The 57,671-nt window shown below is 45.4% G+C and carries 18 protein-coding genes (1 of these 18 running past the window's edge); 16 read left to right on the top strand and 2 right to left on the bottom strand.

The features are described from left to right. The 6 genes from GPL15_RS08135 to GPL15_RS08110 all read left to right on the top strand — a co-directional run. Nucleotides 1-34,988, top strand: partial view of a hypothetical protein gene (locus tag GPL15_RS08135; protein ID WP_215697814.1) — the 3' portion only. The gene continues 1,294 nt to the left of window position 1, outside the view; 34,988 of the gene's 36,282 nt are visible here — the last part of the coding sequence; its start codon lies beyond the left edge, outside the window; its stop codon occupies nucleotides 34,986-34,988. A gap of 98 nt (nucleotides 34,989-35,086) precedes the next feature. Beyond that, a complete protein-coding gene (locus GPL15_RS08130) occupies nucleotides 35,087-36,769 on the top strand; it encodes an ABC transporter substrate-binding protein (RefSeq protein WP_215697812.1) in 1,683 nt (560 codons plus the stop codon). Then, nucleotides 36,766-37,530: a class B sortase gene (srtB, locus tag GPL15_RS08125; protein WP_275950467.1), complete on the top strand. Its 765-nt coding sequence runs from the start codon at nucleotides 36,766-36,768 to the stop codon at nucleotides 37,528-37,530. The genes GPL15_RS08130 and srtB overlap by 4 nt, the downstream gene beginning before the upstream one ends. Before the next feature lie 21 nt (nucleotides 37,531-37,551). Further along, a complete protein-coding gene (locus GPL15_RS08120; protein ID WP_215697808.1) occupies nucleotides 37,552-38,574 on the top strand; it encodes an FKBP-type peptidyl-prolyl cis-trans isomerase in 1,023 nt (340 codons plus the stop codon). Nucleotides 38,575-38,860: 286 nt separating this feature from the next. Continuing rightward, entirely contained in the window at nucleotides 38,861-39,490 is a 630-nt protein-coding gene (locus tag GPL15_RS08115) for a hypothetical protein (protein ID WP_215697807.1), read from the top strand. Nucleotides 39,491-39,494: 4 nt separating this feature from the next. Next, on the top strand, nucleotides 39,495-39,989 hold the full coding sequence (locus GPL15_RS08110; protein ID WP_215697805.1) for a dihydrofolate reductase: 495 nt from the start codon (nucleotides 39,495-39,497) through the stop codon (nucleotides 39,987-39,989). A 113-nt stretch (nucleotides 39,990-40,102) separates the two neighbouring features. Here GPL15_RS08110 and GPL15_RS08105 read toward each other — a convergent pair whose 3' ends face one another. Next, nucleotides 40,103-41,014, bottom strand: a complete 912-nt coding sequence (locus GPL15_RS08105; RefSeq protein WP_215697803.1) for a hypothetical protein — start codon at nucleotides 41,012-41,014, stop codon at nucleotides 40,103-40,105. Nucleotides 41,015-41,387: 373 nt separating this feature from the next. On the opposite strand from GPL15_RS08105, the gene GPL15_RS08100 reads away from it, so the two are divergent. From GPL15_RS08100 to GPL15_RS08070, 7 genes are all read left to right on the top strand, one after another. Continuing rightward, the gene (locus GPL15_RS08100) at nucleotides 41,388-42,269 is read left to right on the top strand and encodes a sulfide/dihydroorotate dehydrogenase-like FAD/NAD-binding protein (RefSeq protein ID WP_215697801.1); all 882 of its coding nucleotides are present in this window, start codon (nucleotides 41,388-41,390) and stop codon (nucleotides 42,267-42,269) included. 15 nt (nucleotides 42,270-42,284) lie between these two features. Then, the gene (gltA, locus tag GPL15_RS08095) at nucleotides 42,285-43,670 is read left to right on the top strand and encodes an NADPH-dependent glutamate synthase (RefSeq protein ID WP_215697799.1); all 1,386 of its coding nucleotides are present in this window, start codon (nucleotides 42,285-42,287) and stop codon (nucleotides 43,668-43,670) included. A gap of 174 nt (nucleotides 43,671-43,844) precedes the next feature. Then, nucleotides 43,845-45,200, top strand: coding sequence for an MATE family efflux transporter (locus GPL15_RS08090; protein ID WP_215697797.1), 1,356 nt, complete (start codon nucleotides 43,845-43,847; stop codon nucleotides 45,198-45,200). 152 nt (nucleotides 45,201-45,352) lie between these two features. Further along, entirely contained in the window at nucleotides 45,353-46,741 is a 1,389-nt protein-coding gene (locus GPL15_RS08085) for an MATE family efflux transporter (protein WP_215697796.1), read from the top strand. Beyond that, on the top strand, nucleotides 46,738-47,388 hold the full coding sequence (locus GPL15_RS08080) for an HAD family phosphatase (protein ID WP_215697794.1): 651 nt from the start codon (nucleotides 46,738-46,740) through the stop codon (nucleotides 47,386-47,388). Before GPL15_RS08085 ends, GPL15_RS08080 begins: the two co-directional genes overlap by 4 nt. A 93-nt stretch (nucleotides 47,389-47,481) precedes the next feature. Next, the gene (locus GPL15_RS08075; RefSeq protein ID WP_103229197.1) at nucleotides 47,482-48,174 is read left to right on the top strand and encodes a hypothetical protein; all 693 of its coding nucleotides are present in this window, start codon (nucleotides 47,482-47,484) and stop codon (nucleotides 48,172-48,174) included. Nucleotides 48,175-48,227: 53 nt separating this feature from the next. Then, nucleotides 48,228-49,238 (top strand): GGGtGRT protein, encoded by a 1,011-nt coding sequence (locus GPL15_RS08070; RefSeq protein WP_215697792.1) that lies wholly within the window; start codon nucleotides 48,228-48,230, stop codon nucleotides 49,236-49,238. 121 nt (nucleotides 49,239-49,359) lie between these two features. On the opposite strand, the gene GPL15_RS08065 is transcribed toward GPL15_RS08070, so the two are convergent. Further along, on the bottom strand, nucleotides 49,360-49,746 hold the full coding sequence (locus GPL15_RS08065) for a desulfoferrodoxin family protein (RefSeq protein WP_215697790.1): 387 nt from the start codon (nucleotides 49,744-49,746) through the stop codon (nucleotides 49,360-49,362). A 343-nt stretch (nucleotides 49,747-50,089) separates the two neighbouring features. Here GPL15_RS08065 and GPL15_RS08060 point away from each other — a divergent pair, with 343 nt between their 5' ends. From GPL15_RS08060 to GPL15_RS08050, 3 genes are all read left to right on the top strand, one after another. Next, complete coding sequence (locus GPL15_RS08060) at nucleotides 50,090-51,355, top strand: BTAD domain-containing putative transcriptional regulator (RefSeq protein ID WP_215697788.1); 1,266 nt, start codon at nucleotides 50,090-50,092, stop codon at nucleotides 51,353-51,355. 207 nt (nucleotides 51,356-51,562) lie between these two features. Then, the gene (locus tag GPL15_RS27340; protein WP_252198198.1) at nucleotides 51,563-52,045 is read left to right on the top strand and encodes a hypothetical protein; all 483 of its coding nucleotides are present in this window, start codon (nucleotides 51,563-51,565) and stop codon (nucleotides 52,043-52,045) included. A 24-nt stretch (nucleotides 52,046-52,069) separates the two neighbouring features. Further along, a partial coding sequence (locus tag GPL15_RS08050) for an InlB B-repeat-containing protein (protein WP_215697786.1) occupies nucleotides 52,070-57,671 on the top strand: 5,602 nt, incomplete at its 3' end.

Below are 57,671 nucleotides of genomic sequence, written 5' to 3'. Positions count from 1 at the left end.
ACAAGATCGATCCCAATGACCTGCCGCCAGACACGGCAGTATTTAAAAAGTTCGATATGGCATTATGGCTGCCTTCCGGCGGCAATGCCAAAACGGATCAGAACCAGCTGATCAAGTGGCTGTGCGATCCGGACGATCCAGACACCTTGCGGAATCCCATGCTCAATGAGACATACTTGGATGGACGCGACAATCTATCGGCAGACCAGACATTTACCGGTGTCTGGGGCGACAATCATTTGAAAAGGTTAAGACCGGATCTGATGGATAAACATGAGCTGGCAGAAGATTATGTTTCCGAATATGATAATCTGGGAGGCGCTTTGATCCTGGATGTTTCCGGAATTTATAATTTAAACGATCCTGACCTGGAGGCTGCTTTCGAAGCCGAGGAAAATCCTTATGCTATTTTGGATGATCCGAGGTTCAGTGCAGGCGGCGAACCTTTAGTAAAGATTGTTCCATATTATATGAATGGTGATACCACCATCCGCATTCATGGAGAAGAGACGTTATATCCTCCGCATATGCAGTATCAGATCGATCATCCGGACGAATTTTTGGTTGAAACTCCTGAGACGGAAACTCTGAATGATGAAGGTGGTTATGATACCGGCGTTATGCTGATTAATGATCTCCCTCCTGAAGAACAGCCGGAGGAAGCTGCGGCTGCGGAAGTGGAGAAGGCAGAGGAAGAAGACAGACCGGTTGAAGGACCTGCTGCCAGGCTGATGGCAGAAGAAGAGGCAGAGGTACAGGAAGCGGACAGCAGCAATGCGTCAGAGTATCCGTCGAAAAAACATTACCGTTTATATGTTCCATATGATAACCAGTTCCCTGCTAAGATGGCAGGCGAGAACTATCAGGCCGATGTTACTGCGGAGACCACGGTAAGCTATGGCAACAATATTTTATGGAATAAGGAAAAGGATACCAGAACTTATTTCCAGGTACAGAATGCAGAAGGGCATGATGGAGAAAAACATCTTGAGACTAAGATGTCGGCTGTGGGACGTCCTCTGGGCTATCAGATAAAGGAAATTAAAACGCCAGATAATGAAAATCATACATCAGTTCCGATTTACAGCCCATATATTCAGGATACCATGCCGGAATATTATGACCTGACACATATCCAGTTTATTATGCCGGGAGATGTGCTGGATGAAAAGGGAATTAATTACTGGCTGGCCACAAAAGATTATCTCCGGGGTGTGGGTATAGACTACCGGGTAGCGTATGTGGAAGGTGATGAAACCTACTACGATGTTCCGAAATACCAAATCCGCGTCATAGATGAAAGTGGGGGAGAATCCTGGTTCAACTTCGCAGAAACAGAGATGGAACGTGAAGTTGCAGTCTATGAAGACGGAAGCAAGGAAACCATCTGGACTCTGAAAGTAGAGAAACAGATGAAAGATTATCTGGAGCAAAACCCGGGTATGACGTTTGGAAGAGATCTGCGCATCAATTTCAAGAGCGTTTTCCTGCCTGGCGATGAGTGCCCAGGCCGTGTGAAAATTACTGGTATTCCGAGAATCAGCGGTAAATTTACCAATTCGGCTGATATCAGATATCCGCGTATGGATTACCAGGAGTTTGGCGATTTGAACACGGATGTGGAAGTTAAAGAATATATCAGCGATAAGAAAGGTTATTTCTATACAAAGAAAGAGTATGAGGTCAATGATAAAACTGCTGAAAGCAATTCTGAAAAGTCAGATGTTTACTTTAAAGCATGGGCTCATACTGAGATTAAAGGTATTGTAAAAGAGGATGATGAAAAGCTGAAAACTCCTATGGATTTGGAGTATGGCAGCTACGTTTACCGTCTGCAGAACCGTACAAGAGGCCGGGCTTACAATACAAAAGTTGAGATTGAAGTGCCTTACAAGACGATCCGGGAAGAAGAAGAGCAGGAAGACGGCACCAAGAAGATGGTGGATAAACCTGGTTTTGTAGCTTCCAAATTCCGTATTCCTAAGGAGATCATGCTCTCCGGAGATATTAAAGATATCATATTTGAGTACGGAGAGACGGAGGAGGGCGATCCAGTTCAAGTCAGCCTTAAAAAAGAGGAGTTAAAGGAATTATTCGGGGTGGATGAAGATGGAAACCTGATAGAGGATGAAATCAATTTAGAGGCCACCTATGAAGAGGAAGACGGGACGGTTGTCGAAGGCTTTTGGGACGGCATTTTACGTAAAATTACGGTTAATTATAATGAAGTCTATGGTGTAGACGAAATTATAGGAGAAGATGCGGTTTCTGACTGGGATGAATTCAATCCTCTGGAAAACGAAGAGGATCAGGATATTCTGGATGAGCGGACGAAAAAAGTAGTTTATCAGCTCTATGGAACCTGTCACAGCCTGCGTGAATGTGAAACAGAAGTAAAATATGATATCACAGGCTACATAAAAGACGACAAGAAAGTGGAGCCAAAACCATATAAAGGATCTGATAAGGCGATCCTCATATTCGAGATGGCTAACCCGACGCTGGAAATCAGCCTTTCCTATGATTATAAAGAACGGACATATGTAAGTAAAAAGGATCCGGATCCGGCAGTGCGTATACAGGAACTGCAGATTCCGTATGACCAGATGTACCGCAATCATGCAAAACTGGGAAATGATTCCTCGGCTGTTATGCCGCTTGGCAAGGTTGAGTTTGAGATCCCGATAACGGATAACAAACAGGAAACAGAGCAGGAAAATCATCGTGGTTTTGTATCAAGGAAATTTATTATTGATGCGGTTGACCGGTTCTATTTAGACCAGGATACCAAGCAGTACGTTAAAGTAACTGATTTTTCAGACCAGGGTGTGTTTGAACATTCTCCGAAAGGAATTATCAGCAAAATCAGTTTTATTGATGCGGATGATGAGGAACACGCAGTCGTTTACCAGACCCATATGAAAGAATATGAGGTGACTGTAGACGGACGCAAGGAAAAAGTGGAGATTCTGGATTGGTCCAATGACCACCAACTGACCCAGTTCTATGATGAAGAATCAGAACAGTACATCATTCCGGAAAAAGCCTGGGCGAAGCCTGAACCTGAATATGGAACACCAATTGAACATCTGGGTAAGATCGTGGTTGAATTTATTAATGTGGACTCCGATCTGAAAGAGGGCACGGATCTTGAAACCGGCGAATTAAGTGACAACAGGATCAATGCAGAATTGTCCGGAAGTTCTAACGTTTATGAACAGGATCTGGATTTATATGGCGTGTTCTCCGCACGTACAGATGATAGTAAAAAAGCTAAGGTTAAAAAAGTGGATTATGATGCGGTCAAGACCTATCTGAATCCGGAACCTGCTATTGATACTTATCTGGAAGTAATGAAGGGGTATGACAAATATTATCCGAATGGAAGCAGTTTGGGCAAGGTATACACGTTAAATGGCTACAGATACCAGGATGGTGATCCGGGAGCAGAAGACGTCTCCTTTACAACCACCATTTTCACGAAGAACGCATCCAGGATGAAACCGTCTGTGCTGACTTTGGATATCATGAACCGATTAAATCCGGATGTCCACAACAGGCCGGAGGGATTCATAACAAGATCAATCGTGATTCCAAAGGAAATCTACAAATATGCTGATATTGAGAAGATCGATATTTATGATGCTGATCCGGTAACGCCGACTTTAATAAAAACTCCGTATACTATCGGTCACTTCCAGAAAACGGCTGAAGAAGACGGTACTTCTACATTTGACCGTTTTGGTGATCCTGTTACGGTCAATAAGGGAACTTTGATGTACGATTCAGAGGGAGAACCGATTTATGAATGGAGCGGTTTAACACCAAATGAAAGTGAGCTGTACGGAGAAGCTTATCCTGAAAACGGCACTTACCTGGAAGATGAGGACATTGTGATCAATGAAGGCATGTGGTTTGACCACGGAATCGCCGTACCTCACCAGGTTGTTATCACCTTCCGCTCGGTTGAAGGGGATACTGAGGAATCAAATATTTTCGTAAGATTGATCGGTGGGGCCAATGTAGGCGGAGACTTTAAGGTGGACAGCGAATTCAGAACAAAAGAAGCGCGCCCGAATACTGAAGATTCCTACTATGGAGAGTGTGAAGACAACCATGTTCTCAGCATTAAGAATGCCAACCTTCTTTATGTAAAACACCAGGCTGCTTATACGGCTAAACAGAAGGATGATAAGGGCGAAGATAAGATTTTGGGTAAGGACGCCATATCTTATTCCGTAAAATCGAATGAGGTGCCCACCATCTTTGCTCCATATAATAACTTCATTAAGAGGTATGAATACTTTGTAGGTCCTTCTTATGATAAGAATGCGGCCGATGTATTTGACCGAAGTCCGCATAATGTGCTGGATGTGCTTCTGGATATTACCCTTCCTGTAGAAAAGAAGAAGGTATTGGATCCGGAGAAGAAAACGGATGGAAATCCAAGAGGCACCGAGGTTGATGAATACCGGGGCTTTATATTCGAAGAACTGAGAATTGATAAAAAAGAGCTGGATAAGACCACGGGTGTATATGAACTGCAGTTTGGTTCGGGAGACAGCGTGTGGACCAATTATAATCAGCCGATTATCAATGATACCCAGATTTTCCGAACGATTCCGGAAAAGAAAGATACCAATGAATATGATATCCGGAAATATATAACAGAAGACGGAGACCTGGTAATTACAAAAGACGATCTGAATGAACTGCTGGTGAAGGACGGCAAGGATCCGATAGAGGCCGTTAAGTTCATCCGCATCAACTTCAACAGCATTAAGCTGAACAACAACATTGCAGACGGCGCCGTAAAAGTTATAGTTAATGGACGAATTAATGAGTATACGCAGGACACTGTTTCTTCAGGTGCTACAGGTGAAACACCTAATTATAACCTGTCCAACAACACCGGAATTTTTGCAAAGGGATATTTCTTCCGGCGTAAAGGTTATAACTATATGCTGAAAACGGATATACCTGAGGTTCTGTGGGAGAAAACCTATTTCAGAGACAGAATTGTGATCCAGCGGCCGCGTATGCAGGTAGATGCTTATTCCAAGTTCCAGGATAGACAAAAATACATCACTCAGGATACCATACAGACCCCGGACAGCTTTAACGGCGATTACATGAGACGCTGGGTATATGAAAATAGTTCTGGAAATTCAGAGTATTATTATGGGGACTATAGGGGGTACAATGCAGCGGATAACTATTTGTGGGCTCCGATGGGCAATACCCTGGATTTGGAAAAATACGACAGATACCAGCACCGGTTTGAGTTTGAATTCGGTAATTTCCAACAGACGGAAGAAAAGCATTATTACACTTCCAGAAATATTGCCGCATATGATAATGTTTCCGACATGCCTCATCCGGTATTTACGGTAGACATTGATGTGGATAAGGACAAAAAAGGATTCCTTACCAGCATTGTGCACATTGACAATTTATTAGCCTATGGAGAGAAACCGGTACTCACCCTGTATGATGTGAACGGGGAAGAAAAGGTTTACGATACCGAACAATTGGAAGCTATGATTGTGGAGAAGGACGGTGTCAAAGGTGCCGATATTGAAATAGACAAAGATTTCATATTGAAGAAAGCTGAAGTTGTCTATGATAATTATGAAGGAAATAATGTCACCTATAACCTGAAGCGGAATAAGATGATCTTCTACGGTATGCTGACCACATATGATGGGGAAGGCAAGAACGGAGCGGATTCTGAGGCTGAAGGAATTGTAGCTTATGGAACAATGAAAACGGAAGATTACGATCCGAAATCCATCGTTGTACAGAATGCTTACGCAAAGCGTCAGGCACGCTTCACCCAGGCGCCTTCCAAACCTGAATTATCACTCTATGTGAAGGGCAACACGCTGGAGAAGGATAAACAATCCATACATGACAAACGCTGGGTTCTGGATTCACGTGGAAACCGTGTGTATAACCAGTATGGTATCGGTGTGGCCAACAGTTCAATTGACGCCGAGGGTACCTATTTCCAGGCGGTAATTGGAAACAACAGTCCATCTCATATCTATAACGGAAATCTTGTGGTGGATCTTCCAATAAGCCGGGATATGGACGGTAATGTCAAGGGATATGAGCTGACTAAGATTGAATCCGATGTTTCCTGGATCACCATGACTACCCATAAGTATATGGACGAGAACGGTCAGCTGATTGAGGAACAGGGGCTTGATGCAGTAACCTTGTATCAGTTTGACAGCGAAGATTACTATACCATCAAGGATGAAGAACTGAAGAAGTACATAACAGACGGAAAATTATCCATTCCTTCTGAAGTATGGATTGAACAGGGAATTACAAAGCCATCCAAAGTTGTATTTAAAGTGGATTTCTACCGCGCGAATACCAAATACCAGTGGGTGAACAAATACGGCATGAGAGGACTTGACACCACTGGATCAGCGCCGGACAACATCAGTAATGTATACTTCTACGGACGTCCTACCGGATATGTCTTCACAGAACATCCTGGTGAGGCAGAAGATGATAAAACGTCTTACAGTTTGGATACCAGAGAACTGAAGGCTAAGATTAAGTGGCAGGATACTCATGAAATCAAGAATTCTGAGGATGGTAATCCGAAACCGGTTATAGCGTCTGATGCGAGGGAGGCAGCGCTCAAAATTGAGCCTCCGGCTCCGGCAGAAGATGTTCTGGCAATCGGAAGCTACCGGTCTCATGAGGCCGGACGCCATGGTGCTGATTATGCATTGGAAGGCGGTTCTCAAACCGGTATCGGAGCGATTTCGAGAGTTCCATATGAATCCAATACATACCGCATGAGCCTGATGAATGTTAACCGGAAAGACTCTATCAGGGTTGGTGATATGGGCAGTGCTTATCCAACCTATGAGACCCCATATAAGAATGTCTATATGAGTGAACCTGTTCTGGATGTCACCTTAGACTTGAGCAGGGATAAGGATGAAGAAATCGGCGGATATGTGCTTCAGGAAATTCGGGCGGACTCTGTGTTTATGGAGAATATCAGGGATCGTTGGAATAAGAATGAATATTCTCTGGAAAGCGTTACCCTGTATGACTTTACCTACGATCCGAAAGTAGATAAGGAGCCGGGACCGGATAAAGTTTATGTGATTGAAGAAGATGAGCTGCAATCCTATATTAAAAACGGAACCTTATCTATTCCGGCTAAGGCCTGGAATGATCAGTTCTCTGCCTCTGGCGGTAAGGTGAAGAATCCGGTCAGAGTTGTGATCAAAGCAGGATCTTATAAGTGTACCACCGCCATTAATGTCCTGGATAACACCAAAGGAAGTATCCGGTTTGTAGGTTATCCTGATAATTACCTGTATGAGGAGGTTGGAGAAAACAACTTTACAGCGGTCCGTTACCTGAAGGCCCATGGTACATGGAAGGATGCGTATGAAGAGCGGTCGGCCAAACTGGCTTCTGCTAAATTGTCACCGGCATCGGTAGAATCTGATTATACCACCGGTTCCATCAGCGCTTACCTCCATCTTCATGCCAGCGATCCTTATACGAACGCAGTTGCATGGAGCGGAAGCAATCATTCCACTGACAAGGATCAGTACGGTAATGTGACCCGCTGGGTTGCTACTACAGTTGGAGCCAAGAATACCAAGTTCTGCATCGATGTGGGAAATGAAAGCAGGTCAAAGATTCAGGACGGAGGAAGAATACAGATTAATCTGCCGATAACCTATTCTTCAGACGAGAAGAAGGTAAGCGGGTACACTGCCAACTCCATCTCTTTAAATGCCGCATTCTTAAACAATATCGGTTTCGAAGAGACGGAAACGGGAAAGAAATATAAGATTCGTTCCATCAGGATTGAAGACATCTCTTATGATAAGAATAATCCGGATTACGCGGACGCATTTGTAGAACTTAATGATTACGATGTGATCAGCAGCCTGTTTAAAAACGGACAGTTTGTTTGGAACAGGATTGATGATAAGAAGGATTCCGATAATGGATACTTCCTATACGATACACACCATAAGGTTAAAGATGTTAAGACCATTATCATTGAAGTAGATGAATATCAGAGAAATACGGCTAATGATAATATCACTGCAATTTACAGTAACGGTTTTGATGGTGAGAGCTGTCAGACCCAATACATAAGTAATTCAACCTTGTATAAGCCGTACTACGTTCTGGACTGGAACGGCACGATCTGGTCCCAGAAAGAACCTCTCCCAGGCGTTAACGGTGTTGCTCCAAACAACTTAGGTATGATCACCGTGGGAGGTACTCCGACCGGTTATGTATATACTAAGACCACGGAACCTGACGGTACTAATAAGTATACGCCGAGCAATCAGTTGAAAGTTACTACAAGCTTCCAGGATCTTTGGGAAAGTGATGTGAAAGGTTCCCCGCATAAGGGAAGCAAAGAGGCGGATTACGGATGGGCAAGGATGGATGTGGTTTCATCCGCACCTACCATTGCGGCTGTGGCTTATCACGATGATACTCACTATGCCAATGATAAGGTTCACAGCAAAGATAAGACCATTGAAAGCGCCATCGGTGCTAAGAAGTCCAGATATCAGCTCACTTTAGGCAATGACAGTGCGGCTACCATCTTTGAAGGACGTCTTACTGCAATTATGCCTACTTCCATTACGCTCAAGGGAGGACCGGAAACAAATGGAGGCTTTATCCTCAGCAAGATTACTTCCGATAAAGAATTCCTGAAAAACATCGGCCAGAGGGATGAAGAGAAAAATCTTTTGTGGCAGGATTATTACTATACCGGTATCAGAAAGATCCGTTTTATAGAGCGTGATAAGACGCCGGAGGACGAAGAAGACGATATCAAATATGTAGAATACCTGTTTGAAGATCCAATCGACACCGCTTCTATGTCTGATGCGGAACGGGAAGAAGCAGAAGAAGAGAATGCGAAGCGGAAAAAAGCCAATAAAGTAATCTGGGAATTCATAAAAGACGAAACTTTGGAAATCCCGGATACAGCATGGAAAGAACTGATTCCGGATGTAGGAACCGTAGAAATTACAGTCGATGAGTACGGACCAAACGGTAACTACAAGGTGGCCAATACGACACCGACTAACCTTTCCAAGCTGCAGTTCTGGGGAAGCCCGGACGGATACCTCTATTACCTGACAGACGGTAAAGATGAAAACGGACAGGATATTAAGATCTATAATAAGAATACGAACTTAAAGATTAACGCGGCTTGGGCGGACGCCTATGAGCTGGAAGCCAATCCGAAATCCGAAACAGCGAAGAAGGAAGACTATTCTGTCTTGAAACTTCAGAAGTCTGAACCTTATATGTATGTACGGGCATGGGATACCCAGCGAGGCAGCGCCTATGAGACAACGAACTACTATAATACGGATACAGCGGTGAGCACCAGCATGGGTGCTAAACAGACGTTCTATGAACTGCTTCTGAGAAATAAGAGCATCGGCGCGGTAGCTGGCGGGCAGGTAGTGATCGACATTCCTGTATCCGAAACACCGGAAATTAGAGATATCAACGGTCATGTTACGATTGAAAAGGGTACGATTCAGGGATATGCGGCAGATGCCATCACCTCTTATCAGCCTAAGAGCGGTGCGGTCAGCAACTTCATTCCATATATCACCTCAGATGTTCAGGTGAAGGAACTGGATGAAGAAGGCGAACCGGTTATCGTGATTAAAAAGCAGATCAATCTGAAACGGATCGAGATCCGCGATTACCGTGTTAAGGACGTACAGCAGTATAACAGCCAGGGACAGGTAACCAGTGAATACCAGACTGCATTGGATCAGGGACTGATCGTAGTATTTGACAATACGGACGGCCTGCTGGATCATAAAGACAGCGAGTTAGATTTTACTTCAGAACTTGCAGATATTAAACTGAAAAATCTGATTAAAACCACTGTCACAGGAGTGAAATACCTGGATATTCCGAAAGCAGCATGGAATGACGGCAATGATAGAAATAACAGCCGCAATGTTCTCTACCCTGCCAAAGTGATCATAGATATGAAGAACTATGAAGGCAAGCCGAGAACGGAAGACAATGAAAACGTCAGAGACTCTGCATTGTTTGTGAAAGGAATTCCGAACGGATATATGTTTGATGCAGATGATGATGTTCTGAAGGTTAACAGGAATTTGAAGCTGAATGCAAGCTTTGAAGATACCTATGAATCGGAGATCAACCTGTATGATCTTTCCATAACCAATCCGTCGGCAACGAATGAGCAGAAAGAGGCAGCAAAGCACAGAAGAACTGGTTTTGCAACTCTGGCAATTGCACCGTCTGATCCTCAGATGCTGATACAGGCATGGGATACCCAGCGGGGTTCTGACTATGAGAAATCCGGTTATAACAGCACAAATGTGGTGGAAACCAGCCTGGATGCGGAACAAACTTTCTATGAACTTGTTTTACGGAACCAGAGTATAGGAAAAGTGAGTGGCGGAGAGATTGTGATTGATGTACCTCTTTCCACAACGCCTGAGATCAAGGATCTGGATGGACGTATTGCAATTAAAGAGAACGAAATACAGGGTTATGCGGTGGAATCCATCGGTTCCTATCATCCTGAGAACGGGGCTGTCAATAACTTTATTCCTTATATCACCAGAGATGTGGAGGTTATAGCAACTGACTCCAACGGCACTCCAGTGACTGTAACGAAAAAAGAAATCGGACTGGAAAGAATTGAAATCCGGGATTACCGGGTGAAAGACGTCAAACAGTACGGTGACGACGGCAAAGAGACAGAGGAATACAAGAAGGCATTGGATCAGGGATTGATCGTGGTATTTGACGATACCGACGGCCTGCTAGACCATCATGACAGCGGGAAGAATATCACAAAGGAAAGTATTGATATTAAACTGGCAGATTTGATAAAGACCACTGCCGCAGGTGTTAAATATCTGGATATTCCCGATGTCGCCTGGAACGACCGGAACGACTTAAACAGCAGCCGTAACGTATCCTATCCATCCAAAGTGATTGTAAGCCTGAGAGAATATGAAGGCAAAAATTCACCGGGTGACTACAACTATTCCAGGGATTCTGTCCTGTATGTCAAAGGTACGCCTAATGGCTATCTGTTTGAATCGGATGGTGAAAACCTGAGGATGAACCGGGATCTGAAACTGAGAGCCAGCTTTGAAGATAAGTATGAGACGAATATAAATCTTTATACCCAGTCTCTGACCAATCCTGATGCAACAGCAGCGGAGAAAGAGGGCGTCCGCTACAGACGTAATGGATTCGCAACGCTTAGAGCGGTTCCTTCTGATCCTAAGGCATTAGTTCAGGCTTGGGATACTGCCAGAAAAGCCGGGCCAAACGGTGGATATAACGATGCAATCAGCATAGTGGAAACCGGTCTGGATGCAAAATATACGTTCTACGAAGTGCTTTTAAGAAATCAGAGCATAGGTAACGTAAAGAACGGCGAAACCATTATCGATATCCCATTAACTACAACTCCGGAAATCAAAGATCAGGCAGGACGTGTGCTGATTGAGAGAGGTACAATACAGGGATATCAGGTTTCAAACTTCAGTTCTGTCAATCCGCAGACGAAGGCTATAAGCAACTTCATCAGCCGTATTACATCCAATGTAGTGATTGAATCACGGGATGACGATGGTAATCTGGTGAAGAAGGTGAAATCCAAGATCGGCCTGGAACGGGTGGAGATCCGGGATTTCAGAGCAAAAGATATAAGCAGATTTGACGGAAATGGAATTGAAACCAAAGAATATCTGGAAGCAGTGGATAAAGGTTTGATTATGGTCATTAATGATACCGATGGATTGATAGACCATAAGGATACGCCGGTTAACTTTGAAGAAAGAGATATCCATATTAAACTGGCAGATTTGATAAAAACTACTGCAACAGGCGTGAAATATCTGGATATTCCAGAGACCGTGTGGGATGACCAGCGGTATTTGGATAAAGAGCGCAATATTATTTATCCGGCCAAGATTATTATTGAAACGGTCAAATATGATGGGAAGAATACAAAGACTGAGGCTGCAAATTATCGGGATTCCGCATTGTTCGTTAAAGGAATACCGAATGGATACCTGTATGAACCGGATGGAGAAAATTACCTGAAGGCAAACCGGGATCTGAAATTGAAAGCCAGCTTTGAGGACACCTATGAGACCAATATGAGACTGTATGAACTGTTGATATTGAATCCAGAAGCTGACGCAGAAACTAAGGAGAGCATACGCTATCGCAGCAATGGAGCCGGTACACTCAGAATACTGCCCGCCAAGCCATACATGCTGATGGAAGGACATAACAATGTAGATAACTACAATTATGTTCAAAATTCAAAGGTATACATAGGCAAGGACAACGATTACCGGGCGACCATAGGAAATGACAGCCCAAGCTATATGCGGGGAGGCGAATTTGTATTTGATCTTCCTTTAGGACAGATACCGGATGAGGTAACGGCTACCGGCTTCAGACTGGAGCATATGGTATCAGATCCCAACTTTGTAAAACAGATCACCCATGACAGGATTGTTCCTGACCTTGACGAAGAAGGAAATTACAAATTTGATAATGACGGTAATATGATTTACCGAATTGAACAAGTGATCGATATCCAGACGATCGATATTTATGACTATCGGGCTCCGGAAATCGCCCAGGCATATGCGTTATGGACTCCTGGTGAGGAGAATGGCTGGGACAGCATTAATAAGAAGATAATTAAATATAAGTCAGACGGAAGCCTGACTGATATCTTCAAGATGCTGGTGTTCAATGGTATGGTAGTTTCTTACTCCGATAAGGAGGGACTTGCAGACTTTGTTTACGACAAGACCTTGGAAGAGATCATTGCTGAACAGAGAAAAGCTTACGTGGAAAGCATGCCTGGATTGAGTGATGAGGATAAGGAATATGCAGCGGAACAATTTGTAGATGCCAATGCCGAATTCATTATCAGCGATTTCATTCAGAAAAATGACGCAGGCGAATTGATTCTTGATATACCGAGAGCTGCATGGGGAAGAGGAATATCCCAGCAGAAGGTTGAGACAGCTTCTGATTCCAACGCAGCCAGAGCAGAGCAGGAGGAAGTTGAAACTGAGTACCAGGATAGAAAGAAATACGTAGATAATGTAGGCAAGATTGTTATTGAAGTAGGCCGTTATAATGAAAACACCTATTATAATGATAACCTGGCGCCTGGTATCACTCAGAGATATTCCAACCGCAGTCTCATGTATTTCCAGGGTAATCCTAATGGATTCCTGTATGAATATGAACAGAGTGGTGAGAACTGGAAACCGTTGTATAAAGAAGCGCTGCCTTCCGATGGTAAGTTGAAGGACGTCGCGGAACAGGCGATGGTGAAAGGGGATTGGTCTAATCCGTTAAGCCTTATGGATCTTTCCTATCTGGAGAAATTGAGCACTGGTGTCATGAATCTGGCCCGGTCAGGACCATCCAATCCGATTGTTGACGGATTGGCGGTTAAGGACAACAGCCGACGGCCGTCCGGTGATCCGGCCCGCCTGTATGACGGCGCGAAAACAACGCTGACCATATCCAATGACCAGAAACAGGGGCTCAGTTACCAATACCGGCTGGGTAACACCAGTGAGAGTATTATGTCCAGGCCAACCTTTACAGTAACCCTTCCGATCAATACCAATGTGGAGGGAGACAACGCTACTAAGACGGCAGTAGAAGCCGGAAGAGGATTCCACCTGAATACGATCCGGATAGATAAGAAGCTTTTCTACAGCCCCAACATGTTCTACGGCGTTAAGGTGCTGAATGAGGCCGACAGAAACTATAATAACTTAACGGAGATCAGACAGATCAGACTGATCGACCGGAATAACACTATGGTTGATGAAAAGACTGGTGAGAAGCGTCCGCTGGAATACACCATCAGCCAACAGGATATTATGGCCGCAATGCTTGCGTACCATAATGAGAAATACGGAATATCCACTGCAAGCAATGCAATTCCGAATCAACCGTCTATCGGAAATGATGCGATGACGAATTCTGACCGGAAGCAGCATGGAAAGATGTATGTGGATGAAAACGGCGACCTGATGATTCCGAGAAGCGTTTGGTATAATTCTCAGAAAACCGATCTGGAAGGCAATCCGGTGGATGACACCTGCTGGATTGACGACGATGGCTATTTATATATGGAAAATAGAGATTGGTATGGGGAGTTAGACGGAACCTACAGGAAACTGGGTACAAAGATTGATTTCAGGGAATATAAATCCGAGTGGGATTATGTCTATGTGGATCAAAATAAGGAACAAATTGTGGAAGCTGCAGATGTTCTTGTGAAACCACAGACTGCTACTATCACAGATGCCACAAAAGGAGGACGGTTAAAGAAAGTAATTTACTACGCTTATCCGGATGAAGACCAGGTAAAAGATGTTTATCAGGTTATCATCGAATTTAACTCCTTTGATAACAGCGTTATCGGCAGTGATAGAGGAATTCTCCAGTTCTATGGTAATATTGACCGCTATGCGGATGACATTACCAGACAGGATTATTGGAATGTAACCAATATCAATAACAAGATGACTGCTCCGGCCACCTTTATCGATCATCCGGCAGGAATGCCTGATGTGAACCTGAATCAAGATTCCAGCAGTCCGACCTTTATCATCAAAGAATCCAGACCGGTTGTTCATGCTGATTTGAAATTCTACGAACGTGATATCTATACTAAGGACCACAGTTCTTTATGGACTGGTACTTGGGTAGGCAATTCACTGGTACCGATTAATAAAAATGAGAAATGGACGGTTATTCCGTACGGACGCGAGTTCCAGGTAATTTACCGCCTGACAAACGACAGTATTTCGTCCAGCGAGAACTTCCATTTCGAATTTGTTCCGCAGATTACTCCGAAGACGGAAGTAGGAACTGTAGATAAGATACTGAATGCGGTTACCGGATCTGAACCGGATACTACAGAGGACAACAGAGGTTTCCACACTCTGGATGTGATTCTGAGAAAAGAACTGTTGGATAAGGCGATCTTTGAACGGGTAGTAATTTATGATAAGGATGATCCTGAGAAGTTTATTATTATCCGCAATGCTCATAACAATGCAGGAGAAGACCAGTATCCGAAAGGTGAATATCCATATGCTTCTATGTCGGATGGACTGGAAGATATGCCGATGCCGCCAGTGGATTTTGGCAATCTGTTTGATGACGATGGATTCTCCGCAGGAGTTCCGACACCGGCACGCTGGATTGTAGAATATCACGGTAACACATTTACCGGAGACAATTGGAACGATAAAGATAAGGAAATAAAAGAAGGTGAGCAGGCCGGTGAAGAAAATGATCCGGCAGACGAAGAAAAAGATTTAAGAATTAAGACCCTGCATCCTGTAACAGAAGAAGATGCAAAAACCTATAAGAACAGCAATCCTTATTCCGTAGCAGAAGGTGTTTATGAGCTGCGGGAAGGCGATGTGGTGATTCCTAGAGATGTCATTGTTAAATGGGGTGAAATCCAGAACGTTGGACGGATAACCATTGAAGGAACCAGCTTTAAGCCGATGAGGAATCCGGATGGTGACTTGAATAAACGGGATGAATCCGGCAGTATCGGTTCCCTGCCGACTGTAGACAAAGAAAGCGATGTGGATCCGAACCAGGCAGTGATCTTTGTGGGTATGTCAGATACGAACCTGGAATATGCTGATGCGAAGAGCATAACAAGTACCTGGGGTTACTTCAGAAACTTCCTGTATGGACGGGATTACAACCAGACATATGGAACACCTGATATTTCAGATCCTGATACGAAGATCGAAAAGGACAAAGACAATGTGAAGCTGGAACGGGAAGACGATGATACGACCCATATCTTCACGCCGAAACTGTTCTTTGACAGCAAGATCAGCGCAGTATTCAAAGACAGCGATGATCCGTCCCTCAGATTTGATGATGAAACGGTCTCCGATGTTTGGGGAACCAGACGTCTGGTGAGAGATGATCGGCTGTATCAGCATCCGGCTTGTCTTGCAAGGGACTATGGTTTATCTTCCCGTTATGACGAACCGCCATCTGAGGCCAGAAATGATTATGGTTATAATTATAACGGCCAGAGTTTCCCTGTAAATACTGGTGGAAGCAGCTCGGACCATGGTTATAACATTGGAGGACTGCGCGATAACCTGACAGCAGGCAGTGCAGCTACGGATAATCAGAATAACGGTTACAGAAGATATGACCATTTCTATCAGGATAACAATGTAATGACAGTAGGCTATAAAGCAGTAGCCAGCTATACAGTGGACTTCCAGCAATGGGCGCGGACTTCCTGGGATACGAACAGTACGAATTATGCTACACCGATTCCTTATGCTACGACGGGAAGCAGTAATTACTCCTATCAGGATATAGAAAAAATTAATTATCTGCGCGGACTACATACAGATAATACGGCAGTACAGCCACAGGATCTGAGCGCAGCAGCGGATATTACCATGAAGATTGATCTTCCTGTAGACGGCTTTGACGCTTATTACGTAAAATTACGTCCTGCACTGCGGCCGTTTGTCAACAGTGTAACAGTGGAATATGTGACCTATGACGGCGGAGCTGCATTTGATGATCTGGTTATTAATGCAAGAGATACCAATGTCAGTGAGACTACAGGCGGATGGCGTGGAAACGCGGCCAATGCCAATGCATCCGATTATCTGAAATCGGAGACATCCTTCCACAAGGGATTTGTACCGGATCAGTTTGATACAACCGGTAAGAAGGTTGTATCCGGCGACAATAAGATCATGGATAACTCAGGTAAGCTGATAGACTACGCGTTGATGACAAAATCTTCAGAAAGCTATCTGACTGAGGATATGGCAAAAGACGGAAACGGCACTATGTGGTGGAGAATCGGTTTAGCCGATACCAACCGTTATAACTTTAAAGACGATATAGACCTTTCCACTATGTCGGATGCCCTTCCGGGTGATGATTATAATCCACAGCAGACGGAATTTGGTTATGACCATGCGACTCCGTATTACAGGCCGCCGTCAATTAATGTAACCAAGGGAGATATTAAATCTGTAACCATCCACATGAGCATCAACCAGGATCCGGCAGCGTTAAACAGCTCCGATCAGTGGCAGAGACTTCTGGCTGATGAAGGAACCTGGTATGAAGAATGGATCGATTCCCAGGCGGCCAGAGATGATCTGGATGCAACCTGGTGGAAGACCATGGGACAGAACAGCTATGAAGCTTCTAATTATAATGATATACATCCTGGTAAGATTAATCTCAACTCCAAGGTGAAGCAGGATACCAGACATTCTATAGAGATCACGGGACGAGTGATTAAACTGGGACAGCAGGAAGCGAATTTAACCACTTCCATTGAGCTGGGCAAACAGTTTGATAACCGGGATGAAGAAGAGATTCTGGGTGAAGACAGGGATGCACTGGTTGGAAAACAGATGGTAGACCCGGAGAACCGGGTATCCAAACCGAGGAAGGATACCGGAGTAAAGGCCGGGGATGTACTGGCTGATGATTCTAGGGCTACAGCAGCGCAGGAACATCTGCAGAGCAACTGGTCTTACCGCAGATATTATAATTATTTCACACATGCAGTATATGAAGGCGGCCGAAGTTTCTGGTCTGAAGGTACAGTAAACCGTTGTGGCCATAGTAGCGATCTCCGCCATGGATATTACGATCAGTATTATTACTGTACAGCTTATCAGCATTGGGATGAATGGCACAGCAGGTATTTGAGAGACCGGGCTATCATCAATGTCAAGAATGCAGATAACCTTATGGATGTGGGAATCGGAGACGGAAATGGATATGTCCGTGATGCGGACGGTGACCCGATTCGTGATGCAAAGGGAAGTTTGGTAATCAATAACAACAGCCTTGATAACAAGTGGTATGACAGTTCCGTATGGAATGATTCTTATACGACAACTTACGCTGGTTTGAAGAATATGGCCAATTATAATGATTTAAGGCCATACACTTTGAAGATCGGCCAGGTGGCTCATCCGAATAGTATCGAGAAGAACCATAATTATACTCCGGGATGGGAATCTTATTGGAAGGGCGGATTTACTGCTGCTTCACAAGGGGGTTATAAGTCTCATGGTCATACTCATTATGGCTACAACTACAGTTGGACCTGCAGCAATACGAGCTATTGGTTCCTCTACATCAGAAGTTATGCTCCAGTCCTCGAAATGCCTATGCTCGATGAGTGGGCAGGAAAGTACTCCCATATCGACCGCGTGGAAATCGAAGATACTCTTCCGGCCATAACGAGAGAAGACGGATGGTATAAGGGCTTCTTCACCAGATATCTGGAAGTTGCTCCTAGCATGATTCCATATGTGGAATCCGTAACCGTTGATCTGGAAACCAGAAATACAGACGGAACCACATCTACCAGAACTGTAAAAGTCCCGAGAGGAGCTATTTACGGCAATACACAGAAACACAGCGCGGAGGCAGGATCCAATCCGAGAGCCCGCGGCAGCATTTCCTTATTCAGTGCAGCAGTGCCTGGAGATGGAGTGGAAGTTGATGAAGAAGGCAAGCCAATCATCATGCCAAGCGTTTCCGAGACCTATAATAAGGCCGGAGCAGGAAAGATTTATTTCCATTATGATGATATGAGAGCTGATCTGACAGACATGACCGCTACCCAGAGCAATGCATTGCTGGCTGGAGATGATATCACGGAAGTGATGTCCAACGATGAATTCAACGATTCCATCGTGGCGGCAACCAACGTGATTGAAGTTAAGAAAAACGAGTATCCCGTTAAGGTTACCTTCACCGCTGTGAATATACCTGGAAATGGTGATAACGCAAGTGAATTTAACGGCGTGCACAGAGATGATAACGGTGCGGCTCCGGACTTCTATATCTGGGGTAATATCAATGATATCATTGTTGACTTCTATGAACCGGCCAACGATATTTGGAAGAGCTATGACAGCAACAGATTTTTGTCCGGCAGCAGCGCATGGACGACTGCCCGGGTACAGCAACAGCGCTCCCAAGATATCATAAACCGCATGAAGAATCTCAGCGCGGAACCGAGCAAGGTGAACAGCGTAGAGGCCAAGTTCTATAAGACCGCTTATAACAAGATGATTAGTGAACCGATGTCTGCCGAAGAGTTCATTAATAGAAACTTCTGGGGATTTGATGACAAAGATACGGATGACAAATATAAACTGGGAGCTCCTATCGTTAAGAACGATGATGCCTACTGGTGGGCTCAATATGTTCAGCCAGCCGCAAAGGTTAACATCGATACCATGGACGATCCGGAGATGACACGGGTGTACGACTTCGCAGGTGATAATAAGTCGCCGATGAAGCTGCGTTACCGTATCTGGGCTGAGAACACCACTAAGAAGCAGGACCGCTATCTGACTACTGCGGATGGCAGCATTAAACTGGATCCAACCGGAAATCCGATAAAGAATCCGGAATATGAGAATACGGCTTATTATAAGGATATGAACTATATCAATGATCTTCCTGACGGATACCGCCTGGAGAAGATCTGGATACCGGCTCAGTTTATCGATAAAGGACCGTATGACGATTACAGTTTTGAGGCAGACCGCCTGACCCTGACTATGGGTAAATTGGAGAAGATCAAAGACGGAGAAACCAGTGTCGGCAATAAGCGGGAGTACAAAGTGGTTCCTGATCCTGACCCGAAGAACAAGGTGGAACTCCTTGAAGTAAAAGAAGGTGTCAAGGAGACAGAGGGAATCGACAGATTTGTACACAGCGAGTATATGCATCTGGTACCGACTATGGAAGAGGCCGAAAAAGCTGCGGAAGAGGGCAATAAAGAACTGCTTAGGTTTGCAGAAGAGGGTGATATATATGCCCATAAGTATTATGTGATCGATCTTGAGAAGATGTTCTTTGATGGAGTATTGAAACCGATCGAAATGCCTTATGTAGAGCCTGAAACCGGAGTGGAGCGGATTTACCTCCAGAATTACATAGCTTCTTATAATTATCATATCCGCGTTAAGAGCAAGTGGCTTGTGGATTATGAGAAGAATAAGACCCGTTATTTCCAGCCGGAGTCAACTCTGACAGGTAAGAGAGCCTTCGAAGAAAAGGATGGTAAGAAGGTAGAAATCACTCCTAAGGATAAGCTTCCAATCGATATCATGATGGAAGGTGTTTTCGTAGACAGGAGAAAGGATGAGAAGTTCAGGAAGGCAACCGACAGCAATGCAACGGAAAGCGATGCACAGGTTGAAGAGACATGGGAGAACCGCATGCCGTGGACTGAGACTTACAATTCCCTGCCATCCATTGATACCGACCAGTTTACGCTGAGACTGAAAGATGCCGTAAAAGATTACGTTTCCCTGACCGTTCAGGCAGCAGGCATTCATGTCATCAATATGACAGAAACCAAGAATCCGGAACAGCAGGCCAGTGGAAAAGGCTCCGAATTCCAGACGAAATACCTCACTGTGAGGGACAGCCGTATACTCGATTTCTATAACCGGGCTACCAGGCTGGAGATCGCAGTAAACCGGCTTCCATATAAAGACGCCGGATTGGAAGAGATTGATCCTGACGCACCGGATAAAGATGAAAAGAACCGGCCGATGACAGGTGACTATAACAAACAGGATGATCCGGATGAGTTTGATTACGATCCGAGGAAACCTGATTACCAGGTAAACGTCCGTAACCTGGTGCCTGGAGACAGATTTAACTACTTCATCACCGTTATTAACGAAAAAGATCCGGAACGTGCGACCTGTTCCTGGAACCAGCCGGTTATCCGGTTTAAGGCTCCGGAAGGAACCAGAATTGCAAGATGGATTTATCTGCCGGAAACCAGCTACGGCATGGGTGAGGCAGAAGGCTATACGGTGGATGCGGAACCGATCTATAAAGAAGGTACGGAAGACGAACCTGAGATGGTTTACCGCGGATACCAGGTGCCATATATTAACGGCGCAGAAGTGAAGTATCCGGAAGACAAAGATCCTCTGGTGACAGAACCGGAAACAGATGTAACCGTTCCGGAAGACAGAATCCAGTTGATTGCATATGATCCTTCTACAAGAGAAGTAACAGAGGACGGAGATGTTGTATTTAAACGTCTGCCTCATGATACGGAACTGGTGGATAAGGTCAGCAAAAACAAAGACCAGCAGCCGATTAATAAACCGACATTCCTGCGGTCTGCTCCGGTATATGAACCGGCACAGCAGGAGGATATAACCACAGATATCGTCTGGAGATTTGATAATGCGGTCATTCCGATCAATCAGGGAATCCGCATCATGGTGGTGCTGGAAGTAGAGGATGACTTTACGGACGAAGAAGGAAAGCCTGTGGATTACCGCGGTCGGGAGATCGAGGAATCCAACGTTTATATCGGAGCCCTTCCGGCTCATGGATATGAACCATTTTACTTCGGAAACGATGACAGGACGGGAGATAAATCCAACATCTCATTTGACGATGATATGGACCGTATCAAGGAAATCGTAGAAGAAGTTAAAAAGGACGACAGCACGGTAGAGTACAATGCGGTGAAAGCCGGCATTAACCTGACGGAAGAGTCAGATGTGGACAGAAAAACAACCCAGGCATGGGTGAAATCCTATGGTGCGAAGACCTATAAACCTGAAATCCCGATTAAATCCACTTTATATATGGAGAATAACGTGGATGGAGCAGAGGCTAAGCTGACAGTTGGCGAGCCATATGTAAAAGGTGAGAACGGTTTTAATGCAAAAGAAGCCACCAATGGTATGATCCGTAATGATGTCCGTCACGATATCGATGAATTCGATGTAATGGCAGATTTTATCGGCAATAACTATGATTATAATGGCTATTCCGATGTCAATCATCGGACTCAGGTGACCGGAAACAAGGCATTGGATCAGCAGGGATTCTTCATGAATGAGATTCCTAAGGTTATGTATGCTACCAATTCCAATGCTGAGAAGAATCAGGAGGCCAGATATTTTGTACAGTTGAGAGATGACCTGCGTGATAATCTGGAATCCGACGGCAGTGACGAAGATCCGTGGACAAAGAGCTATAATGACTTCTGGATTGAAGTGAATGGAGACGGCTACAAGCTGACCGATTTAGATGCAAACGGACAGCCTAAAGAAGATACAGAGCCTATCGACACATACCAGATTGCCAGATTCAAATGGAGATATTCCAACATAGCGGCCTACGGAGAACCGGAAGAAGACAATAAGGAAACTTATCTGACTATGGATCCGGTTGAGATCATCGGTATTGCGAAATACGCGGATAATAACCAGCAGCACAACGGTTCCAGCTACCAATACACCAGAGTTTTGGCAGTAGGCATTACCGGATACTGGCGGCATGACCACTTGAGCCTGGATGATGAGGGAGAGGTGGATTCCTACCGCTACCAGATCAGCGGAAAATCAGAACTGACCGTAAGGCGCAGACTGCCGCAGGTAGTATTAGACAGCCAGTCATTTGCTGTGAAGGATTATGCGGAAGAACAATACCTGATCAAGGGTGTCAATGACATTGAAGAGGATAAGGTCACCAATGCCAAGACAGCGGCACAGTTGAAGTTGTTTGCGGAAGCTTCTTCAAAGGGCGAGATGATGCCTGAAAACGAAGTATTTACGATCAAGGGATACCGGCCGAAACAGAAGATTTGGAATAAAGTTACCTTGCTGGCGCTGAACCGCGAGGAGCAGGATTCCAAAAAGGCATGTTCCATTAATGATCCTTATGGAAGCCTTGCAACCGGCGAACTTTACAGTCCAACCATCATAGATAAGGTGCCTGCATCTTATGTGATTATGCCAGGAAAGATGGGACTGAACGTCAGTGAAGACCCGTCGAATCCGACAAAAGTGACCCTGCCGGATGACTTCAACATTAAGTGGTACCGTGCAGACGGAACCATCAAGGATAAGACTGATCCGACCTGGGCAGAACCGATTGTTACGGTTTACCAGGTGAAAGAGAAGGATATCGGCGGTGCGTTCACCATTGAGAATGATAAACTGAATAAAGCGTTCTCAGTTGGAAACAACAAGACCGTCAGCCTGACAAATGATGTGGCAACGGATGAAACCACCTATTTCGTCTACACTTATAAGTTTGATAATGCAGATGAAACAAAGGAAAACACGGCAGCTCTGCTTCCGGGCGAACAGATCGAACTGATCTACCCTGTGGAAGCGAAGCAGAACGGTCTTCCAAGAGTGCAGATTGCAGAACTTCCTTATGAGAACAACGGCGCTTACCTTCCAAGCTTTGGACAGTATGGCTATACCAGCTATACTGGATACACCGCTTACACAAATGATAATGTGGTATATCCGTCTATCGATGATACCAAAACCAAGATGATGGATATGGATAACCTGATTCACGATGTAGCGGTAACCGGTCTCAGAGAAGGCGGAAGGGTGAAGGAGTTCATTCCATATGAAAAACTGGAAGACGCTAAAGTATATCATGATGATATGATGATCCATAGAAGTGAATTCCTGGGTGAATCCATGGCATATATGCCTGGCGCTTATGGAAATGCGGAAATGACATCCGATAAAGGTTCTAACAGCCATTATGGCAGCGGAGCCAACGGCAAGGCATGGGATTGTGATATGGACAGTTCCATACGGCAGAGGGTAATTGTTAAATTAGCTGAAACCAATGGTCTGACCGACGTCAATAATCACGATTCAGGCAAAGACCTTATGGATAACAACCGTTATTATGATGATAACAATGGACGTCCGGAACCGCTTTATGGAAACTATCGTATCAACAGCAGATACTATTTCCACTACAGAGATTATTATAAGGATGTTTTGAAAGAACGTACTTATAATACCATCGAGAACTGGGAAGGCGGTTTGGTACAATCCGAGAAGCCGGAAAACATGATTTGGGCTTCCAACAGCCTGCATCTTCAGAAAGCATGGCTCTATGGAACCAGCCAGTTCCTGCCGGATACTTTCTATAACAACAAGACAAGAGACAGAAACGTGAGTCGTACGGAATATCCTGCTGTGGCGCTTTATGATCTGAATTTAACCGATCAGGCTCCGGGCAGTGTTAACACTTCCTATGAACGGCAGATGTCTCCGACCAGAAGCTTCCAGTTCGGTGAAACGTATATAGCCCGTCTGTATGCGGCAAACTATGGCGACTGGGATTTGGATGGAGTAGTATTCACCTATGTGCTCCCAAGAGGCGTAATGCCATTACTGGGACGCCCAGGTTCAGACAGTACGGAAAATGGTCTGGATAAGTCACAGATTGACGTTCGAATGGGAGGCACCAGCATTAATCCTAATCTTGGTGAAAAACTGGATCCTGAAATGTTTGAAGTCAGAATCATTCAGTCTCCGAACATGGAACTGGTTGAAAATGGTGTGGACCAGACGAATCATTTGGCAGCTAATTCACCGATGGATCCGCAGATGGCGGCAGAATTTTACGATGGTAAGATGTATACTTACAGCGCTGATGATATCATGAAGCCGTGGGTAGTTGAAATTACCGTAAAAGATCCGCTGACAAAATGGTGGAACAGAGGTGATGATGAAGACCATTATCAGATGTATGTGGATATTGGATGTGTTGTCTATGGACAGAGTGAGAACGATCTGTATCATGACACCTTATATGTAGCTCCATATACTGAGAAGAAAGACGATACGGAACCTGACACAGGCATTCGCAATGAGGATTACTACCAGATTTATGACAGGAACCATTGGCGCGGCGATATTATCAAGATGGGTAATTACAGCCAGCTTCACAGCCAGACTTATGGAATGGATAAAATTCAGAATTATAAAGGTTCTTATGGTTATCCAGTTAATTACCTTTATATGAAACCGCAGTTCTATTCTCCAAATGTGATGTATTTTGATTACCGGAACCAGCTTTGCGGAACTTATATTGACGGAATGACTACAGGAAATGATGGTCAGAAGCTGATTGTTAACCCGCATATCCCGGATCAGGAATATATTAACTATATCCCAGTGGGAGATGGAACTGGAAATAACAGAAAGTACGCGGTCAGCGGTACGGAAGCCAAAGTTAAGAGCCCGTTAATCAGACATTGGTCTGAAGTGGATGGCAGCGAGGATGCGGCTCTTCATAATAAGTATGGGGAGAGCAAGTTCGATGAATTCTATCAGGCGATGGAAGACGGCACCTTTAAAGTAAGCATGTTTGCTGAAAACCAGTTTGTTTGGGAACAGATGCAGGAGATCGATGATGAAATCCACTACATAAACGGTGAAACTAACTACACCATATTGCCACCGTCACTTGTTGATGCGAGCCGTCATTGGGCGACTGGCAAAGGAAACTACTCCATGCCGGTATTCACGGACCTGCTGCCATACGGTATCGTACCTGTGGATGCAAACGGAGTACCTTATCCACGCAACGGTTTGGGTGAGGACGGCAAACTGATCGACTTTACAAGCCAGGAAGTGAAGGAGAGAGGAATTTCCTTTGAACTGGATGTCACAGATGTGGTAAACGGCAAGCCGGCAGTTGATAACACAGCCAGCGAAGTAACTAAGGACAAATATATAACAGAAATCCAATTCATCGATAAAGATGAGAACGGAAATCCTGTAAACCGTTATTTAGTCCGCTTTGTTCCATATATGAGGGTCTATTCTTCAATCGATTGGACTATGCGTCCGTATTATCAATTCACATATACAGATATGCTTAACATCGCATATGCGCCTGCTTTAAAATGGAACAACCGCTTGAATATTAGGTTTGATGCCATGGCGGTTGAGATGCCTGAGGCAGTGGATAAGGACGGTAAGAAAGTCGATGCTTATCTGGAAAGATGGCAGCAGAACCGCAGCTTTACCGGAAGCAAGGTTCCTGGATACAAGTTCTTTACAGATGAGAAACTGGCCGAAACCCACAGCTATAATCCTTATTATGTAGGGGAAGAATCCATTAAATACAGCCAGATCGATTTGGAGTGCCCGATTTGTGGTGAAAAGCATGTTCTCAATGATAAACGTTTGGACAGCACCGGTATGAACGGCAGAATCAAGGATCCAAGCCTGATCGGCAGAATGACGGCCGGCCAGGAGGATGATCCTAGTCTGAACGTGGAAGATTACGCTGACAGAACCGCTTTAAAAGTAAGTTATGGAGTACTTGACGTTAACGGAAACCGAATTACCGGTTACACGGAGAACAACGAAAATGTAGCCGACAGGTTTGTATCCAATGTTATGCAGATCAGAACCAAAAATCCGAGAATCACTTTGGATAAGCAGATTCACGAAGATCCCAAGGGAATTCTCCCTGAAGGATACATCGGAGGAGATGCGGATCAAAGCCCGGATTACCATGGAAATGATATTCATAACCATAAAGATTATAAGGAAGGAAAACATGCATTTGGCAAGACTTCCTGCGGAGCGGATTTCGAAGAAAATACATACACTGAAACAATATTAAAGAAGCTTACGGACCATGAAATTACTTATGGAACAAGACTTTGGTATAGTGTGAAAGTAAAGAATGAAGCTTCGGATTCCGAATGGGATACCTCTTACGGAAAACTGGATAAAGCTATTCCTTCAGAAGCCGGCTATTATGAAGATGATTATGAAGAGCAGATGAAGCTGGAGGAAGAATACAGGAATAACCTGATTCTGAGATCACAGAAACTGTCTGAAAGCGGCAGTGTGGCACATGGAGCATTTGTATTCTCCGACTATCTGCCAAGTACGCTGGCTTATGACAGGGCAATCATGATCGAAACTTCAGATGGTACTCTGCTTACGAAGAAAGAAGCAGAAGACGCAGGATGGACCATCATTGACAACTCCGCTGAGAAGCCGAAACCGGAAGACGGACACGACCGGGTGAAATTTGTAAGTATTACCGTGATCCCGCCCGCTACTCTTGAGGGAGCGTCCGGTCAGGAAGATGCTTATAAACAGATTGCCGGTGGAAAACACCCAGCCGGATATCTGAAAGCGGGAGAAGACTTCACGTTGAAGATCAGAACCCGTGTGGATACGGTTCCTACAGACGATAAAGATTATGATAAGGATGGACTCAGTAAAGATACTTATTATAATAAAGTATTTGTTAACTTGGATTGTCTGGATGGCAACTATTCAGAAATTACTGATAAAACCTTTGCCGATTACCGGTTAGGCGGACAGAATAAAGACAGTATCCGTTATTACAGCGGTGAAGACACAAAACGTTATGTGGATGGAGCAGGCGGAATTACTGTTAAACAGGACGCATTCATGACAGACGGAAAGACGGTGAAGGGCAGTGAAGAAAGAAGGCTGAATGCGTATAAGGACAACTGGAACCAGAAGGTTAAGGAAGAAGGCGAAAAAGAACGCTATGCATATGACAGCGCGTTTGGATTCAAGATAACCAGAGCCGAAGGAATTTCCAGAATCAATACGGATGAGCCGGTTGTGCTGCAGAGCAACGGAAGCCTTACTGTTCCGGACTTTAAAGCACTTACGCCGATTGATATTTACATCGATGAGGCTAGAATCGTAACAGGCAACCAGGCCAGTGCATACTTGTTAAATGACCTGCCGCTTTATTCAGTAATTAATAAGGCGGAAATGTACAATGACCTGAACAAAGATTACCCTGGAGCGATAGAAGTACTGAATACGGTGAAGAAGATTTCAACCGGTAAATGGTATATTCCAGAGGAAGTTTGTCTCGTCTACGATGAGAAAGAACAGCCGGAATTTGTAGCATCCGCGTCAAACGCTTACAGAAATGAGCTTAAAAAGCACTTGAAAGTGACTGTTTATTACTCCAGCCGAACAAAGACTAAAGAACAGCGTATGACTATAGATGAAAAGTTTGATGTCGACGCTGAGTATGAGGACGGCACAAGAGTATGGAATAAGCTTATCGAGAGTGATGTAGAGGAGAATAAGATATATGAGGTTCCATCTTCCGAATTGCAGACGGTGGGACAGGATATGAACCAGATTCTGTGGCATATCACCACGGACGATCCGGAGAAATATCCGATACCGGAAGGTTTCATGCTGGATATTGATGCAGATCCTAACAGTGACGGAACGCCTAAGGAAAAGAGAAAAGACAGAAAGAATATGTCGGATCTGAAGGCTGTAATGAATGAGAATGGTGAAAACACCAATCTGAACACTCAGGAACCGTATCACATTACCGACTACAAGGAAGGTGTGGATGACGTATATACCAACGGCATATTGATTAACCTGAATTCCAATACGCCGGACAGCGGAGCGATTTCCTATTCCTCACATTATCACAGGCTTTACACCCAGCTTGATGACATAAGCACTCAGGCGCTGGATTCCAAGAAGAGGGCAGGCTTCAGAATGGTTCAGAAGCTTCCGATCCTGGAACATTACCTCAACCATCAGTACTATAAGTATTCCAGAGATATGGATGGTATCGAACATTATAACTGGGTTGATACATCGGGAGGCGTTACTGTTCTCACTAAGGGACGTACCATGAAGTTCAGACTAAGACTGGACAATATGGATGATGAACATCTCAACGGAAAACATGATGAAGAGGATGTTATGGATAAGCCGACAACTACGGCAACCGTTCCTTCCATTTTCACCATCGATTCCTTAGAGTATGTACCTTATGACAAGGTGAAGGGTACCGCGCTGGATGATGATTATACCACCGAGTTTGACTATCCAACAGAGAGAACCCTGCTTTGGACCTATCATGTGGAATCTCTGGATGGCGGAGCTAAGAATGAAGAAACGTCGATTGAACTGAGAACGGAAGATCCTAAGGATTCCGTAGTATTCAGTAAATCCTTAGCCAGCGGCGAACGTTTTGTTCGTTTTGAATTTGACGGCCAGCTGATGCCGGGCGACAGAATTATTATTGAATACTTGGGCAGAATCACTGCGACCAATGAGAATAAAGACGGAACCAAGACTACGGTTACATCCGTTTACAGTACTAATGCTTATGGAACGCTGAAAAAGAACCCGCCGGCAGGCGATGAAGAGATTCCGTACAACACAGCGTCCGACCAGTATGATTACGATGAGGATAAATCAACTCAGGATAACATGATCATTGTTCAGTCAGGCGAGATTGAATTTGAACCTGGAACTGAAACAGCGGGAAGCAAGCTTGTAAAATCCCTGTTAAATGTGGACGGAGGAGCACTCACATATCCGATTCCTGTTTTAGAGGGTGAACGATATCACTACCGCAATGAAATATTGAATAAGAAACCGTATTTTGAGGATAAGGACGATAATTCCTATTACGATCCGATGATCTTCGACCTGCTTCCTGAAGCGGAAGATTCTAAGATTATTGGATTGCAGACACAGAGTGGAATTAAAGCTGTACCGAGAAAATCCATGTGGGGTCCGTTCAGTATTTTAAGCAGTAAATCCTATAAACTGTACCGCCAGTCAGGAAAGAATGAGTTTGAAGTTGACCCAAGTGATTATACGGTTTATGTAGGACCTGTAAGCAAGGAAGACGGTGCGATCACCGGGCCGGGCATAAATGATCAGGAACTGATCACAAGTCCTGAATACCGAATCAGTGTCAATTATTATGATGTAATGCGTCAGAAATTCAGGGGTGAAACAGTCAGCCCCGGTTTGATTCAGCAGTATCCGGTCTATGGATATGACTGGGAAGACCATTACGTGAAGATTGATGAGATCAGGGAACTTCAGGAAAATGATCCTGAATTAGCAGAAGAAGTCTTACGCGGCCTGCGGTATGTTGCAGTGAACTTCAATGATGAATTCGAGATGAAAGGCCAGACGAAGTTTACTCTGAGATATGACCAGAAGGTTCCTCTGAACCTGCCTGTATACTATGGAACACTGCCTGTTTCCATGGAAGAAGAGAATGCAAGGAATACGGTAAGGAGTTATGCCGCCGTCAATACCTTTGTAAGATATTGGCAGTCTCTGAATCCGGCAGAATCCAACGAGGCGATGGTATATGTCAACGCTCCGGAAGGCAGAGGATATATCGGAGATTATATCTGGCTGGATGATAACAGCGACGGCCTGCAGAATGAAATCTCTTATGAGATTCCTGATGAAAACAAGAGCCTGCGCACGCGTATGATTCCTAAGAGAGCCTATAATGAAGATACGGGCCGGTACGAACCGGACTGGGGAACGGATAAAGACGGCAATCTGCTTCCTGACCCAGGTATCAATCAAGTTTTGGTACAGCTCTTAACTCCTGGCGGACATCTTTCTAATATGGATGGCCAGGCGGTAGAAGCAGAACCTCATAAGGATGACTTGACAGGGGATATGCTCTACACCGTGCTGGATGATGAAACGGGAGAACCGGCAGTAGACTTTGAAGGTCTGCAGATTAAATCACCTTACGGTCCGGTTTCCTATACCTCAGAATCCGATTACTTCGGAAACCAGGGTTATTACATCCTTCCAAACTTGAAACCAGGCTCCTATAAGGTACGATTTACAATACCTGATAAATATAAAGACTATGGTCTCAGCACTCCTGTAGTCCGCGGCTCCGACATGAAGATTTATGCGGCCGGAGATACGGTATTGGAGAATGAAAAAGAAATTGAAGTTACCAGTCTTGTATTTGAAACTGTTCAGCCGATTACTGTGGAGGCAGCGGTTAAGTCCAGAGACAGCCAGTACGTATCCTGTGATATTGGTATCGGCAAACCTGTCCGCTACGGTGGAACTGTCTGGATCGATGAATACCAGGATGATTCCAAGACATCTTATGATGAAACGAACCGAGACAGTATTTACCAGAAAGAGAACCCGATTGAACCTCATGTCGGCAAAGAACATGTTCAGGTTACAGCCTTTATAAAGGGTGAGGTAGATGGTGCCGGCAATCCGGTTCCTGCCAAAGATATGCATGGAAAGCCAATGGTAACCAAGACCGATGAAAACGGTGATTACAGATTTGATTACATGCGGCCGAGCCGTTTGAAAGAGGACGGAACTTACGACCGAGAATATTACTTCATGATTACCGAAAGATACGATCCGATGTGGAAACCGACGTATATGACGTTTGCCAAAGTCCCGACAGAGGATGACGATAAAAATGACTTGAAGGCAGAAGGATTCACCAATCCGTTTGCAGCGGAAATTCCGGTTGATCCAGATACCAATGAGAGGAAACTGATTACGGATCCTGATAATCCGTACTATAACCTCTATGAACTGGATACGACAGTGGATATGGGTCTGAGAAACGGTGATGCCAACATCATTTCCGGTACAATCTGGGAAGATGAAAACCGGAACGGTATATTCGAACAGAATATGGACACCGGCTATAATGAAAAAGGCGTTGAAAATATCAACGTAAGGCTGATTCCATATATCTGGCTGCCGGAAGGCGATGAGAGTGAAGGCAACGGACAGTGGAAACGGGTATCCAAAATAGCGGACGCCCAAAAGGCTGATCTGTTCCAGTGGGAGATCACAACTCTGGCCACAGATTCCAATGCGGAATATACGGAAGGTGTGTTAGAGACCACAACCACTGAATCAGGCCAATACCTGTTCAGGAACCTGCCGGTAGAAACGGCGGTTAAGATCGACGACAAGCCGGATCAGACTTATCTGATGGGCTACCGGGTGAGCATACCGGATCTTCCGACACGGTATACAATCACACCAATGCATAATTATCCTATGGACGCACAAGAAGGTAAATCCTATCATGTGAGCGATCTGGATAAAGATGCCTTCATGCACAGCTATGAAGACTTGAGAGCCGGAGTGGGAGATACCATCTATATTCTGGCATCGGTTCTGGATCCGGATGACGGAGAAGAACATGTAAATATCAAGACAGTTGGAATTAAGACTGAAGATGGATTGAAGGCAGTCACCTACGATACCGACACCATCAATCCTCAGGAAAATGTGGATGGAGGAATTCTTCCATACAGCAAGGCAGAGATTGCCGGTGTTATCTGGAACGATGTTTCCAAAGATGACATCAGACAGCCGGAAGAAAGCGGTGTGGACGGAGTGAAGGTAATGCTTCAGTACCGTATGACCGCAACAGACAGCAATGGTGAACCGCAGGATCCTTATCTGGTAAGCGAAGATGGAGAGTACCTTTCCATATTCTCATACCGTTCTAAAGAATTCGATGTGGAAGCAGAAGCAGATCAGAAGGGACTTGTAAAAGATGTGGATTATTGGTTTGACAATAACTATATCATTCCTAAGAATCTGGCGGCTGAACAGGAATTTGAAGAAATGGCACGGGAAGACAAACTGAGAAGACAGGGACTTCTGGAAGACGCGGCGCGGCTGCGCAGGGAAGTACAGGAAATTGAAGAGGATTCCAAAGACGAATTCGAGAAATACGAGAATGTAAAACAGCAGAAGAAGGATCTGGAAGATGAGATCGCTTCCCTTCTGAATAAGAATACGGATTTGACCTCTCAATATGACGCCCTGGCTCTTGAATCGGATCATGTCACGCTGCAGATTAATAAAAATGCCCAGCTATTAGCTGATAAACGTGATGAGATCGGCCGCTTTATGGATGAACATTCTTCTGAAAGAAGCGAGTTTGAGAACCTGAAACAGAATAAGGAAAAAGCTCTGAAAGAGTTTACTGCCAATGCAAATCTGGTGAATGAGAACAAGGCTTTAGTCAAAGATCTGGAGACAGAGATTACGGAAGCCGAAGACAGCATCACCAAGACAGAAAAACGGATTACCGAAATTGATAAGCGCCTCGATGAACTGGGTGAAAGCCCTGTTGATCCTGACGAACTGACTGAGAAGGACGAACTGGAAGAAGAAAAGGCATCACTTCAGGAAGAACTGACAGACCTGGAAAGCCTAATCAGCAGCGATGAGACTAAGATCTCTGATGCGGAAGATGAAATACAACGGCTGGAGGAAGAAAACGCCGAACTGCAGAGTGATATAGATAAATACACGAAGCAGATTGACGAAAAACAGCCTGAAATCGACCGGATTGAAGCTGAACTGAAACGGCTTGAAGGAGAGGCGGAAGAACTGGAGAAGAAAGGCAAAGAGCTGAATAAGACCAGTTCCAATCTGATAAACCAGATGGCCTACATCATGATGGATAAGAGCGATTGCAAGGACCGTATGGACGAGTGCCAGCAGGAACTCCAAAGAGCAGAAAAGAGCCTGGTTGCACAGAGCAAGATCGTTGAAGAGATTGAAAAACGGATAAAAGAAAAGATTGAAGCTGCGGAGGCATTAGAAACTGAGGCTGATGTCTGGTACTTCTCTTATCTGATGTGCATCACGGCAGCAGACGGCAGATACAGTTTTGCTGATGTTCCGCTGTTTGACGAAACTTTATCAGCAAATCCGATCAGAAACCAGGATGAAAAAGAGGCAGTTCCTTATACCTTCCGGATCGTGACGGAAAAATCACTGAATATGGATTATGTAAAACTCCATATCGGCGACGACCGTCTGCACGATTCCGATGTTGGAGCGATTGCCAATAAGACACTGGACGGTATTGATTTAGAGAAGCAGGAGGCTTTGGCTGCTAAGTACGGAGCGATCCGTGAAAACATAGCTATAAGCCAGGGATTCACACCGCTTGAGCCTAAGAAAGACTGGTACAGCGTTTACGACGGCATCTACAGCCTGTACAGCAGCCGTTCTGATAAGACACATGATGTTGGTCTGAATGTCTACGATTGGTACAGCCAGTTAGGCGGTACGATTTGGAGAGATGATGACCATGACGGTATCATAGATGATTCCGAAAAAGGAATTGCCAATGTTCCAGTCAGCCTGTACCGTTACGGCAGGTATGAAGAAGGCAGCGAACCTGTTTACTATACCTACGAGGTACTCGGTCAGGAAGATATAGCCAGCGCATCCAACGCTACAGCATCCAATGCAGAAAAACAGTCTACGCTCATCCAGTTTACCGGAAAGAAGAAGATGACTTTCGGCTGGATCCCAGTGGAAGACGCAGCAGGTAAATCGGTTGCTTATACGGATGAAAACGGTAAGTACCGCTTCAAAGTTCTGGTTACCGATCCTGACAACCCGGTTGAACCTTATCTGTATAAGGTCAGCGTGGATAAGGGAGAAGGAGAACAAAACTGGTCGCCATTCACTTATGGTTTTGCAGCGGATGAAGTATCCAATGATGTGATTCCGGCAGATCAGTTCCTGAGCCTGAAGCATGGAAGTGAGACCCTGAGCAGTATCGTAGAGGAATCCGGCGTTGAACTGGATGAAGACGGATACATTCCGGAAGGTACGGTTCTGATTATCCCAGGTGTTTATGACCCGGCAGTATTTAAGGGTTATGTGCCTAAGGGAATGATTGATCCGGAACAGATGGAAGATATGCCTGAGGTATTCTCAATCATTACACCGGAAACCAAGCCGGAAGAAGGAGCATTTACCGAAGGTATGGGCAACGCCGCAGTCAGCCTGGTTGGAAACAGCGTGGGCCTGGAAGCGGACAGCGAAGAGTTGGCAGTTTCCCACGTATTCAGTCTGATGAATACGGAGAAAAAACCAGGTTCCAGATATGTGGATCTGTCCAGCAAGAAAGACGATCTTCATAAGAACGGAGGTATCTTGAAAGAGATTATACCGCCGGATGAACCTGAGAAGCCGGAAGATCCGGTTATACCACCGGATGAGCCGAAACGCCATGGCGGTTCAAGCGGTTCCGAACGGAGCATTAAAGAAGTTGTTAAAGTTCAGTTGATAGAACCGTTATTGATACTGTCAGACAAAGTATTTAACCCTAAGATGGGCTATTCCGATTATGTATGGACGGCATTACTGGCTATCGCGCTTGCGCTTGCAGCGCTGTATATAAGCCGCAAAAAGAAGAAATAAGGTTGAAAGCCGGCCGGCAGTCTCGCCGGCCGGCTTTTCAAACTTAGATAAAATATGAATGCAGCAAATATTACTGAAACAAGACAGGAGCATAGAGAATGGATCAATTAAAGAACAGGAAGATAAACATAAAGATAATACTGGTAATAATTGCCTTTATTGTGATTGGCGCATGGCTAGCAGCGACGGTCGGCTCCTTAAAAACTAATCCCGAATTGAAGGAAGCGGGTTTCACAGCATTAAAAAATGGAACCGGAACCGTAGTAAAAGATGAATTGAGAAAACAAAGGCTGGTTATAGCCGTTGATACAATAGATGGATGCTTAAATCCGGCATTTGCGACAGCAATGGCAGACCGCATGGCCTGTGAGATGATTTATGAACCGTTGGCAAAGGTTGGCATGGATGGAAGTTTGGAACCTATATTGGCCGAGCAGATCGATTGGAACCAGGAAAACCAGACTATGACCATAAAGCTGAAAGAAGGTATTTCGTTCAGTGACGGCACTCCCCTCACTGCGGATGATGTATGTGCGTCCATTGGCATCAAATGTCTGGCGGAATACAATATGGATACGGACAGCGCCTATTTCCATATTCAAGGCGTTTGGGATATGAATGAGCAGAAGACCCAGGGAATCAGCGGAATCCAAAAAGTGGATGAGAACACGGTGGAAATTGTATTTATGGATGTAAACAGAAGAAACTGGGATATCCTGGAGACCAACATTCAGAAAAACAGGTTTGCGGATATTGGGCAGCAGCTTACAGGTTTTAAAAATATACCGGAGATCTATAATACAGGGATAGGAACCGGCCCTTATATGGCCGACACTATTTCACAGGGAATTAATATCTGTCTTCAGGCGAATCCGGAATACAGAGGGGAAATAAAAGAAATTAAGGCGGTGGAGCTGGCCCAGATCAATTTTTATAACATGAAAGAGGCCATAGAGAACCAGGAAATCGATGTAGCACAGTATACGGCTAACAGCGAACAATTTGATAATCTGTATCAGGGAAAGCAGTTCAACGTATATGCAAAACCAACGGATAACATCTATGCCATTGGTTTTAATCTTAACAATATATTCCTGAAGGATGAAAGAGTGCGCCAGGCGGTTGCCTATGCTTTTAATAAGGAAGGTGCGCTGAATAAAGATTGGGAAATGAGGATCGCCCCGACGAATGTAATTGGCTACGGAAGCAATCCTGATACGGAACCGTTGGAAGCCAATGCAGTGTCTTATGATAAGGGAAAAGCGGAAAGCATCTTGACGGAAGCGGGCATGAAGGGCAGGATTATCCTGAGACTTCCGGTGCTCAAGGAGAATGAATTCCAGATGCATCTGGCATCCTGCCTAAAAAAGGATCTGGAAGCGGTGGGATTCACTGTAGAAGTGAACGAATGCACCAGCGAGGAATATGTACAGGCTTTATATGTGGAGGATAAGTTTGACATCTATCTGTATAATGATACGATGAATTATGACTGGGATACGTTCCAGGATATGAGCAGGCTTAGAGACGGTATGCCGGTGGCATTTTTGGATAATGATTATGTGGAACTGGTATCCCGGCTGGAGATGTCCATGAACCAGGAAGAATATGCGGCCGCATTGACGGAGCTGTCTTCTAAATTCTATGAAAAGGTGCCTGTGGTTCCATTTGGCAGAGTACAGAGATACCTTTCCATTTCCCATGATTTAAGCGGCTATGGGGCCTCTCCTGATGCTTTGATGCTGGAGAATGTGAATCTGATCCAGTCTGATGCGAAATGAGGCGGCTGATAAGGGTGCTGGCGGTTATCGTGATTGTGATAGCTGCCAGCTATCTGTTTTTTGAATTGAAGGGAAACTGGTATAACGAAAGGATCTATACCGATCTTCTGATGGAGCCGGAAGGAGTTCAGGAGCAGCAGGAGGGGGAACCTGTTTTGCGCTACAGTCTGGAAGAATTGAAAAAGGTGAACCCGGACTGTGTGGGGATCATCGAAGTGCCGGGGACCGGGATCTATTATCCGGTGGTGCTCTCTGATAAGGAAGACGGATTTTACTATATGAACCGCAATTTCTATCAGGAAAAGGACGGGCGGGGCAGCATTTTTATGGATTACCGCTGCGACCCGGATAAACCGAGCACTAATCTGGTGTTTTACGGGCACCGCATGAGGAATAACCAGATGTTTGCCCAATTGAAGAATTATAAGTCCAAAGAGTTCTGGAAAGCCCATCAGATCGTCTATTATACGGACGAAAAGGGCACCAGCCAGTACCAGATTTTTGCCGCCTACCTGTCGGGTGATCCGGCGGGAATGGACGAAATCCAGAAGAAATACCAGATGGAGTTTGTTGAAGGTGATCTGGCGGAGGAAAGAGATGATTTTGTATCGGCTGTGAAGTCGTGGTCATATTACGATACCGGGGTGGCGGTTGACGGGGAGAAGACAGAGGAATTTATTACACTCCGTACCTGCGATTACGCGGTGGACAACGGAAGGATTTCCGTGGTGGCGAAACTTACGGGAAAAATGAAGGATTAAGAGAAAAGCGAGGAATAACAGGTGAAAAAAGCGGTTTTATTGGCAGTGTGTATGGGAAGCGCGTTAATGATCGGGGGATGTACGGAAAAGACAGTGACAGCGCCGGGGAATCTAACAGGCGGTTATGATGAATATGTGATTCTTGGAGAATATAAAGGGATCACAGTGGATCCGGTTGCAGTGACGGAGGAAGATGTAAATGCCGAAATTGACCGGATGCTGAACGGCCAGGCCCAGGTGAGCCAGGTGGTGAACAGGGCAGCCACCCTGGGAGACACGGTGAGCATAGATTATGAGGGCACTCAGAATGGAGAAGCTTTTGAAAACGGAAGCTATCAGGATCAATTGATCGAGCTGGGGTCAGGCGAATTCATAGACGGATTTGAAACTGGGATAGAAGGGATGTTTCCTGGGGAAAGCAAAGATATAACCGTTACATTTCCACAAGACTACTGGGATGTATCCATGGCGGGCACAGAAGCCCAGTTTCATGTGACATTAAATTATATCCAGCAGATCGATTCAATTCCTGAATATACGGACAGCCTGGTGGTGGAACTCACCGGAGGGGATTTAAAAACAACGGATGAATATACCGCATGGCTGCGCAGGCAGATGGAGCTGGATGCGGCCAATTACCGCCGTTCCCAGCTCATGAATGCGATCATGTCAACCTGCCAGTTTAAATCTGTTCCGCAAGACCGGCTGGACGCCATGATAAAAGAAACCACAGACTATTATACGGATTTGGCGCAACAGCAGTATGGGGAGACGTTAGAAGAGTATGCGGCGGCCTATGGAATGTCTTTGGAGCAGCTGCAAAGCGAATTCGCAATCCAGTCGGAACAGAATGTGCAGCAGGACCTGGCTACTCTGGCAATTGCTGAAAAGGAGAATATCAGGATTACAGATGTGGAGTGTGATGAGAGGGCAAAACAATACGGCTATACCGGTTTTTCTGAAATGGCCGGTATTTATGGAGAAGGCAGATCCAGAGAGCTTCTGTTAATGGATAAAGTGAGAGACACCCTGCTGGGCGCATAATGTAAGAATGCGGATGCCCGTCAGGCCGCGCAGGCGGTCTGGCGGGTTTGTCATATGGCTGGCAGGAAAACTCCATCAGATCTGTTACGTGTGAAAAAACAACTGAAAAACAGTCATAAAAATGGTCATCAGTTCCTACTTGCCAGGTACAGTTTCCTTTTGTATAATAAAAAAGATCACCGGACTGTTAATCGGTCCGGTTTTACTAAATGAAAATGACTGCAATAGTTACTGTATCTGTCCTTGGACGGTACACAGGCCTGAAAGACGGCGAAAGGAGAATGTAATGATATCACTGGAAAGAACAAGCGTTATGAATATAGAAAATGCCATGCGTGGGGCCAGAAACCCTATGAACAGCTGGGCCCGCATGGACAGCAGCTATGATGAGGAAGGCAATTACATCTTAGGGCCAAATGATCTGAATCTGGCTATGCGCCTCAGAAAGGCAGGCAGTGACCACCGGAAATTTATCCGCCAGATTTTTGTTTCTGTGGATATCACTGCGCCTATGTACTGGTGGAAGGAATATGATACGTATAAAGTGGCAACCGTATCCAATTCCACCAGCACCATGCACAAAATTCACAGCAAACCATTTGAAATCGATGACTTCAGCCATGACCATATGACCTCTGACACGCTGAAGTTTCTGCAGATAATTGTGGATCAACTGGAAGCCATCCGGTTAAAATATCTGGATACCAAAAGCAAGGACGACTGGTACGATATGATCCAGCTGCTGCCTTCCAGCTATAACCAGATGAGGACCTGTTCCTTTAACTATGAAACCCTGGTCAATATCTATCATGCCAGAAAGAATCATAAGCTGGCGGAATGGCATACCTTCTGCGAGTGGATTGAAACCCTTCCATACGCAAAGGAACTGATCATTGCCGCAGAGGAGGCGGAATAATAGAATGAATATGATCGTAGCAGTGGATAAAAACTGGGCGATAGGCAATAAAGGACAGCTTCTGACGGCGATACCCGCTGATCAGAAGCTGTTTAGGGAAGAGACCATGGGAAAAGTGGTTGTCATGGGCAGAAAGACCCTGGAAAGCCTGCCGGGGGGCCAGCCCCTCTATGGCAGAACCAACATCGTTCTGACCCATGACAGGAATTACAAGGTGAAGGGGGCAGTCATCTGCCACAGCCTGGATGAGGCTTTGGAAGAGCTGAAAAAATACCCTTCCGAGGACATTTTCATCTGCGGCGGCCAGGTGATCTACGAACAGTTTCTGCCTTACTGCAATGTGGCCCATGTGACCTATATTGATTATGCCTATGAAGCGGACACTTATTTTCCCAATCTGGATAAGGATTCGGACTGGGTGGTGGCGGCTGAGAGCGATGAGCAGACGTATTTTGATATCTGCTATGAGTTCAGGATGTATGTTAAAGTATCCAATTAACAAAAACGAATATTTTCAGCCCCGCGAATCCGGGGCTTCTTTATTGTCAGAAGATGTTTGCAACAGCTCAGATAACAGATCTTTTTCAAGATAATCTATGAATTACCTTTGTATTAGTCCCAAAATTGATCTAAATATATCTTCGCATCTTTACTGCTCAAAGCGTAGCTCTCTTCCAACTCACTTTGTGTCTCTTCTCGGGTTTTTCCCAGTTTCCGACAGGTTTTAATTAATATGCAGATTCCCTGTTCTACCCCTTTTTTAAATCCTTTTTCCAGACCCTCATCAAATTTTTCTTCTCCGCGCACTTCCAGCGCATCTTCCATGTTAAATTCCGTAAACAGCATATTCGACGCCTCCGTTCCATGCTCCCTGAAAAACTCTGCAAGAAGCCCCTCATCCTCACAGTCCGACATTGCCTGAATAATCGCCTCATCTCTGTTTTTTCCCTGTTTAACATAATCCCGTATTTTCTGGATAAAACAGGAATACTCGTAGACGGGCCGGCATCTCTTCAAGATTGGATGGTCTGCTGATAAATTAATGTTAATTACTTTCACCTTTAATTCTAACATAGGTTCCCCGTCTTTTACAAGGTAAGCATCTGATAATCTCATTTCCTTTTCTGTGTCGAATGGAGCTTCTCCATTATAAAATACATAAAATTCCGGCGCTGGAATCGGAATACGACGGTTTTTGTATAAAGCCCTGGGCTCAACTATTTTTTCTATGGTTCGGCCGTAATAGACGGCATCCCTCAGAGGCATGTTTTCATTAATCGTTGATTGGTGTTTGCTGATTACCAGAATTTTTTTCCGTACTGTAAATGCCAGATCATTTTTCCGGGCCATAAACAGAACTCCACTCAGAGTGGTATAATCGATATCTTCCGGATTCACCTCTTCTCCCGCATCCAGCGCCTGATAGAGGGCGGCCGCATTTTTGGGTTCGCCAAAAAGAGCCGTAAATGCGCTGGATTTCACCTCACGGTTGCTGATTTCATTTGTTGTGCTGTTAAGTTCCATAAAGTATCCTCCTTGTTTTTTCATTGTGATTGTTCCGTTGTGGTTCCTTAATATGGGAAATTGCGGCGAACTGCCGAAAAGAAAATCTGAGGTAATGATTATATCATACTTTACATGAAAAAAAAGCGTTTGACAGGCTTTTGGTCAAGAAGATAAGCCTTCGTAACAGTTCAGACCTGTCTGAATTGTTACAAGCCTTCTGAACTGTTAATTACAAACATATGCAATATATGAATTTCTGTAATTAATTATTGTCATTATTTCCCTTACGTGCTAATATTAAAGGTACGAACATTTTTGTCAAGGAAGTTGGGGAAGGCTTCTGAGCACGTGATGTCGAAAATTCACTAAGGAGTTTATTAGGAGGAAAAAGATGTTTAGGATTTTAAAAGCAGAGCAGCTGGCAGAAAAGATTTTTCTGATGGATGTGGAAGCTCCACGTGTAGCCAAAGCCTGCGAACCAGGAGAATTTGTAATTGTCAGAATGGATGAAAAAGGCGAGAGAATCCCATTAACGATTTGTGACTTTGACAGAGAAAAAGGAACGGTAACCATCGTATTCCAAATTGTAGGAGCATCAACTCAGAAGATGGCAGGACTTCAGGCGGGAGACGCATTTGAAGATTTTGTAGGGCCTCTTGGACAGCCGTCTGAATTTGTAAAAGAAGATATAGAAGAAGTGAAGAAGAGAAAATACCTCTTTGTAGCGGGGGGCGTTGGAACCGCGCCTGTTTATCCTCAGGTAAAATGGATGAAAGAACATGGCATCGATGTGGATGTTATTGTGGGATCAAAAACCAAGGATCTTCTGCTATTGGAAGACAAGATGAGAGAACAGGCAGGGAATTTATACATAACGACTGATGACGGATCTTATGAGCGCAAAGGCATGGTCACTGAGGTGATCAAAGATCTTGTTGTAAATCAGGGAAAGAAATATGATGTCTGTGTAGCAATTGGGCCTATGATCATGATGAAATTCGTATGTCTTTTGACAAAGGATCTGGGACTGCCCACCATCGTAAGCATGAACCCGATTATGGTTGACGGAACGGGTATGTGCGGCGCCTGCCGTTTAAGTGTGGGCGGCGAAGTGAAGTTTGCCTGTGTGGACGGACCGGAATTCGACGGCCATTTGGTTAACTTTGACGAAGCGATGAAGAGACAGCAGATCTATAAGACAGAAGAAGGCCGCGCGATGTTAAAAGCATTAGAGGGCGATACCCATCACGGCGGATGCGGCAATTGTGAATAGGATATGGAGGATGTCATGGACGTTATGAAAAAAGTGCCTGTCAGAGAACAGGATCCAAAAGTAAGAGCAACGAACTTTGAAGAGGTTTGTTTAGGATATAATAAAGAAGAAGCGATGGCAGAGGCAAGCCGCTGCCTGAAATGCAAGAATGCCAAATGTATGGGCGGATGCCCGGTATCCATTAATATTCCGGGATTTATTAAGGAAGTGGAAGCAGGTAACTTTGAAGAAGCGGCTAAGGTGATCGCGGAATCTTCCGCTCTTCCGGCAGTCTGCGGCCGTGTATGCCCTCAGGAAAGCCAGTGTGAAGGCGTCTGCATCCGCGGTATTAAAGGGGAGCCGATTTCAATCGGTAAACTGGAGAGATTTGTGGCGGACTGGTCCAGAGAGAATGGATTTGTACCTGCTGCACCGGAAAAGACCAATGGAAAGAAAGTTGCGGTAATCGGTTCCGGCCCCGCAGGCCTTACCTGTGCCGGCGACCTTGCCAAGATGGGATATGAGGTGACGATTTTTGAAGCACTTCACGAGCCGGGCGGAGTTTTAATCTATGGTATCCCTGAATTCCGTCTTCCAAAATCAACAGTTGTTAAGACAGAAGTTGAAAATGTGAAGAAACTGGGCGTTAAGATCGAAACAGATGTGATTATCGGAAAGTCTGTAACCATCGATGAGCTGTTAGAGGAAGAGGGATTTGAGGCCATTTTCATCGGATCAGGCGCCGGACTTCCAAAATTCATGGGAATACCGGGAGAGAATGCCAACGGAGTATTTTCAGCCAATGAGTATCTGACAAGGAATAACCTGATGAAGGCATTCCGTGATGATTATGATACCCCGATCGTGGCAGGAAAGAAAGTGGCTGTTGTGGGCGGCGGAAACGTGGCTATGGATGCAGCCAGAACTGCCCTTCGTCTGGGTGCGGAAGTACATGTTGTTTACAGAAGAAGTGAAGCGGAACTTCCGGCCAGAGTGGAGGAAGTTCATCATGCCAAAGAAGAGGGAATCATCTTCAACCTGTTAACCAATCCGGTGGAGATCCTGACAGATGAAAACGGCTGGGTAAACGGCATGGTTGTCAGAAAGATGGAACTGGGCGAACCGGATGCCTCGGGTAGAAGAAGACCGGTGGAGATCGAAGGTTCTGACTATACCATTGAAGTGGACACGGTAATCATGTCCCTCGGAACATCACCCAATCCATTGATTTCCAGCACCACAAAGGGGCTTGACATCAATAAGCGCAAATGCATCGTTGCCGAGACTGAAAACGGAAAAACAACGAAGGAAGGCGTATTCGCAGGCGGAGATGCGGTAACAGGAGCTGCAACCGTAATTCTTGCTATGGAAGCCGGACGCGCAGGCGCCAGAGGCATTCATGAGTATTTATCACAGAAATAATCCAATGGGAACAGGATGTATATGTTTCTGAAAAATTAGGTGGATGGTTAAGAAAAAGAGTGCTACAATATATTTGTAGCACTCTTTTAACATCACGAAGCTTTCGTTTATGATGCAGAGTGCTAATTTAAGGCAGTTCAGCCTGCTATATGGCTATGAAAGGTATTTATTATTATGAAAAAGAATATTGATTTACTGGAGGGGCATATCTTTTCTTCCCTGACGGGTCTTGCGCTGCCGATTATGGCCACTTCTCTGGTTCAGATGGCATATAATCTGACGGATATGGCTTGGATCGGACAAGTAGGATCTAAGGCGGTTGCTGCCGTAGGGGCGGCAGGAATGTACACGTGGCTTTCTCAGGGAGTGGTCGCCATGCCTAAGATGGGAGGCCAGATCAAGATTGCCCATTCTTTGGGGGAAGGGAAACCTGAGGATGCGGCGGAATATGCCAAATGTGCCATACAGATGGGAACTTTGTTCGCGCTCTTATTTGCCCTTATCATGGTGTCCGGGGCAAAACCACTGATCGGTTTTTTTGGTCTGCAGGACGGGAAAACCCTGGCTGACGCTCAGGTCTATCTGAAGATCACCTGCGGCCTTATTTTCTTTCCTTTTATGAACAGCATCTTTACTGGGATACTGACAGCCACCGGGGACAGTAAGACGCCGTTTAAGGCCAATGCCGTAGGTCTTGTGATCAATATGGTGATGGATCCGGTCCTGATTTTTGGTATCGGGCCGTTTCCGAGAATGGAAGTGGCAGGAGCAGCCATTGCAACTGTTCTGGCCCAGATCGTAGTATTTCTCGTTTTCCTGTTGGCAGTCCGCCAGGATACCATAATTTTTAATAGGATAAAATTGTTCGCAAAGCCCAACGGAAGATTTATTGCGACTATCTACCGTCTGGGACTTCCGGCGGCCATACAAAACCTGCTGTACACCAGCATTTCCATGGTATTGACCCGTTTTGTAGCCGGATTTGGAGATTCCGCGGTAGCGGTGCAGAGAGTGGGAGGGCAGATCGAATCCATTTCCTGGATGACCGCGGACGGTTTTGCGGCGGCGATCAATTCCTTTGTGGGCCAGAACTATGGGGGAAAGAAATATGGGAGAGTTAAAAAGGGGTATTTGACTTCGGTGGGGGTTATGTTTGTGTGGGGACTTTTATGTACCGCCCTTTTAGTATTTCTGCCCGGGCCTATCTTTAAAATCTTTATCCGGGAACCGGAGATCATACCGGCCGGAATCGATTATCTGAGGATTATCGGATATTCAGAGATGTTTATGTGCATAGAATTGACTACAGTAGGGGCCTTGTCCGGCTTGGGAAAGACGTATCTGAGTTCAATCATCAGCATAACTCTGACATCGGCCAGAATTCCGCTTGCCATGCTGTTAAGCGCTACGGCGCTTGGGTTAAATGGTATCTGGTGGGCGCTCACAATAAGCAGCGTGACAAAGGGGATCGTATTTTTCTTCTGTTGTCTGTGGATTATGGAAAAATTAACAAAAGGAGAGGCATCATAGTGTAAAAAATAATCCTTATGGCTTATTTTTTACACTCAAATTTGTGTCGGAGCCACAGATTTGAATCGCAGCCGAGAAGCCAAATTCTCAGCGCGTGCCTGCGCAGCGCAAAATTTGCGCATCAAAACGCTCCGGCATGGAGGATTAATAATATGAAAAAAGCACTGACAAAAGAAGAGCGGTATAAACAGATGATTGAAACACCGGTGAAGAAACTGATTCCCCAACTGGCCATACCTACGATTATAAGCATGCTGGTCACTTCTATTTATAATATGGCGGATACGTTCTTTGTGAGCCAGATCGGAACCAGTGCGTCAGGGGCGGTTGGGGTCATGTTTTCAGCCATGGCAATGATCCAGGCCATCGGCTTTACATTGGGAATGGGCAGCGGCAACTATATTTCCAGGTCGCTGGGGAACCGGGATGAGGATACGGCCGGAAGGTCTGCTGCCACCTCATTTTTTACCGCTGCCATTATCGGTGTTCTCATTGCGGTTTTCGGAAGTATTTTTTCGGAACCGATGGTGTATTTTCTTGGAGCGACACCCACCATTGCGCCCTTTGCCCAGCAGTACGCAAGGTATATCCTGTTTGCGGCGCCATTTATGCTGACTTCTTTTGTTATGAACAATATCCTGAGGGCTCAGGGGAATGCTTTTTTCGCCATGCTGGGAATCACCACAGGCGGTATTTTAAACATGATTTTAGATCCGCTTTTGATCTTTGGATTTAATATGGGAATATCGGGGGCCGCCATCGCTACCATGATGAGCCAGATGATCAGTTTCGCCATCCTGCTGTATCAGTGCAACTTCCAGGAAGGCTGCATTAAAATCCAAATCAGCAAATTCACCCCTACCCTTAAAATGTATGGTGAAATCCTTCATGCAGGGCTTCCGTCTTTCTGCAGACAGGGGCTTGCAAGTGTGGCCACAGTTGTGTTAAACTATGCGGCGGGACCTTACGGGGACGCGGCGATTGCGGCTATGTCCATTGTTACCAGATTCATGATGTTTGTAAACTCCAGCCTGATCGGTTTTGGCCAGGGATTCCAGCCGGTCTGCGGCTTCAACTTCGGTGCGAGACGCTATGACAGGGTACTGGAGGCGTTCTGGTTCTGCGTAAAGGTCGCTGTCACGATGCTCACCTGCTTTGGTATTGTGGCATTTATATTCAGCAGGCCGATTATCACATCTTTCCGAAGGGAAGATTTAAAAGTAATTGAGATAGGCACGCTGGCACTCAGGCTTCAGCTTCTCACCATGCCGTTCCAGGCTGGGGTTATTATGGTTAATATGCTGACCCAGTCCATTGGATACGGTTTCCGGGCATCTTTGGTGGCTATGGGGAGACAGGGATTGTTCCTGATCCCGTCCCTGATCATTCTTCCGGAAATCTTTGGGATTCTGGGACTTCAGATGGCGCAGCCCATTGCTGACCTTCTGACCTTTGTGCTGGCATTCGTGATTGTCGTCGGCATTTTGAAGGAGCTTGGACAGTTAAGAGCAGAGTATAATTTGAGTGGAGAACAGAAATGAAGCGAGCAGTAATTTTTGATATGGACGGCGTTATAATTGACAGCGAGATCATTTATCTGAATTATCAATTGGAATATGCGAAGACAAAGAATCCGGATGTGGAATTAAAGGATCTCTATCCTATGGTGGGGAGAACGGCGAAAGACGCCTGGATGGTATTGGAACGAGCGATACATAATGGACAGAGCTGGGAAGAACTGAGACAGGAATACCGGGAGAACTGGAATGTATACAATACGGTTGATTATAAAAGCATTTTCCGTCAGGAGCTGGTTCCGGTGCTGGAGCGGCTGAAAGCGGAAGGCTATAAACTGGCGGTTGCCTCCTCTACCGGGCTTGAGCTGGTGGAGCATGTGTTGGAAACAAATGGAATCCGGAAATATTTTGAAGAAGTGATCAGTGGAAATATGTTTAAGAGGAGCAAACCGGATCCTGAGATTTACTGTTTTACAGCCGGGAAACTGGGGGTAGAGGTGGAGGAATGCCTGGTTTTAGAGGATTCCACCGTAGGGATAACGGCGGCCCACAGGGCGGGGATGACCGTTGCGGCCCTGATTGACGACCGCTTTGGATTTGACAGAAGTCTGGCTGATTATGAAATCGTTGAGATTCCGCAAATCTTTGAGATATTGGAAAAAATAGCTTGAAATAATTGTTGTTTTATGAGAGAATAAAACCAAGTATGATGTGATAAAATTAACAAAGTACTCAATTTATTACTATTCGAAAGGAGTTTTACAATGATTTATTCACACGAAGTAGAAAATATGTGCCCAGTAGCACAGGGCGTTCATCATGGCGCTGCTCCGATTCCAGAAGAAGCAAAATGGGTCAAATCGAAAGAAGTAAAAGATATTTCAGGTTTAACACACGGTGTGGGCTGGTGTGCACCTCAGCAGGGCGCTTGTAAGTTAACCCTTAACGTTAAAGAAGGTATTATTCAGGAAGCATTAGTTGAGACAATCGGCTGTTCCGGTATGACTCATTCAGCAGCTATGGCAGCGGAAATCCTTCCTGGCTTAACCGTATTAGAAGCATTGAACACAGACCTTGTATGTGACGCGATCAACACTGCTATGAGAGAATTATTCTTACAGATCGCTTACGGAAGAACACAGAGCGCATTCTCCGAAGACGGACTTCCTATCGGAGCAGGCCTGGAAGACTTAGGAAAGGGCTTACGTTCCCAGGTTGGTACCATGTACGGAACCTTAAAGAAAGGTCCTCGTTATCTTGAGATGGCAGAAGGCTATGTAACAGGTATCGCTCTTGATGCGGATGATCAGATCATTGGTTATCAGTTTGTAAGTCTTGGAAAGATGACAGACTTTATCAAGAAAGGTGATGATCCTACAACTGCTTACGAAAAAGCAAAAGGCCAGTACGGCCGTGTTGCAGATGCGGTTAAGATCATCGATCCACGTGTAGAATAGTCGTGTAAAGCGGATTTAAAATACATAGTCAAATAATGTAGGAGGACAAGTTAATGGCTTTATTTGAATCATATGAGAGACGTATCAAACAAATCAATGAAGTATTAAACAGCTATGGAATCGCATCCATTGAAGAAGCTGAGAAGATCACAAAGGATGCCGGTTTAGATGTATATAAGATGGTAGAAGGCATTCAGCCAATCTGTTTTGAAAATGCAAAGTGGGCTTACACCGTAGGCGCGGCAATCGCAATCAAGAAAGACTGCAGAAGAGCAGCAGACGCGGCCGCTGCAATCGGTGAAGGACTTCAGTCATTCTGTATCCCAGGTTCTGTTGCAGATCAGCGTAAAGTTGGTTTAGGACATGGAAACTTAGGAAAGATGCTTCTGGAAGAAGCAACAGACTGCTTCTGCTTCTTAGCAGGCCATGAATCTTTTGCGGCTGCAGAGGGCGCAATCGGTATCGCTGAGAAAGCGAACAAAGTTCGTCAGAAACCGTTAAGAGTTATTTTGAACGGTTTAGGAAAAGACGCTGCTCAGATCATTTCCAGAATCAACGGATTTACCTATGTTGAGACAGAGATGGATTACTATACAGGCGAAGTGAAAGAACTCTGGAGAAAATCCTACTCAGACGGTTTAAGAGCCAAAGTTAACTGCTACGGCGCTAACGATGTTACGGAAGGCGTTGCCATCATGTGGAAGGAAGGCGTTGACGTTTCCATCACAGGCAACTCCACCAACCCAACACGTTTCCAGCATCCGGTTGCAGGTACATACAAGAAAGAATGTATGGAAAAAGGCAAAAAGTACTTCTCAGTTGCTTCCGGCGGCGGTACAGGACGTACCCTTCATCCTGACAACATGGCAGCAGGCCCGGCTTCTTATGGTATGACAGATACTATGGGACGTATGCATTCTGACGCTCAGTTCGCAGGTTCTTCTTCCGTTCCGGCTCATGTTGAGATGATGGGTCTGATCGGCGCTGGTAATAACCCGATGGTTGGTATGACTGTGGCAGTTGCGGTTAGCATTGAGGAAGCGGCTAAGGCTGGAAAGTTCTAAGATCAACAGAGAAAAACAAATGTATACTAAAAATACACAGACGAATCCCCCAGAGAGTATCAACTCCCAGGGGGATTCTTTTTTCTTATTAAGCAGAGCAACCTACCCTCTGAATCTAAACCTACAAATCCGCTTCCCAAATCCCATGTTCATTACAATACGCATAGACCGCAGAAATCTTTTCCCCATCGGACAACAGGAATTCAACAACCGGGTCTTTGCCGATTTCCAGCTTTTTCCGGTAAACTCCTTTATTGGTGTAAACGGCAACCCATCCGATATGATGTCCGTCCTGCATGGGATGGAAAACGCTGCCCACCAATACGGTTGCCACATTTCCTTCTACTTTGACCTGAGGGATGTGCTTTTCAGCAGCTCCCTCACTTTTCTTGGGATTTATTTCCTTTAATTTGCCGCCGCAGCATTCAATAGGGGCTTTTTCTCCTTCAACCAGTTCTACAATGCTCTTACATTCTTCACACATATAAAATCTGCCTTTTTTGTCCATAAAAGTCCGTCCTCCTGTCTTCTTAATGATTTACGGATACAAAATTGATAATGATACATCTTAATCTCATTTAGTATCTGCATATATGATTTGATTATACACACCTGCCAATCAGCTTTTTAAGGAAGAATGGAGTGAAAATGCAGTGAATATATCAAAATGTCGTTGTTGTGCGATAATTTCATATTAATATGAAATGTGTCATAAAAAAATGATTTTTATAAAATTATGTGATATACTGTCCTATGGAAAAAGATTGCGTTTGGCAGGATTCTTACATAATTAAAGATGAAGAGATTTGTGGGAGAGGACATTCCTTTTGGAAAAGGAATGATGAAGAGTTATGGAAAATGATGTATCGGTGATAAAACAGGGCTGTTTGAATGTGAATATGATGGGAGGTTTTTCTCTGCTGTTTGATGAAAAACCGCTGACGCTGGCATGCAATATCAATAATAAAAGCATTCACCTTTTAAGCGCCCTGCTATATTATGGAGATGAGGGGATTGCCAGAAATAAGCTGTTGGCAATGTTATATGGAAGGGAAGAAAAAACGAATCCGGCCAATAGTTTAAGAGCGGTTATTTTCAGGCTAAGGAAACTGCTGGCGGAATCAGGGCTGCCTGAGGATGAATACATACGGTATCAAAACGGCGTTTATTACTGGAAACCCGATCATATTACCACGGTGGTTGACGCGGTGTGTTTTGAACGATCGGCCGAAGAAGCTTTAAATCAAGAGGAAAGGCGATTGGATCAGCTTGTTTCGGTCTGCAAACGGTACTGCGGGGAATTTCTTCCTCTAATGGCGGCTGAGGAGTGGGTGGCCGTCATAAGCGTGCGCTATCAGGAACTGTATTTTTCCTGTCTGAGGGAAGCTTGTTCCCAGTTAAAGGCACGTGGAGAGTATGAAGAGATGCTGGAATTATGTACCAGGGCGGCTCAAATATATCCTTTTGAGGAATGGCAGCTTCTTCAAATAGACTGTCTGATGGCCCTGAAACGGTACAAAGAGGCCCTGGGTATTTATGAATATGCTACGAATATGATGTTTAAAGAATTGGGGCTGCCGCCTTCTGAGAAAATGCTGGCCAGATTCCGGGCCATGTGCGGCCAGATCCATTATGACGCAGGAGCGATTATGGATGTTAAGGGCAGCCTGAAGGAAAAGGAATCAAAGTCTGGAGCTTATTACTGCGGCTATCCCAGCTTTATTGACAGCTACCGGCTGATCGTCAGGATGACGGAGCGCAGCGGCCAGTCCGTTTATCTGATGCTTTGTACGCTGACTGATAAAAAGGGGATTCCTCTGGATCATGACGATGAGGGCCTTATACAGGTGGTTGAGAACCTGTACAGGGCTATCGGGCGTTCCCTGCGGAGGGGGGATCTTTACACAAGATACAGCCCGAATCAATTTCTCATACTGCTCACAGGGCTCTGCATAGAAGCCTGCTCCATCATAACGGATCGGATTGACCGGCAGTTTGAGATGATATACAGCGGCCGGAAAGTGGAAATCCGCTACTACGTGACCTCGGCGGCCGATATGGATTCCCAAGAAAGCCAGGCCCAGTTGGCTGATTTTCATTCGGGGTGGGAAGATTAGAGCTGACCGGCAGAATATGGATTGGGAGAAGGCAGGAAAAAGGAAGAGACAGTTTAATCGTTATCCAGGAAGACAGGACGTTCAATTCGAACGTCCTTTTTATTACGAAAAATTAAAATTATTTCATTAAACATTAAGGAAGTAACGCTTGGAGTAACACCCATAATGATAAAATAAATCCATAGGATGCAGAAGGAGGCAGAGTGGATGGTAAAAAGTCAAATTCATGTATCCGCTCCCAATTTATTGTGCATCTGTATTGATAAAGCGGGTGGAGGCAGATATGTGGGACGGATGTATGACAAGTATTCGAAACAGCCTTTTTTATTTGAAGAGCTGGGCCAGCTTGTAAACAGAATGGAGTATTTGTTCGACCGCATCGGGTATCCCCAGGCGTCAACCGCAGTGAGGCATTTTGCAAAAGATAAAACAAACCGGATTCAGAAGAAAGAAGGGATGATGCAGGTGCTGAAAACAGAGGACATTATCAGCCAGTCGGGAAGCAGGGCCACATTTGTGGTTCATGTACAATACCGTCAGAATGCGACCTGGCAGGGGAATATTATGTGGGCTGAAACCCAGCAGTGTTCCAGCTTCAGAAGTGCTCTGGAATTACTAAAACTGATTGACGGAGCGCTGAACGTCAAAACAAAGGATGGTGACAGGTCAGTAAAGGAAAAAATGCTTTAAATTCAGCAAAATAGGAGGAAAGACATGGAAAAGGGTAAAAAACGAAAAACGCCGGCAAACCTGTTTCAGAGAAAAAGAATCATTTCATTTATCTTATCATTTCTGATGGTTTTCGGCAATGTGGCCAATCAAGCATCGATTGTATATGCGGCCGAGGCGGTGCAGGGGTTAAAGCGCACGCCGGATTCAATCTTTATATTAGACCGGGATGAGATTCAGGAGGCGGCTTTAGCGGCGATTGAAGACGGCGAGGAATTTGATCCGTCGGCGCTGCTGTTTACAGAGGGGACGAAATCGAGCCTGTCTTCTAAGTATAAAAAACTGTTTGGAGGCAGCGGAAGTACGGTCTATGAATTTGATTCGAATTACAGCGGAGATAAGATAGCCGACGGCACCGGTCTCAGGACATTTGTGAGAGTGGACGGAGACAAAAAGGAGATCATTTTCCTTTTTGCAAACTATTCCATTGAAGATAAGAATGTTCAGATCAATGTGAATGGTTATGCCTCGGATGTGATCACTGTTGAGAGCGCAACGGAACGTGTTGCAGGTGAAGCGGACATCGTTGATAAAGAGGAAGAGACAAAGCCGGAGGAAACCGAGCCGGAAGTGACTTTGCCGGAAGAATCAACGGAAAGCCAGCCTCAGGGACCGGGGGAAACCGGTACGGAGGAGACGACACAGCCGTCTGAAACAACAGAAGGCGTACAGATACCGGATACGGAAGAAACATCAGCAGAAGAGACTTCTCCTGAAACGGAATCAACGGAACATGTAACGGAACCGGAGACAACACCGGAAGAAACAACAGCAAAAGAGAGTTCAGCGGAAGAGGCTGCTGCAGAAGAGACTACCACAGCGGCAGTTTCGGAAGAAAGCCCGTCGGAATCGGCAGAGGAAGAAACCGAAGCTGAAATTCCGGAAGAAGTTACGACGGAAACAGCTGAAGAAACGGAAGCGGCCCAAGAGACAGAAGCTGCGGAAGAAACAGAGGATGCGGCAGCTTCATTGGAAGACAATGTGGCAGTGGAACCGGAAGGTGAAATGGTGGCAATGTCCGTTCATCGCGTTCCGAGAGTAGCAGCTTCTCTGGAAACCATGATGGAACCGGCAGAAGAAAAAACGGAAGAAGAGGAAAGCAGCCGGAAGCAGGATTCGGCAGTAAGTGAATCGGCGTCTGCGGAACCGACGGCAGCAGAACCGGAGGCTGCGGAACCGGTTATAACCGAACCGGTGGAACCATCGGCAGCAGAACCGACAAAAGCAGAATCAGCAATAGAATCAGCGGCAGAACCAACAACCGCATTACCAGAAGAAACCGACGCTGCAGCGGACCCTGTGGAAACGCCGGCCGAACCGGAAACGGAAACCATCATCTCAGTCGATGATCCAAGTTCCGCAGAACCGGAAGAAACTACGGCATCATCAGAAGAACCCACAGACGCAGATATTACAGACGCAGACATTATAGACGCAGATATATTAGATGAAGACATTCAGGATGAAGAAGCGGCGGCAGTTTATGGATCATTAAAAGGCGGCAAAGTATACGGTCTGGTGGAACTGGATGAAACCTATACGGCCAGGGCGTTTGTGATCAGTCTCGAACGTTTGATGGAGCAGACGGCTTCTGAGGATGAACTTTTACCGGAAGAAGCGCTGATTCCTGAAACTCCGGCTGTTTTGGAACCGGAAGAAGATACTGTGATCGAAACGGAAGTTACCGGAGAGGACATTTCCATCCGGATCGAGATTCCCGCGGAACTGGGAATTGAAGTGGATCATGCGGTAGCAGAACCGGTGGACACAGAGCCGTTATGGCATCTGGTGGAAGCGGCAGGATCTGAAGAAATGCGGCTTCAGGATATGAAGGCATATGACATTGTGCTGTATGATGCGGACGGAAATGAGATTCATGAACTGGATGGCAAAGTCAATGTTATTTTTGAAGGGCTGGAAGCGGAGCTGGCAGACAGCCAAGACGTTAAAGTCTATTATCTCCAGCCGTTGAGAGCTGCCAGATTCATGAGCAGCGCAGGAATGTCCGGATTGACGGAGATGCAGGATTCGGGAATCGACGGAGAGGGCAGTGTTGCATTCCGTACCGATCATTTTTCAACTTATGTTGTGACTTTCTGGAATTGGGGCAGCAGAGATGTTGAATTAAACCTCATCACCAAAGATGTACAGACCGGCGGCCAGATCGGAAATGAACTGGACAGAGATTTTGAAGATTACTACCGGGGAGCCGGTCTCCATATTTCCATGGAAGAACTTGCCGGTAAAGTGATGGATGAAGATGACCTGCTGGAAAATTATGATTATAAAGGAACTTTGCTCACCGGCACATACAGCGCAGACAGCAAGCGGGTAGCGGAGATTCACGTGTCTTATTCCGGAAAGGTTGAATACAGGTACTCCGGTGAAAGCAAATGGAGAGAGCTGTCAGGAAAGAACTTATATCTGTGGTTTGAAAAGCAGCAGACCAAGATCACCTTCCATTCAAACGACGGCGATAAAGATACATATAAACTGGGCGTGGACGGCGATACCATAACTATGCCGGATCTGGAAACCACAGGGTTTGAAAATGGCAGCCGCCAGTTCCTCGGCTGGTCATCTGAACGCGGCGGACAGGAAACTCTGCTGCAGCCGGGCGAAGCAATCCAGTCGGCTGCTGCCTCCAATGATTATTATGCCATTTGGTCTTATACGGCATCATTTAAGGCCAACGGAGGAACCGGAAACGATCTTTATGTTCAGGCTGGCCAGGACGGAACCGTTGTACTGCCGGAACTTGATGAAACTGGATTTGAAAATGGAAGACGTCAATTCCTTGGATGGTCCTTATCATCCGGAAACCGCAGTAATTTACTGCTTCCCGGCGCTTCCGTGGCCTTGGAGCGGGATACGGTTTATTATGCGGTCTGGACTTATGAAGCTGTCTTCAGTGCCAATGGAGGCAGAGGGGATGACTTCTGCCTGGCAGAAAATTCCGACGGTAAATTCATCATGCCCGATCAGCAGGCAGCAGGCTTTACCAATGGAGAGAAGACATTAATCGGATGGTCTAAGAGCCGTACCGACAGAACCAATCAGTTCCTCCCAGGCCAGGAAGTGAAGGCCAGCGACAGCAGATTTTATGCAGTATGGTCTTATAATGTGGTGTTCAATGCAAATACAGGAAGCGGTTCCAAGACCTTTGAAAAGGCCATGGAAAATGGAAAGCTGGTAATGCCGGCCCAGGAAGAAACTTCCTTTACCAATGGGGACAGGGCATTACTTGGATGGTCGTTAAGGCCAGCCAGCCGGGATAACCTGATATTGCCGGGAGCTGTTATAAGCGTTAACAACGACACGACCTATTATGCCGTTTGGTCTTATCAGGCTGTTTTCTATCCCAATAAGAATGAAGGCGGATATCTGGAAGATGAAAGCCTGGCGCATATACTTCCTATTTCTTCCAACGGTACGGTAGAACTTCCTTCTGCATCGGCCATTGGTTTGAAAAACCGAAATGACAAAAAGATATTCGCAGGCTGGGTTGTGGGAAGCGCATCGGCAACCGATGTATTCGGACCGGAAATCACTTATTCCGGACTGAAAAAAGATACTTATTTCTATGCAAGGTGGATTGATACGGAAGCCCAGGGCTCCGTGAAAGCCCAGTATTACGTGCGTAAAGACGGAGTGATCCAGGCGGAGCCGTCTCAATACCAGGAAAAGGATTATTTCCCGAAATCGCCGGGTATGGCCGGAACTATTAAAAATGCGATGAGGGTAAACAATGATTTCGATGCCGTGGAAGCGAACCTGGGTAAGATTCCTACGGATGCCACCATTCAGGCAGCGGCTGAAAAGGCCGGGTACAGTTTTGATCCGGAAACCCAGTATGTGAGATGGTACGTGATCAAGTGGTCCAGCAACGCATGGCATGTGGACGGAGTCGTCCAGGAAAAATCCAAATATTCGGTTATTTATCATCCGAATAAAGGAACTGATTACTTCCCGGATATCGTACAGTATGATGCGGGAGAAACGGTTACGGTTGATTACAGCAAACTTCCTGTCAGAGACGGCTATGAATTTACCGGCTGGGACAGAAATCCGGACAGCAGTTACCCTGAATACCCGCTGCCGGAAGAAGGGCAGAGAGCGCCGGTATTTGTAATGCCGGAAGAAGACGTGGATCTGTATGCGATCTGGAAGCCATCCAATAATACGCGGATTACAGTGGAACACTATTGGCAGAAGGCCGACGCGGACCAGGCGGCATCAGCAGACGATTTCGAATACTATGAGAGCATACCTGCATACGCAACCACAGGTGAAACCGTTTATGACAAGGAATATAAAATGGATTACCTGGGATTCACCTATCAGGAAGGAATTGTGGACGGCAGAAGTTCCGAGACCGTAGAAGCGGACGGCTCGACCGTATTAAAGCTCTATTATACGAGAAACAGCAATACGCAGTACCGGGTTGAACATTACATTCAGGATCTGGATGCCGATACCTACAGTTTAGAAGAAGGGACCACAGGAACCGGAATCACAGGAAGAACCGCAGAGTATGAGCCGAATACCTATCCGGGATTTGAGTATAACGAAGACGCTACAAAGTTCTATTCCCGTAAAGGGTCGAATGACAGCGAAGTGAACAGCCCTGTAATCCTGGCAGACGGAAGTCTGGTCATCAAGCTGTATTATACAAGAAAAGCAGCTATCGGATATACGGTTGAATATTATTACCAGCAGGACGGTATTTACCCGGAAACCACAAGTTATAAAGATCTGTCAAGGAGTGGTGTTTTCGGTGAAACCGTAGCGGTAACAGCAGCCGATAAGATCCCTGTATTGGATAAATACGTTTATGATGAAGATGCAGCCAACATCACCGCCGGAACCATTGGTGAAGCAGGCCTGGTATTAAAACTTTATTTTAAACGGACATTTACGGTTACCTATAAACCGGGAACTTATGGAATATTTGAAAATGACGTCCACAGTGATATCCCTTACGGAGATTCCACACCGGAATTTGGCGGAAACTTAGAGGGAAGGCCCGGATACAGATTTGAAAGATGGGATCCTGCCGTTGAGCCAACTGTGGAAAGCGACGCAGTTTATACAGCCATTTGGAGCCCGGAATCTGTGAAATACCATGTGGAATATTTCTATCAGAAACAGGGAACTTATTCCCAGACAGCCGATGATAAATCCGAAGACCGGTTTGCCCTTACAAACACCCCTGTAAAGGTGGCTGACGAAGATCTGGTTCCGGCTAAGACCGGATATGCATTTGATGAGAATGCCGATAACTTGAATATTTTGGAAGGCACGGTCGCCGGAGACGGAAGCCTGGTGCTGAAAGTATACTTTAAACAGCAGTTCACCGTAACCTACGAACCGGGAACCCAGGGAACCTTTAAGGCAGAAACCACAGAAAACCTGGATTACAATGCAGCGACCCCTGAGTTTACGGGAACCGCAGCAGGAAACGCCGGATACACCTTCGCAGGCTGGGAGCCTGAGGTTGCGGATACGGTAACGAAAGATGCCGTATATGTGGCCCAGTGGACAGCCGATGAAGATACAGAGTATAAGGTAGAGTACTACTATGAAA

Origin of the sequence: Clostridium sp. MCC353, from assembly GCF_018785315.1 — a bacterium.
Taxonomy (GTDB): Bacteria; Bacillota; Clostridia; order Lachnospirales; family Lachnospiraceae; genus CHH4-2.
Note: the sequence above shows the minus strand (reverse complement) of the source record. Positions and strands in the feature narration are given on the sequence as shown.

Coding starts and splice junctions, on each gene's coding strand:
- GPL15_RS08130 (WP_215697812.1), top strand. CDS start 35,087: ATGGATCAATTAAAGAACAGGAAGATAAACATAAAGATAATACTGGTA.
- srtB (WP_275950467.1), top strand. CDS start 36,766: ATGAGGCGGCTGATAAGGGTGCTGGCGGTTATCGTGATTGTGATAGCT.
- GPL15_RS08115 (WP_215697807.1), top strand. CDS start 38,861: ATGATATCACTGGAAAGAACAAGCGTTATGAATATAGAAAATGCCATG.
- GPL15_RS08110 (WP_215697805.1), top strand. CDS start 39,495: ATGAATATGATCGTAGCAGTGGATAAAAACTGGGCGATAGGCAATAAA.
- GPL15_RS08105 (WP_215697803.1), bottom strand. CDS start 41,014: ATGGAACTTAACAGCACAACAAATGAAATCAGCAACCGTGAGGTGAAA.
- GPL15_RS08100 (WP_215697801.1), top strand. CDS start 41,388: ATGTTTAGGATTTTAAAAGCAGAGCAGCTGGCAGAAAAGATTTTTCTG.
- gltA (WP_215697799.1), top strand. CDS start 42,285: ATGGACGTTATGAAAAAAGTGCCTGTCAGAGAACAGGATCCAAAAGTA.
- GPL15_RS08090 (WP_215697797.1), top strand. CDS start 43,845: ATGAAAAAGAATATTGATTTACTGGAGGGGCATATCTTTTCTTCCCTG.
- GPL15_RS08085 (WP_215697796.1), top strand. CDS start 45,353: ATGAAAAAAGCACTGACAAAAGAAGAGCGGTATAAACAGATGATTGAA.
- GPL15_RS08080 (WP_215697794.1), top strand. CDS start 46,738: ATGAAGCGAGCAGTAATTTTTGATATGGACGGCGTTATAATTGACAGC.
- GPL15_RS08075 (WP_103229197.1), top strand. CDS start 47,482: ATGATTTATTCACACGAAGTAGAAAATATGTGCCCAGTAGCACAGGGC.
- GPL15_RS08070 (WP_215697792.1), top strand. CDS start 48,228: ATGGCTTTATTTGAATCATATGAGAGACGTATCAAACAAATCAATGAA.
- GPL15_RS08065 (WP_215697790.1), bottom strand. CDS start 49,746: ATGGACAAAAAAGGCAGATTTTATATGTGTGAAGAATGTAAGAGCATT.
- GPL15_RS08060 (WP_215697788.1), top strand. CDS start 50,090: ATGGAAAATGATGTATCGGTGATAAAACAGGGCTGTTTGAATGTGAAT.
- GPL15_RS27340 (WP_252198198.1), top strand. CDS start 51,563: ATGGTAAAAAGTCAAATTCATGTATCCGCTCCCAATTTATTGTGCATC.